Below are 50,571 nucleotides of genomic sequence, written 5' to 3'. Positions count from 1 at the left end.
GTTGCTCTGAAGGTCCGCGACTGGATCGGCGCCGTCGGTGCCAAGACCGCCTACATCGAGCCTGGCTCACCTTGGGAGAACGGCTACTGCGAAAGCTTCAACGCTCGATTCCGCAACGAGCTGCTCGACGGAGAGGTTTTCTATTCGCTCCGTGAGGCCCAGATCCTCATCGAGCGGTGGCGTCGCCACTACAATACCGTCCGGCCCCACAGCGCCTTGGGCTACAGGCCTCCGGCGCCGGAGAGCATCATAGCCGTCGACCGGCGACCAGCGATGCACTAACAATCAACCTGGACCACTCGGTTGGGGCAGCTCACGCGCCCCGTCAGGCCGCCGGGAAATCCACCCGCACGCTGTCTTCAGGAAAATGATCGAAGCTTTTCGGCCAATCCAGGCCGGGCCAGTGGATGTCCACCGCGCCGTCGGCGGGGCGGTAGGCGGCGGTGAACAGCGTGCCGAACCCGTGCGAGAACGCGGTTGAGTAAAGTGGCGGCTTCAGGAAGGCGCCCACGAACTTGTCCTGCGTTTCGGGATGCAGGGTCAGGCGGTGCAGAAGGAACCGCTCGCGCTCGACCGTCGCGGTGAAGCGCGCGTGGCTCGACCACTCCACCCGTTCCTGGTGGTTCGTCGCAACGGCGGCGTGGGTGATCTGGGTGGGCCGGTCGGGCGTGAGATAGGCCGTCAGGTAATTGCGCTGCCGGTCCAGCACGGTGACGTTGTAGCTCATGTGCGAGGGCACGCGCTTCAGGACGGCGCCGGCCTCGTCCGCGGTGGTGCAGGTCTGCAGGATATAGCGCAGGATCAGCGGCACGCCGAAGCCCTGGCCAACCTCGCGCCGCCCGCCGAAGGTCAGCGATACGGCGAGGCCCGCGTCGTTCACCCCGTCGACAAGCCCGAACAGCCCGTCGGTGGTGCCGATGACGCCGCGGCCCTGCCACCGGGTCTTCATCACCACGGCGTCGAAGGCTTTCTGCGAATAGTCGTAGTTGCGCACCAGCAGGGGCGTCTCGCCGGGCCAGATCGCCTGGCTGCACCCCGAAAGATACGCGGGCGGCGTGTAGAAGCTGAGAAATCGCGCCTGCGCGTCGCTACCGCCCGCCAGTTCGCACAGCGTGTCGTAGAGATCGGCGATCTCGGGCATGTGGGTGCGAAGCTGACGGCGCGACTCGAGATAGGTGGGCCGGCCGCGCAGACCCTCGCGCCGCCACCACGCGTGGTAGGCAGGCCAGTATCCGGCGAAAAGCCCGGCCCATTTCGGGCCGGGCTGATCCTCCGAGACGGCTCGGAACGTCAGGCTCATGAGGCCCCTTACATGATCTTGAAGGCGGGGCTTTCCGTAGCGGCGGCCGAGGGCAGCGGTCGGGCCGAGTAGGCCTTCTTGATGCCGTCGATCCAGGCGCGGGACTTGTCCGTCAGCTGGAAGTTCTTGGTCATAGACCGACCGCGCGTCACGAGGATGCCCAGGTCCGCCCCTTCGTAGCGATAGTCGCCGGGGGCCGAGATGCGCAGGAAGAACGCCTCGTCCTCGCCCTCGACGGCGCGACGGTGATAGTCGAAGCGGTCGAAGGCGATCGTGCCGTCCTCGTGCATCTTGTAGATGCCGGTGGGCGGCGCGTGGGTGATGATGTCGACGTTGTCCTCGGTGTGCTTGATGACCATCTGCGACCACGAGTCGATCATGTCCGGGTCGGCCCAGCGGGCGTTCAGCTCTTCCACGTCCAGCTTGAAGGGCTTCTTGGAAAACTCCAGCAGGTGGAACAGGAACAGCGGCGCGTCCGCGTGGGCGAAGGCGGCGTGGTTGGTCATCGACGACGCGCCGGTGATGCGCGGGTTCAGCTCGCCCAGCCAGATATCGCCGGTCTTCTTGTCGATCAGGAAATCGAGCTCGAAGTAGCCGCGATAGCCTTCCTTGCGCAGCTGTTCGCCGAACTGGAAGGTCAGCTCGCGCGCCTTCTGCCGCGCCTTCGGCGCGAAGGCGGTCGAGAAGATCTCGTTCCCGCACCAGCCGCCGCGATAGGGCGTCAGCTCCTTGAAGCCCACGAGCTCGGTCATCAGCGGGCCGACGATCGTGCCCTCGGACGTGGCGCAGGCCTCGATCGCCGAGCCGCGGCAATCGATGCGCTTCATGATCTTGATCTCGCCCTCGTCGACGATCTCGTGCTCGTGCTTGCGCCAGTCCTCTTCCGAGTTGATGAAGAAGGTGGTGTGGCCGCTGTCGCCGAAGGCCGATTGAAGAACCAGGTCGTCGCCCAGGTCATGCTCGGCGCAGATCTTCTTCAGCTCGTCGTAGGACTTCACCTCGGCCAGCGTGTTGGGCACCGACGGCACGCCGGCCTTGTTGCCCACGCGCACGGTCTCGATCTTGTTGTCCATGGATTGGCGGAGCTTCGCCTTGGGGAACCAGACTTCGCCGCCCAGTTCCTTGACCAGCCGCTCGGTCGTCTCGTCGAACATCAGGAACACGAATTTCGGCTTGCCGCCGCGCGCCTTGACGTAGTCGACCACTTCCTTGTGCTGCAGAAGATAGTTGTTGATGTCCTCGATCGACTGGAACTCGTCATGCGGAATCTCGCTGGGGCACAGCACGTTCGGGTGCTTGCCGTCGAAGCAGTCCATGTAGCAGATGAACTTGAAATTCTTCACCCACTCGTCCAGCCCGAGCAGGTTGAAGTTGGTGGCCGAGACGAAATAGATCGGATCCTTGTTGGTGTGGAAGAAGCGCCGGATCTCCGAGATATTTCTCAGGGTCTTCTTGGGCATCAATGTCTCCTCTGTCGTCTGTTTTCTTGTTTTTTCGGTCTGCCTTCAGGTCTTCTTCTTGTGGACCAGCTTGTTCAGCGCCTCGGGCGTGAACACGCGCAGGCCCAGGTCGGGGCGGTATCCGTGGATCTCACTCACGTCGAGCGCGCGCATGAACGACAGGATCTCGTGGCTGATGACCTGCCCCGGCACCAAGATCGGGAAGCCGGGCGGGTAGGGGATGATGAAGCTGGCCGAGACCAGTTCCTCGCCATCCACCAGCCGGGTCATCAGGTTGTCGTCCAGGCTGAGATAGTCGCAGTTGGTCTCGTCGTAGGCGAGGAAGAATGCCTCGCGGATGTCGCCCTCGGGCGTGTCGCGGCCCGAGCGGAACGCCTCGTGGAAGCGTGAGAAGTCGGGCAGGGGCGGCACGTCCTCGATCAGGGCCTTCACCCGGTTGTCGAAGCTGCGCCGCTCCATCAGGGAGGCGTCGTCCAGCAGGTCGTCGAGCCCGTTGGCGATCTCGACCAGCACCTCGATCAGGTAGGCGACCGAGCTGCGGGTGGTCCCGATATTCGTCATGAACAGGACCGAGTTGCGCGAGGTCTTGTTGATCTGGATGCCGTAGCGATCCATCAGCACCTTGGTCTTGAAGGTGTCGCCGTCCCAGCCCGTCCCACCGACGGCCAGGGTCACGCGGGTGGGATCGAGGACGAATTCGTCCGTGGCCCAGATCTCCTGCTTGTCCGACCAGCCCTCGTGCGCGTCGTAATAGGCCGTGACCCCGCTTTCGCGGTATTGCTCTGGGATCATGTCCTTGGGCGTCAGGACCCGGAAGTATTTCTTCAGCACCGGGTGGGTCATCACCGCGCGGCGGATCGCCATGGCGGATTCCACCTGCCGCTGCACGAATTCGAACCCTTCCAGCTCGACCTGGCGGCGGCCCACGTCCAGCGATGCGATGATCTGGTAGTTGGGCGAGGTCGAGGTGTGCGTCATGTAGGCTTCGTGGAAGGCCTGTTCGACTTCGCCTTTGAAGTCCATGTCGTTCACATGGATCATCGACCCCTGCCGCAGCGAGGTCAGCGTCTTGTGGGTCGACTGGGTGGCGTAGACCCGCACGCGTGCGTCGGGCGGCGGCACCAGCCGCGTCTTGATCAGAGTTTCGTCGTCTGCGCCTTCGAGCGCCTCCTGCTGTTCGTTCCAGGCGCGCGCACATTCCTCGGTGCGCAGCGTCTCGCGCAGGTCGTTGGCCACACCCATGGCGGTGCGCTGGCGGTAAGTGGGGCCGAAGCGGGCGAAAGCAAACCAAGCCTCGTCCCACAGAAAAACCAGGTCCTTCTTGATAGCCAGGCATTCTTCCATCACGCGGCGAACGTTGTAGACCAGCCCGTCGAAGGTCGAGCTGGTCAGAAGCACCATCCGAACCTTGTCGAGCTTGCCCGCCGCCTTCATCTTCAGCAGCGTGTGCTTGATCTCGGAGATCGGCACCGCGCCGTACATCGAGTATTCATGCAGCGGATAGCTGTCCATGTAGGCCACGTGCGCACCGGCCAGCACCATGCCGTAATGGTGCGACTTGTGGCAGTCGCGGTCGACCAGCACGATGTCGCCCGGCCGGACCAGCGCCTGAACCACGATCTTGTTGGATGTCGATGTGCCGTTGGTGCCGAAGAACGTCTGCTTGGCCCCGAAGGCGCGGGCCGCGAGTTCCTGTGCCTCCTTGATCGGCCCGCGCGGCTCCAGAAGCGAGTCGAGCCCGCCCGAGGTCGCGGACGTTTCGGCCAGGAAGATGTTCGGCCCGTAGAAATCGCCCATGTCCTGGATCCAGTGCGACCGGCTGATCGACTTGCCGCGGCTGATGGGCATGGCGTGGAACACGCCGGTGGGCTGCTTGGAATATTCCTTCAGCGCGGTGAAGAACGGCGTCTTGTAACGCCGGTTCACGCCGCGCAGCACGTTCAGATGCAGTTCAAGGAAGTCTTCCTGGTTGTAGAACACCCTGCGACAGCGGCCCAGGTCCAGCCCGGCGATATCCTCGGCCGAGCGGTCGGTGATCAGGTAGGCGTCCAGCTCGGGGCGCACCTTGGCGATCAGGCGGCAGGCCTCGGGGCCGTACTCGTTGGGCTGAAGCCCGTCCACGTCGGTGTCGTCGCTCAGCCGCTTCAGGTACTGCTTGATCATCGGCAGGTTGTTCTTGGATTTCAGAACCAACCCGGGCCGGACGATGACCGCCTGGACGTTGTGGTTGAACAGGATCCCGATCAGCGCGTCTTCGAGGCTGGGCACGAAGACCGGTTCATAGATGAACTGGTCCTCGCTGCGCCGCACGCGCTGCAGATTGTTGCGCAGGAACCGCTCCTGGTGCTCGGTCAGCTGATCGACAACCAGAACCTCGAAATAGGGTCGTCCCAGTGCGCGAGCCTCGGGGGGCAGGGTGGCCTCGTCCTCGAAATCGTCGAGATCCGTATCTCCGCCCACCAGCGGGATGCTGCGGCGCCGGAACGCGCCCGAGGTCAGCGCCCGCGCCACCCGCCGCAGCGACGTCGACAGCTCCGGGATATTGCGCTGGTCCAGCATCTTGCGCAGATGCTCGAAGGCGATCCGGCCCGGGAAGGCCCAGTAGATCTCGATCGGCGCAAGGCTGTCGAACAGCTCTTCCGCACGGGCGATCAGCCGATCGCCGCGCCGCCCCTCGATGCCGTCCGCCGACATCGACTCGGCCACCTCGCGCAGGGCGCTCCACCGGTCGGCCCTGAGCTGCGTGAAACTGTAATAGTCGCTGATCGACGGAAGTGTGACGTCCCTTGGTTGCTCATTCATGCTGGCTCTCCCTTGGTGCGCCACACTTCGGCGCGTCAGATTATCGGGGCCCGGGCGTCAGCCGGTGCCCGTGCCCTTGAAGTTCGCGCCGCTCCATTGGCTGAACTGCACTTGGTTTCCATCAGATAGCGCGGTGCGCGGGTCTGCCATGTCAACCCCGGCGCGCGATCCCTGTCCCGGCGTCTCGAGCGGGCCGAGGGTCGAAAGATAGGCATCCGTGCCGCTGGTGCGGTCGTAGACGGAGAAATCGGCGGCCCGGTCGCGGAAGGATTTCAGGACCTGGCCCAGACCCTTGAGGCCGGTCTCGCGCTGGCGGCGGACCATGTCGAGATCCACCTCGATGGGGAACATGTCTTCCTGCCCGGCGGACTGGTGCAGCACCGTGGCCGCGGGATCGACCACCAGCGACCGGCCCACGCCGCCCGCGCCCAGCCCGTTCACGTCGATGACGTAGCACTGGAACTGCGCCGCCGTGGCCTTGGCGATGGAAATCTCGGCCTCGCGGTCCGTGGTGCCGGTCAGGACCGGGTGCAGCAGCACCTCGACCCCCTGGCTGGTCAGCTGGCGCGTGGTCTCGGGGAACCAGATGTCATAGCAGATCGACAGGCCGAACCGGCCCACGTCGGGCACGTCGAAAACGCAGAAATCGGTGCCCGAGCTGATCCCTGCCTCGTAAGGCTTGAACGGGAACATCTTGGAGTATTTCGATACGATCTCGCCTTCGGGATTGATGACCACCGAGGTGTTGTAGATCGAGCCATCCGCCCGCTTTTCGAACATCGACCCCGGGATCAGCCAGATGCCGAAGCGGCGGGCGTCTTCCTGGAACTGGGCGATGGTGTCGTTCGGGAACGGCTGGGCGTAACGGTCGAGAGGGCCGAACGGCGCCAGTTCCGAGAACAGGACCATCTGGGTCCACGGGAACCGCGCCATCAGGATCTCGATCCGGTGGCGCATGTCTTCGACGTTGGAATGAAGGGCCGAGACGTGCATCTGCACGCCGGCAATGGCGAATGGTTTCATGTCAGGCGTTTGCCTCCTGGAACGTCCCGCGGCGCAACCGGTGCGGCGGGATCGGAATTCTTGGTGTCGGACAGGTCGGGGACCGGTCCCTGGTCGCGATGAGCGGTCATAGGCCTCGGCGCGAAGAGTTGCGGATAGCTTTTCAAGCTCGGGTCGCTTTTACAACACCTCCGTGAGTTGGTGGGTCTAGAAGGTCGGCGGCGTGCAGGCGCTGACGATGATGCAGGGCTCGTGCCCGATATTGCGGAAGCGGTGGGGCAGGCGGCTGTCGAACAGGTACCCGTCGCCGGGGTTCAGCACCCGGACCTGGTCGTCCACCGTCACCTCGATGATGCCCGAGATCACCACGCCCGATTCCTCGCCCTCGTGGCTCAGCATGTCGGGACCGGTGTCGGCGCCGGGCGGATAGCGTTCGTGCAGCATCTGCAGCGAATGCTCGGCCGCGCGCCCGATCTGGCGCAGGGACACCCGGGCGGCGGCATCGCCGAATCCGGCTTCCTGCGGCGACAGCTCGGTGAATTCGCTGGCGGCGTAGAAATAGCGTGCCTCGCCCTCGGCTTCGCACTCGGCGAAGAACTCGGACATGGTCAGGGGCAGGGCGTCCAGCAGCGATTTCAGCGACGCCACCGACGGGGATGTCTTGTTCTGCTCGATCAGCGAAATGGCGCCGCCGGTCAGGCCCGCGCGGGCCGCAAGGTCGCGTTGCGACAGTCTTTTCTCTTCGCGCACCGCCCTGAGCCGCCTGCCGATATCCACTGCCACACCCCTTATTCAAGCACTCGCTTGATATAATAAGCGGTCAGCGCAGGCAAAGGTCAACGGGTGTCGTGCAGTCCACTTGCCTGCGGAGACGGGCGATTCCGGGAAATGGAACTGATCCGCCAGAATCACGATTGACAAGAATAATAAGCAGCCACATGAGTATCCTCATCGCACTTCGAACTTTCAAAGGCAGGATCACGGCCATGACCAAAACCACCGCCGACAAGAAGACCGCCGCCAAGCGCAGCAAGGCCGCCAGCCCGCGCAAGACCCGCGCCAAGGCCCAGGCCGAAACGGTCACCACCCCGGACGTGGTCGCGACCCACATCGCTGCGCCGCAGACCCACGCCCCCGTGCCGGCCCATACCGCGGGCTCGAACGACGCGCTGATGGCGCGCCGCAATGCTGCCGTTCCGCGCGGTGTGGCTTCGGCCATGCCGTTCTTCGCCGCCAAGGCCGAGAACGCCGAGCTGTGGGACGTCGAAGGCAACCGCTACATCGACTTCGCCGGCGGCATCGCCGTGCTGAACACCGGTCACCGCCACGCCAAGGTCGTCGAGGCCGCGAAGGCGCAGGAAGACCTCTACACACACACCTCGTTCCAGGTCGTTCCCTACGAGCCCTACGTCGCGCTGGCCGAGAAACTCAACGCGCTGGCCCCGGGCGAGTTCGAGAAGAAATCGCTGCTGGTCACCACCGGCGCCGAGGCCGTTGAAAACGCCGTGAAGATCGCCCGTGCCCATACCGGGCGTCCCGGCATCATCGCCTTCTCGGGCGGCTACCACGGCCGCACGCTGATGACGCTGGGCCTGACCGGCAAGGTCACCCCCTACAAGAAGGACGTGGGCCCGTTCCCCACCGACATCTTCCGCGCGCCGTTCCCCGACGCGCGCCAGGGCGTGACGGTCGAGGATGCGTTGAAGGCGCTCGAGACGCTGATGCTGACCGATGCCGACCCGTCGCGCATCGCCGCCATCATCCTCGAGCCCGTCCTGGGCGAAGGTGGCTACGTGCCGGTCCCGGCCGAGATGTGGCAGGCGCTGCGCGCGATCTGCGACAAGCACGGCATCCTGCTGATCTCGGACGAGATCCAGGCGGGCTTCGGCCGCACCGGCACCTGGTTCGCCATCGAGCATTCGGGCGTCGCGCCCGACCTCATCACCGTGGCGAAATCCATGGCCGGTGGCTATCCCATCGCGGGCGTCATCGGGCGGGCCGATGTCATGGACGCGCCGATGCCGGGCGGCCTGGGCGGCACCTACGGCGGCAACCCGGTGGCCTGCGCCGCCGCGCTGGCGGCGATCGAGGCGCTGGACAGCGAGGGCCTGCTGGAACGGTCGACCCGCATGGGCGAGCATTTCCGCGCCCGTTTCGCCGAGATCGGCGCCCGCACCGCGCCCTATCGCATGTGGGACATCCGCGGCCTTGGCGCGATGCTGGCTGTCGAGTTCGTGACCGATTTCGAAACCGCCACGCCCGACGCCGCGCTGACCAAGTCGGTGATCGCTCACGCCCAGAAGCGCGGCCTGATCCTGCTGGCCTGCGGCATGCACGGCAACGCTTTGCGCATCATGGTGCCGCTGACGGCCAGCGACGCCATCGTGGAAGCGGGGCTCGAGATCTTCGAAGCCGCCCTCGCGGACGCGGTCGCCGAACGGATGGCCCACGCGGCGGAATGATCGCCGCCCCGCGATGAACCTTTCCCGCCGTGGCGCGCGTTTCCCGTGTGCCACGGCTTTTCTTTGACGACAGGAGATTTCCCATGCTGGATCAGACCACCGACCTCGCGTCACTGCTGAACGATCCCGACCTTCTGGTCACCCGTGCCTACATCGCCGGCGAATGGGCCGACGCCGATGATGGCAAGACCTTCACCGTCACCAACCCCGCGCGCGGCGACACCATCGCCGAGGTTGCCGACCTGTCGCGCACCGAGGTGGCCCGCGCCATCGACGCCGCCCACAAGGCCCAGAAGGAATGGGCCCAGTGGACCGGCAAGGAACGCGCCGCCGTCCTGCGCAAGTGGTACGACCTGATGGTCGAGCACGCCGACGACCTGGGCACCATCCTGACCGCCGAGCAGGGCAAGCCCCACGCCGAGGCCAAGGGCGAGATCATGTACGGCGCCAGCTTCATCGAGTGGTTCAGCGAAGAGGCCAAGCGCGTCTACGGCGAGACTATTCCCGGCCACCAGCGCGACAAGCGGATCACCGTGATCCAGCAGCCCATCGGCGTCGCGGCGTCGATCACTCCGTGGAACTTCCCCAACGCCATGATCACCCGCAAGGTCGGCCCCGCGCTGGCCGCCGGCTGCGCATTCGTCGCCCGCCCCGCCGCCGAAACGCCCCTGTCGGCGCTGGCGCTGGGCGTTCTGGCGGACCGCGCCGGCATCCCCAAGGGCGTGCTGTCCATCGTGCCGTCCTCGCGCAGCTCGGAGATCGGCAAGGAATTCTGCGAGAACCCGATCGTGCGCAAGCTGACCTTCACCGGCTCGACCGAGGTGGGCCGCATCCTGCTGCGCCAGGCCGCCGACCAGGTGATGAAGTGCAGCATGGAGCTGGGCGGCAACGCGCCCTTCATCGTGTTCGACGACGCCGACATCGACGCGGCGGTCGAGGGCGCCATGATCGCCAAGTTCCGCAATAACGGCCAGACCTGCGTCTGCGCGAACCGCATCTACGTGCAGGCCGGCGTCTACGACACCTTCGCGGCCAAGCTGAAGGAAAAGGTCGAGGCGATGAAGGTCGGCGACGGCCTGGAAGAGGGCAGCCAGCTCGGCCCGCTCATCAACCGCGACGCGGTCGAGAAGGTGGAAGAGCATGTCGCCGATGCCAAGTCCAAGGGCGGCAGCGTCCTGACCGGCGGCCAGCCCCACGACCTGGGCGGCACGTTCTACAAGCCCACCATCGTCACGGGCGCGACCCAGGACATGGTCTTCGCCCAGGACGAGACCTTCGGCCCCATGGCGCCGCTGTTCAAGTTCGAGGACGTGGACGACGTCATCGCCATGGCCAACGACACCATCTTCGGCCTGGCCGCCTATTTCTACGCCAAGGACCTGAGCCTGGTGACCAAGGTTCAGGAAGCACTGGAATACGGCATGGTCGGTGTGAACACCGGTCTCATCTCGACCGAGGTCGCGCCCTTCGGCGGCGTGAAGCAATCGGGCCTTGGTCGCGAAGGCTCGCGCCACGGCATGGATGAGTTCATGGAGATGAAATACATCTGCACGTCGGTCTGACCCGCAGACCCGAAATCTCGCAGAAAATCCAGGCGCCGCGTCCCGGAGAGGGCGCGGCGCTTGCCATTCTCAGTCGCCGTAGATCGCCGTGACCGGGTCGCTGCCCTCGCGCACGTAGCCGCGATACATGCCCTCGCAGTTGAACGGCAACGCCAGGTTCCCCCGCGCATCCACCGCGATCACCCCGCCCGAGCCGTCATTGGGCGCCAGGTCCTCCATCACCACGTGGGTGGCCGCGTCGATCAGCGACTGGCCCGCGTGGCGCATCCGCGCCGCGATCTCGGCGCCGGCAGTGTAGCGGATGAAGATCTCGCCATGGCCGGTGCCCGACACGGCGCAGGTGGCGTTGTCGGCGAAGGTGCCCGCACCGGGAATGGGCGTGTCGCCGACGCGGCCCGGCAGCTTGGCGGTCATCCCGCCGGTCGAGGTCGCGGCGGCCACGTTGCCCTGCCGGTCGCAGGCCACGGCCCCCACCGTGCCGTGCTTGCGGGCGGGGTCGTCGTCCTCGACACCCTGTTCGCGCATGGCCAAGGTCTTTTGCAGCGCGTCCCAGCGGGATTGCGAGAAGAAGTAGTCCCGGTCGCCCATGGGCAGGCCCGCGCGCTCGGCCAGGGCCAGCGCGTTCGGGCCGATCAGGCACACATGGGGCGTCTGCTCCATGACTGCGCGGGCGAGGCGGATCGGGTTCTTCGGCCCGAAGACGCCCGCGACCGCGCCGGCCGACCGGTCGCGCCCGTCCATGACGCAGGCGTCCATTTCCTGCTGGCCTTCGGTGGTGTAGACCGCGCCGCGGCCGGCGTTGAACAGCGGCTCGTCCTCAAGCGCGCAGACCGCCGCGCAGACGGCGTCCATGGCACTGCCGCCCGCGCGCAGGATATCCTCGCCCGCCGCGACGGCGCGGGCCAGCCCGGCGTGGTAGTTCGCCTCGGCCTCGGGCGTCATCTTGGATTTCAGGATCGTTCCCGCGCCGCCGTGGATGGCAAGGGCGTAGGGGGTATCAGGCATTTGGTGTCTCCAATCGGGCCTCGACGGCGCAATAGGCCGCGATCTCGGCATGGGTTGCGATCCACACATCGCCCTTGGCGGTGATGTGGTCCAGCAATTCCTCGAGGATGAAGATGCGCGAGCGGTATCCGATCACATGCGGATGCATGGTCAGCAGGAACAGCCCGCCATCCTCGTGGGCGCCGTCGAATTCGCGGCGAAAGATGTCCAGCACGTCGGCGGGCGGGGTATAGGGCCGCTGCGCGCCGAAACGGTTCATCAGGAAATAGGCGGCATCGTCGCGGATCCACTCCACCGGCAGCTCGACGATGCCGGTGGGCACACCATCGGCCACGATCTCGTAGGGGTCATCGTCGGAGAAAAGCGAGCTGTCATAGCCCAGCCCCATCTCGCGGGCGATGGCCAGCGTGTGGTCGGAATAGTCCCAGGACGGCGTGCGCATCCCCACGGGCCGGCTGCCCGTCACGTCCTGCAACGCGTCGGCGGCGCGCAGCATCAGCTCGCGCTCGGCCTCGGGCGGCAGCTCGGTGTTGCGTTCGTGGATCCAGCCGTGCAGCCCGATCTCGTGCCCCTCGTCGACCAGCGCGCGTTGTTCGTCCGGGTGCAAGAGCGCCGAGACGGCGGGCACGAAGAAGCTCGCCCGCGCGCCGAAGCGCTCCAGCACCCGCTTGATCCGCGGCAGGCCCGCGCGCGACCCGTATTCGCCCCAGCTGAGCCGGGCGATGGAGCGCCCGCCGTCGCGCAGCTCGTTCGTCTCGTGATCGCTGTCGAAGCTCAGCGCCACCGCGCAGCGCGCGCCGCCGGGCCAGGTTCGCGGCTTCAGCGTGCGGCCCGCTCGGACGGCCTCGACGCGGCCGCGCCACTCGGGCTCGTCCCACTGCCATGGCTCCCGGCTCATGCGCGGCCCCCGTCCACCGACAGGATCTGCCCGGTGATCCAGCCCGCCTGGTCCGAGCACAGGAAGACGGTGGCGTGGGCGATGTCCTCGGGCGTGCCCAGCCGCCGCATGTGCGTGCCCTCGATCACCTGCTTCTGGCGGTCGGGTCCGAAAGCTTCCCATTGCCGCGCGGTGGCGGGGTTCGAGATGACGAAGCCCGGCGCGACCGAGTTCACGGTGATGCCGGCCGGCCCGAGTTCCAGCGCGAGCTGCTTGGTCAGGCCCACCAGCGCATGCTTGGCGGCGGCATAGGCCTGTATGCCGGTCAGGCTGGGGCGCAGCCCCGCGCCCGACGAAATGGTGACGATGCGTCCCGCACCGCGGGCCTTCATGTCCGGCGCGGCGGCCTGGGCACACCACATGGCGGCGTCCACGTTGGCCGCGAAGACGGCGTGCCAGTCGTCGGGCCGGATGTCGTCGATGGGGCGGCCCACCTGTCCGCGCACGCCACCCGCCGCGCAGACCAGACCGTCGATCCGGCCGTGGGCGTCCTGCACCGCGGCGATTGCACCGGCAGCGCCCGCGCGGTCGCCCAGGTCGGCGGCATGGCGGCTGGCGACGTCGAGATCGTTCAGGCCGGCCTCGTCGATGTCGATCGCCGCGACGATGGCGCCGGCGTCGCGCAGCCCGTCGCAGATCGCGCGGCCGATGCCCTGCGCCGCGCCCGTCACGGCGAAGACCTGCCCGTCGAGATCTACGCGCATAGGGGCGACAGTTCGTCCAGAAGGTCGGGCGATTGCGCGCGACGGCCGGTCTCGATGTCGCGGATCAGCTCGACCATGCGTGCGAGCACCGGCATCTCCAGCCCGTGGGGTCGGGCGATGTCCAGCATGATCGCCATCTGCGCGTCGACCTCGGTCTTGCGCTTGCGCACGGCAAGGTCGCGCCAGATGCCGGAATGCGTTTTCGCCGTCTTGCGGTTGTGCGCGACCATGCGGTCCAGCGATTTCGCCATGCCGGCGCGGTCGGCGCGACGGAAGGCCTCGGGGTCGAAGCCGTTGAAGCCCAACGGGCTGATGCCTTCGGCGGCGGCCAGGCGCATCACCTCGTGGCCCAGCGCCTCGTAGACCGGGCGGTGGTCGGGCCGGTCCAGCGCGTCGGACATGGACAGCGGGGTCAGCGCGGTGGCGAAAAGAAGCGCGCCATATCCAAGCTTTCCCCAGAGATATCCCCAGATATTTTCCGTCAACACCGCGTCCGGTTCGACCAGCGACAACAGGGCATGAATCTCTCGCGCACGGGGGGTGATCTGCCCGTCGAGCTCGCCCACGGCAATGGCGGCGCGGTTGCCGTAAAGGATCCGGCCCGGTTCCAGCCAGTCGGCGCCGAAATTCACGAAGCAGCCCAGCACCCGCTCGGACCCGATGCGAGCGGCGATTGTCCGCTCGTTCAGGCCGTTCTGCGCCGAGACGACATATCCACCGGGGGCCAGGTGCGGCAAGGCCATGTCCAGCGCCGCCTCGGTGTGGTGGGCTTTGACCGCAAGGATGATGCGGTCGAACTGACCCGTAAGCGTTTCGGGGGTGGAGGCCATGAGCGGCTGCACGAAGTCTTCCACCGGCCCCTCGATCCGCAGGCCGTCGCGCATGGCGGCCACGTGGTCCTCCACGATGTCGACCATGTGGACCGCGTGGCCTTCGCGCGCCAGAACCGCGCCGATGACGCCGCCGATGGCACCCGCGCCCCAGATCAGGATCGTGTCGCTCATGCCCAGTCGCCGTCCAGCAGCGCGCGGGTTTCCTCGACCGCCACGGCCCACAGCCGGTCGGTGTCGGCGTCGGGCTTCTGGTAGACGCCGCCGTAATTGCCGTCGCCGATCAACTCGCGCACCCCCGCCGCGTTGCGGTCGCGCAGCTTTTCGAAGGGCACGAACGGTTTCTGCGCGTCGGGCAGGGTGCGGCCGGGCAGGCGGGTCCAGGGAAAGTTCTCCATCCAGCTGGCGTGGCTGGCGACCGGGTCGATCTCCTGCACCGTGGCCCAGGTCTTCGGTGCCTTCCACCAGTCGTGGAACCGGCAGCGTGCGCCCTCGTGCGCCTCCATCCATTCGGCGCAGACGGGCTGAACCGGGCTGTTCCCGCCGTGGCCGTTGACGATCAGGATGCGGCGGAACCCGGTCGCGTAGAGACTGTCGAGGATGTCGCGCACCAGCGCGGCATAGGTGGCGAGCTTCAGGCTGACGCTGCCGGGGAAGCCCATGAAGTAAGGCGTGAGGCCGTAGGCCACTGCCGGGAAGACCGGCACGCCCAGCGGTGCGGCGGCGTCGGCGGCCACGCGTTCGGACAGGATCGAATCCACCGACAGGCTCAGGTAGGCGTGCTGCTCGGTCGAGCCGAGGGCCAGAACGGCCCGGTCATCGGTCTTGAGATATTCCTCGACCTCGAACCAGTTGCTTTCGCTGATCTTCATTCGGCGGCATCCCTCGCGGGTTTGGGTTTGCGGCGGCAGGCCTCGATCGCGGGCAGCAGGTCGCTGCGGATGGACTGCACGTCGGGGGTATGGCGATATTCGAACGCCGCCTGGCCATCGGCCAGATCGCGGTTCAGGTAACCGGCGCCCGAGGCGTAGATCACGACCTCGGCCTCGGCGATGCGCTGCGCCTCGTCGGCGTCGCCGCGCACCACCATGGACAGGTTCGAGACATGCGGCGCGAAGCGCTGGATGCCGGTCTTCATGATGGTGACGAAGCCCGGGAAATAGGAATAGCCGACCACCTTGGCGTCGGGGGTCAGGCCGGCCAGGGCGACGCGCGTCGCCTCGTTCGGGATCAGCGTCACCGCCACCGCGTCGACATCCGGCGCCCGCTCGCGGATCTGCGGCAGCAGGGTGCGCGGCCCTATGATCAGGTCGTGGCCGCCGGCGGTGTCGAACTGTTCCAGCGTCACCACGTCGATGGTGTCGGTGCTGGACAGGTGCGGGCGCAGGTCGTTGGCGTAACTTTCGGTGGCATCGTGGAAGTTGCCCACCATCAGGATGCGGATGCCGCGCGAAACGGCGGGCTGTGCCATGGCCACGCGCAGCGACAGGTCCGCCGGGGACAGGCCCGCTTCCCGCCCGGCGGCCAGGAGGTTGCCGATCATGTCGTCGATGGCGCCCAGCTTGCGGCGCTGGTCGTCGCCCGAGGCGCCGCGCACGAAGGTGCCCGACCCGGCGCGCCCCTCGATATGACCGGCCGATTGCAACGAGGCATAGACATGTGAGACGGTTACCGGAGAGATGCCGACGCGCTTGGCCAGCATACGGACGGAAGGCAGTTTCTGGCCCGTCGGCAGTTCGCCCGAGGCGATGCCGAATTCCAGCGCACCGCGCAGCTGGGTCGAGACCGAGACCGACGATTTCGGGTCGATCGCGGCGACGATTCGCTCCACGGCCGGATCAAACTCTGCCTGCTTTTCACGCATCCGTTATACCCAAGTGAAACGATACCGGTCATTTATCCTATATCGAGGCGGAATGCATCCGTCCACCGTTTTCACTGTTACAAAAATCTCTTGACCGTTCGCAAAATCGCTCCTTAACGTGACAGGCAATGATAACAGTCCGACCGGGAGTCGCCATGACCAAACACCTTCTCAAATCCGCTGTCGCCGCCGCGGCCTTGCTGGCCGCCGCGCCCCTGGCCGCGCAGGAGCTGACCATCGGTCTGCGCGCCGGTCCGGACTCCATCGACCCGCACTGGTCGACCCTGGGCAGCCAGGCCGAGGCCCTGCGCCACGTGTTCGATACGCTGGTGGACGTGGACGACACCCTTCAGCTGAAGCCGGGCCTTGCGGTCAGCTGGGAGCCGATCGACGACACCACCTGGGAATTCAAGCTGCGCGAGGGTGTCACCTTCCACGACGGCTCGCCCTTCACCGCCGAGGACGTGAAATTCTCGATCGAGCGGATCCCCGAAGTCACCGGCCCGATGTCGATGACCCTTTATACCAAGTACGTGGACAGCGTCGAAGTGGTCGATGACCTGACGCTTCGCGTGAACACCAAGGGCATCGCCCCCGCGCTGCCCAACGACTTCACGCGCCTCTTCGTCGTGCCGTCCGAGACGGGCATGGAGCAGGGCAACGAGGAGTTCAACTCGGGCGAGGCCGCCATCGGCACCGGCCCCTTCACCTTCGTCAGCTGGGAGCCCAAGGGCGACCTCGTGCTCGAGCGCTACGACGACTACTGGGGCGAGACGCCCGCGTGGGAGCGTGTGGTGCGCAAGGAAATCCCGGACGACGCCGCCCGCGTGGCCGCGCTGCGCTCGGGCGAGGTGGACCTGATCAACTACGTCCCGGCCAGCGACTACCTGGCCATGCAGAACGACGGCGACATCGAGACCTTCGTGTCGGACTCGGTCTACATCCTGAACGTCCAGCCCAACGTGAAGGACGAGGAGCCGCAGCCGATCACCGTCAACGGCGAAGAGGTCGACGGCAACCCGCTGCAGGACAAGCGCGTGCGCCAGGCGCTGGACCTGGCCATCAACCGCGACGTGCTTGTCGACGTGGTGCTCGAAGGTCTCGGCACCCCCGCCACGCAGCTGATGCCCGAGGGCTTCTTCGGCTATTCCGACGACATCGGTGCGCGCCCTTACGACATCGAGCAGGCCAAGGCCCTTCTGGCCGAGGCGGGCTATCCGGACGGGTTCGAGGTGGATTTCACCTGCACCAACAACCGCGTGCCGGGTGACGCCGTGGTCTGCGAGGCGCTGGCCCAGATGTGGTCGCGGCTGGGCCTGACGGTCAATGCGCAGGCCCTGAACGGCACCGTGTTCTTCCCCGCCGCCGCGCGCGAGGAATACACCATGGCGATGTCCGCCTGGGGCACCCTGACGGGCGAGGCCGCCTACACCTACGGCGCGATGATCCACTCGAAGGACGACGAACTGGGCTTCGGCAACTTCAACCGGACCGGCTATTCGAACCCCGAGTTCGACGAGGTCTTCCAGCAGGGCACCCAGACGCTCGAAGCCGAAGAGCGCCGGGCGCTTTATGAGCAGGCGTCGGAGATCGCCATGGAGGACCGCGCGTTGATCCCGACCGTGATCCTTCAGACGGTCTGGGCCGCGGATGCCGACACGCTGGACTTCGCCCCGCGCGTCGACCAGGAAACCCGCGCCTACGAGATCAGGCCGGCCGAGTAAGGCCCGCGTTCCCGAAATGACGGGCCGGGGCGGCGCATACCGCCCCGGCCATTCCCCCGAAGACCGCCCCACGCGACAGGGACACCCCGCATGCTCGGCTATCTCATCCGCAGGCTCGCCCAGGCTGTCGTCGTGGTCTTCGCCATGTCGATCATCGTCTTCACCGGCGTCTATGCCATCGGCAACCCGATCGACGTGATGATCGATCCCGGCGCGACCGCCGAGATCCGCGAGAAGCTGATCGCGCAATACGGGCTCGACCAGCCGCTGTGGCGGCAATATTTCACCTTCCTCGCCAACGTGGCCCAGGGCGATATGGGCACCTCGATGGTCTACAACATTCCCGTCGTGGACCTGGTGTTCTCGCGCCTGCCCGCGACGCTGGAGCTGGTGTTCGTGTCGGTCTGCATCGCGACCTTCATCGGCATCCCCGCCGGGCTTTACGCCGGCTATCGGCCTGACAGCGTGGCCGCCAAGCTGATCATGGCGCTGTCGGTGCTGGGCTTTTCGGTGCCGACCTTCTGGATCGGCATGCTGCTGATCATGACCTTCGCGGTGAACCTGGGCGTCCTGCCATCGGGCGGCCGCGGAGACGTGGGATCGCTGCTGGGCATCCCCACCTCGCTCGCCACGCTCGACGGGTGGAGCCACGTGATCATGCCCGCGCTGAACCTGTCGCTGTTCAAGATGGGCCTGATGATCCGCCTGACCCGCGCCGGCATGGTCGAGGCGATGCGCACCGATTACGTGAAGTTCGCCCGCGCGCAGGGGCTGACGGATCGCGAGATCATCTTCAGCCACGTCCTGCGCAACATCTCGATCCCCATCGTCACGGTGTTCGGGCTGGAGCTCGGATCGACGCTGGCCTTCGCCGTGGTGACCGAAAGCGTGTTCACCTGGCCCGGCGTCGGCAAGCTTATCATCGACTCGATCCTGCAACTCGACCGGCCGGTCATGGTGACGTATCTCGTGCTGGTGGTGATCCTGTTCGTCCTGATCAACCTGACCGTGGACCTGGTCTATGCCCGGCTTGACCCGCGGGTGCGTCTGAAAGGGGGCAGCTGATGTCCGATACCCTGACGCCCGAAGGCAACGTCACGGCCACGGCCTCGGCCGCGCCGGCCGAGACGCGGGCCAGCCGGTTGCGCGACTTCTGGTCCGACTACCGCCGCTCGCCCATCGCCGTGCTGTCGCTGGCCGTCGTGGTGCTGCTGGCCGCGCTCAGCTTCGGCGCGCCGCTGGTCGCGCCGCAGGACCCTTACGACATGGCCGCGCTCGACTGGCTCGACGCGTTCCTGCCGCCGGGCACCGAGGGCTCGGGCGGATACACGCACCTGCTGGGCACCGACAACGCCGGGCGCGACATGCTGTCGGCCATCCTTTACGGCCTGCGCACGTCCTTCGTGATCGGGCTCAGCGCCGGGGCGCTGGCGCTGATGGTGGGGATCTGCGTGGGGCTCAGCGCGGCCTATTTCGGCGGGCGGCTGGAAAGCCTGCTGATGCGGGTCGTGGACCTGCAACTGTCCATGCCCGCGATCCTGCTGGCGCTGGTGCTGGTCGCCATGCTGGGGCAGGGGGTCGGGCAGATCATCCTGGCGCTGGTGGTGGCGCAATACGCCTATTTCGCCCGCACCACCCATGGCGCGGCCACGGTCGAGCGCGGCAAGGACTATATCGAGGCCGCCCGCTCGACCCCGTTGCCGACCCGCCGGGTGCTGTTCCGCCACCTGCTTCCGAACGTGCTGCCGCCGCTGATCGTGGTGGCGACGGTCCAGGTCGCCAGCGCCATCGCGCTCGAAGCGACGCTCAGCTTTCTCGGCGTGGGCCTTCCCCTGACCGAGCCGTCGCTGGGCTCGCTCATCTCCAACGGTTTCAAATACATCCACACGGACCGCACATGGCTTTCGATCTATCCCGGCATCTTCCTGATGATCACCGTGGTCGCCATCAACCTGGTGGGCGATCAGGTGCGTCACGTCCTGGACCCGAAGAACCAGCGATGACCGCCGCACTGGACGTCCGGGGCCTGACCACCCGGTTCGAAACCCGGGGCGCCACCGTGACGGCCGTCAACGACGTGAGCTTCGCGGTCGAGCCGGGGCGCATCCTGGGCCTCGTCGGCGAAAGCGGCTCGGGCAAGAGCGTGACCGGCTTCTCGATCCTCGGGCTCATCGACAGCCCGGGCGAGATCGCGGCGGGCGAGGTCCGGATCGACGGCGACGACCTGCGCGCCATGTCGCCCGACCAGTTGCGCCGCATGCGCGGGCGCAAGGTCTCGATGGTGTTCCAGGACCCGATGATGACGCTGAACCCGGTGCTGCGGGTGGGCGACCAGATGGCCATGGCCGTGCGCGTGCACGACCGCGTGTCGAAACGGGCCGCGTGGGACCGCGCGCGCGTGGCGCTCGAGACCGTGGGCATCCCGGCGCCGGCGGAACGGCTGCGCGCCTATCCCCACCAGCTTTCGGGCGGGATGCGCCAGCGGGTCGCCATCGCCACGGCGCTGCTGCACCGCCCCTCGGTCATCATCGCGGACGAGCCGACCACCGCGCTTGACGTGTCGATCCAGGGCCAGATCCTGGCCGAGGTCCGGCGACTGGCCGACGAGACAGGCACCGCCATCGTCTGGATCACCCACGACCTGGCGGTGGTGTCGTCGCTGGCCGACGATATCTGCGTCATGTACGCGGGCCGCATCGTGGAAAGCGGCACGGCCGAGCAGGTGATCGGCCATCCGCGCCACCCCTACACCAGGGGCCTGATCGACAGCGTGCCGTCGCGCGGCCAACCGGGCGAGGCGCTGCCGCAGATCCCCGGCTCGACACCGCAGCTGGCCGACCTGCCCACGGGCTGCGCCTTCCGGCCCCGCTGTTCCCGCGCGTCCGAGTTGTGCCGGACCGACCCGCCATTGATCGGCAAGGACCACACCGCGCTCTGCCATCACCCGATCGAGGAGCCCGCGCCATGAGCCTTCTGCGCGTCGATGCCGTGTCGAAACGGTTCAGCCGCATGCCCGGCCTGCTGGGCCGCGCCGCCGACCGCCTGACCGGGCGCAACTCGGCCGAGGTGGTGCACGCGCTGACCGAGATCGATTTGCGTGTGGAACGGGGAGAAGTGCTGGGGCTCGTGGGCGAAAGCGGGTGCGGCAAGTCCACGCTCGGGCGGATCGTGTCGGGGATCTATTCCCCCAGCGACGGCGCCGTGACCCTTGCCGGCAAGCCCGTCGCACGCGATGTCGGCGGCGACACACGCAAGCTGACGACGGCGGTGCAGATGATCCACCAGGATCCCTTCGCCAGCCTCGATCCCCGCATGAAAGTGGGCGAGACCATTTCCGAGGGGCCGCGCCTGCACGGGCTGTGGACCGCGGCCGAGGCGCCCGAGCGGGTGCGCGCGCTGCTGGCGCAGGTGGGGCTCGATGGCGGCTATGCCACGCGGCTGCCGCACCAGTTCTCGGGCGGGCAGCGGCAGCGCATCGCGATCGCCCGCGCGCTGGCCATGGAGCCGGACCTGCTGGTGCTGGACGAGGCCGTCGCCTCGCTCGATGTTTCGATCCAGGCGCAGGTGCTGAACCTCTTCCTCGACCTGCGGCGCGAGCTGGACCTGACCGCGCTGTTCATCAGCCACGACCTGAGCGTCGTGCGCCATGTCTGCGACCGCGTGGCGATCATGTATCTGGGCCGCGTGGTCGAACTGGCCAGGGCCGAGGATCTGTACGAGGTGCCGCAGCACCCCTACACCAAGGCGCTTTTCGCGTCCGTGCCGACGCTGGGCACCGGGCGGGCGGCGTTCCAGCCCATCAAGGGCGAGATTCCGTCGCCGCTGAACCCGCCCAAGGGCTGCGCCTTCCATCCGCGTTGTCCGTTCGCCGGCCCGCGCTGCAAGGCCGAGGTGCCCCGGCTGACCAACGCGCCCACGGGGCAGGTGGCCTGCCACCTGAACGACGGCGGCACCGGGGCGCGCGCCGCGGCATGAGCGATTTCGCAACGCTGTCGGGTCGGGTGAACGACCTTCTTTGCGCGGTGAACGCGCTGCAATGGGACGCGCGGGTGATGATGCCCGCGGCCGCCGCGGCCAGCCGCGGCCAGCAGATTGCGACCCTGAAGGGCATGGCGCGCGAGCTGATCCTGTCGCCCGAGATGGCCCGTGCCACCGACGCGGCGCTGGACACGGCCACGACCGAGACCGAGCGTCGCGCGGCCCGCGCCATGGCCGACGCGCGCGACCACCACGCCCGCATCCCCGCCGACCTGTTGCAGGCCCAGGCCGAGCAGGCGGCCAGCGCCAATGCCGCGTGGGTGGCCGCGCGCCGCGATGCCGATTTCACGGTGTTCCAGCCCTATCTCGCCCGCAGCATCGAGCTTGCCCGCGCGCAGTCCGACGCGCTGGGCTTCGACGCGCATCCCTATGACCCCTGGGTCGCCCTGTTCGAGCCGGGCGAGACGGCGGCAAGCATCGCGGCCCTGTTCGACCGGCTGCGCGACGGGATCCTGCCCATCCTCGACGCGGCGCGCGGGCGGCCCCGGCCGCGCACCGATTTCCTGTCGCGCCACTTTCCCGCCGCCGCGCAGCAGGCGCTCTGCCGCGATCTCGCGGCGCGCGTGGGCTTCGACTTCTCGCGCGGGCGGCTCGATACCACGGTGCACCCGTTCGAGATCAGCCAGACCCATGCGGACGTGCGGATCACCGCCCGGTGGGAGGAGACCTACCTGCCCATGGCGATCTTCGGCACCCTGCACGAGGTCGGTCACGGGCTCTATGAGCAAGGCATCGACCCGGACCTCGCGCGCGGACCGCTGGCCACCGACCTGCCGGGTCTCTACGCCGTGGGCGGCACCAGCTTCGGAATGCACGAAAGCCAGTCGCGCCTGATCGAGAACCACGTGGGCCGCGCGCCGGCCTTCTGGCAGGCCCATTTCGGGCTTTTGCGCGACGCCTTTCCCGACCAGCTGTCGGACGTGTCGCTCGAGGAATGGCTCGCGGCGATCAATTCGCCACGGCCGGGGTTCATCCGGATCCAGGCCGACGAGCTGACCTATGACCTGCACATCATGCTGCGCGTGCGGCTGGAGATGGCGCTGCTCGACGGCAGCCTTGCCGTCGCCGACCTGCCCGAGGCATGGAACGCCGCCATGCGCGACGACCTGGGGCTCGAGGTGCCGGATGACGGGCAGGGCTGCCTGCAGGACGTGCACTGGTCGCACGGCTATTTCGGGTCGTTCCCGACCTATACCATCGGCAACATGACGGCGGCGCACCTGTTCGAGACGGTGTCGCGCGATCCCGAGGTGGCGGCCGGGTTGTCCGACGCCGACTACGCGCCCTTGCGCGCCGCGTTGGGGCGGCATGTCTGGCGGCACGGCCGGTCCAGGACCCGCGCCGAGATCATTCGCGACGCGGGGGCCGCGGGCGCGCCCGAGGACGCGTATCTGCGCCACCTGTCCACGCGGTTCGGCTGACGCGCGTCAGCGCGATTTGGGCGCAACCGGCGGCCACATGCGCGAAAACACGCCGTCGCGCTTCAGCAGGCCATGCTGGAGGGCGGCAAGCACATGCACACCCAGGATCAGGCTGATCGCCCATGCGCCGTAGAAATGCACCGCCTTGGCGGTGTCGGCCAGCGCCTCGGACTTGGGGACAAGGAAGGGCGCGTTCACTGCGTTCAGCGCCTCGATCGGGAAGCCGCCGGCGATCACCCGCACGTAGCCCGCCACCGGCATCACGATCAGCAGAATATAAAGCGCAGTGTGGCTGGCCGCTGCCGCGCGGGCCTGCCAGGCGGGCAGGTGCGCGGGCAGGGGCGGCGTCGGGGTGAGCAGGCGATAGGCGATGCGCAGCACCGCGAGCAGCCCCACCAGCACGCCCACGTTCTTGTGAAAGATGAACAGCCGATTCTGCACGGTGCGGCTCAACCCCTCCTGCACCATGAGCCAGCCCGCGACGATCATCGCGATGACCAGAAGGGCCATGATCCAGTGAAACAGGCGTGCGGTGGTCGCGTATCCTTGGGGCGTCCGGCTCATGGCGATCCTCGCGGTTTTCAGCCGACGGGCAGGGACCCTGCGGCAGTGCCATTGGGCGGCACTTGACCCCGCCCGCTTTGCGCTAACCTATCATTCATGAGCCTGTTACACACGGATTTTTCCCGACCGGCCCCGGCCATTGCGCGCACCCGCGCGGTGACCTCCCCGGCGTGGCGCTTTGCCGCCGCCGCGCTGCTGGGCGCGTGGGGCGTCGCGCTGTTGGCGACGTGGCTCATGCAGGGGGACACGGGCGCCACGGGCGTCGCCACGGCCGCGTATCTCGCCGCCTGCGCCTTCGTCGGCCACCGGATCCAAAGGGCCTATCCCCACGACGCGCTGGGCTGGTGCAACCTTGTCACCCTGGCGCGGATGGGGATGGCCGCCGCGCTGATCGTGCCGGTCCTCGATCCCGGCGTCAGCGGCTGGGCGGTGATCGCGCTTGCCGTTGTGGCGCTGTCGCTTGACGGGGTGGACGGGTGGCTCGCGCGCCGGCAGAACCTGTGCTCCGATTTCGGCGCCCGCTTCGACATGGAGGTGGACGCGGCCCTTGCCGCGCTTCTGGCGCTGAACGCGCTTGCCGCCGGGCAGGCCGGGCCGCTGGTCCTGATCCTCGGGGTGCCGCACTACCTGTTCCTCGTCTCGGGCTGGATGATGCCGTGGATGGCGCGGCCGCTGCCGCAGCGGCTGGGGCGCAAGGCCGGCTGCGTGCTCCAGATCGCCGCGCTGATCGTGGTGCAGGTGCCCGCGATCTCCCCGACGCTCGCCACCCTGGCGGTGGGTATCGCGGTGCTGGCGCTGGCCTGGTCTTTCGGCCGCGACATCCACTGGCTCTGGCGCAGGCGCGCAGGGTGAGCCCGGGGCGCCTTGTGGGGCCCGTCCTGCTGCTGCTGTCGGCCCTTCTTCTTCACCTGCTCCTGATCCAGCCCAACCATCCCGGCGCGATGACGTGGCAGGCGCTTTTCCTGTTTCCGCTGGAGCTTCCTGCCATCCTGCTCGCCCTGATCGCGGCCTCGGGGCGGGTGGCGTTCGTCTCGCGGTTGGCGGTGACGGTGCTGCTCTGCCTGCTCGCGGTCCTGAAGGCGGCGGATTTCGCCTTCTTCACGGCGCTGGGGCGCGGATTCAACCCGGTGGCCGATATCGTGCTGGTCGGCGCGGGGTTCCGGCTGCTGTCGGGCGCCATCGGCCTTGTTCCGGCGATCCTGGCGGCGGTCGGCGCGGTGATCGCCACCGCCTTGGTGGTGCGCGCCACCTGGTGGGCCACCGGCGTCTGGGCGCGGGTGCAGCCGCCCATGCTGGCGCGCGGGGCCGCGGGCGCAGCCGCGATCGCCGCCGCCGGCGTCGCGGTGGGCGAGATCGGACAGACCATGGGCCGCTGGCGGCTGCCCGTCGATCCGCCGGGCGCCGCCTTCACCGCCCGCGTCGCGGTCGAACGCGTCGGGCTGGCGCGGCGCACGCTGGCCGAACTGCGCGATTTCCGCATCGCCGCGCTGCGCGATCCCATGGCCGAGCGCGACGATCTTTTCGACCTGATCGACCGCGACGTGCTGCTGGTCTTCGTCGAAAGCTATGGCCGGGCCAGCCTTGATACGGATCTCTATGCCGCGACGCACCGCCAGACCTTGCGCGACGGGGCCCGGCGGTTGGAGGCGGCGGGGCTAGCCATGGCCTCGGGCTTCGTGTCGGCGCCGACGCAGGGCGGGCAGAGCTGGCTGTCGCATGCGACCTTCGCCAACGGGCTGTGGGTGAACGGCCAGACCAAGTATTCCGCCGTGCTCGCCTCGGGGCGCGAGACGCTGTTCCACCTGGCCGCCCGCTCGGGGTTTCACACCGCCGCCGTCATGCCGCAGATCACGCTGGACTGGCCCGAGTCCGCCGTCATGGGCTTCGATACCATCCTGGCCGCCGCCGACCTGGGCTATGAGGGTCCGGCCTTCAACTGGGTGACCATGCCCGACCAGTTCACCTTCGCCGCGCTGGACCGGCTGGTGCGGGATCCCATCGACCAGCCGGTCTTCGCCCAGCTCGCCACCGGGTCGTCGCACGCGCCCTGGGTGCCCGTGCCCGAACTGGTGGAGTGGGACGCCATCGGCGACGGGCGCATTTTCCAGCTGATGGTCGAGGGAGCCCCGACCCCGGAAGAGGTCTGGCGCGATCGCGACCGGGTTCGCGAGCAGTATCGCAAGGCGGTCGACTACGCGCTGTCCAACGTGATCGACTATGCCGCGCGCCACGCCGACGACCCGCCGCTGATGATCGTGACGGGTGACCACCAGGCCGCCGATTTCGTGGCGCTGGACGATCGCAGCGATGTGCCGGTTCACGTTATCGGCCCCCCGGAGCTGGTGGCGCAGGTGCGGGATTGGGGCTGGCGGCCCGGCCTGGTCCCGGCACCGGACACGCCGGTGATCGGCATGGACCGGATGCGCGACCGTCTGATCGGCGCGTTCACCAGCGGCCTGGCCGCCATCCCGCTGGGGGGCTGAGCGTGCCGCGCTTGCCCGGGTGGTTGCGCCGCGTGGCGCAGGTCGCGGTGGCGGTTCTGCTGCTGGGGCTGCTGTGGCGTTATGCCGGCGGGGGCGAGGCGCTGGATCGGCTGCGGCAGGCGCAGCCCGGCTGGCTGCTCGCCGCCTGGGTTGCGCTGATGGCCCAAACCGTGCTGTCGGCCATGCGCTGGCGACTGACGGCCGCGCAGCTGGGCATTGGCATGAGCCGGGGCCGCGCGCTGTCGGAATACTTCGAGGCGCAGCTTCTGAACCAGTCGATCCCCGGCGGCGTTCTGGGCGACGCGCGCCGGGCGGTGCGGGCGCGCGACCAGGCGGGCATGTGGGCGGCGGGGCAGTCGGTGGTGATCGAACGCCTGGCGGGGCAGGTGGGCCTCTTCTTATGCCTGGCCATCGGCTTCGCTGCCACACTCGCTCTGCCCGGGCGGATCGACTGGCCCGGCTGGCTGGCCGTAGCCATCGCGCTGGGCCTTCTGGCCGCGGCCCTCGTGCCGCCCGGGCTGGCCTGGCTCGCGCGCCGAAACGACCGCGCACGCGCCATCTGGCGACCCGTGGCGCACGCGCTGCTGGCGCCGCAGGTGCTCCGCGCGCAGCTGGTCCTGAGCCTCGGCACCGCGCTGTGCAACCTCGCGGGCTTCGCGCTGGCCGCGCGGGCGGTGGGGGCCGGACTTGGGCCCATCGAGACGCTGACGCTGGTGCCGCTGATCCTGCTTTCCATGCTCATCCCGCTTTCCATCAGCGGGTGGGGATTGCGCGAAGGGGCGGCTGCGGTGCTGTTCCCGCTGGCGGGGTTGTCGGCCAGCGCGGGGCTCGCGGCGAGCGTCACCTTCGGGCTGCTTCTGATCGCGTCGGCGCTGCCCGGCGTGGCGGTGCTGCTGCTGCGCAGACCAACCCCGGCCTGACCCGCCGGGTCAGCTTCCGGCGACGCGGCGCGGCTTGGCGTGGACCGGGTCCAGCGCGGCTTGCGCGTCGGGCGCCAGCGCGCAATCGAAGACCACGTCCGATCCCAGCGAGAACACGCGTGTTTCGGGACGCAGCGCGTCGGACAGTTTCTCGGTCGGGTGGGGCAGGGTCAGGCCCAGTTGCCCGCCGCCGATCAGCAGGGGCGCGACCGAGACCTGGAGGCGCGTCAGGCACCCGGCCTCGATGAAATGCGAAATGGTCGTGCCGCCGCCCTCGATCAACAGGGATTGCAGGCCCAGGGCGTGCAGCGCCGCCAGGATCTCGGCCGGGTCGAACGCACCGTCCGGCGCGGCAAGGCGGACCACCTCGACCCCGTCGGGCCGCGGCAGATCGACGCCCTGTATGACGATGCGGCGCGTGGCCTGGCAGTGCAGGAGCGGCGCGTCGTTGGGCAGCCGTCCGCGCGGGTCGATGACCACGCGCACGGGGCTGGGACCGGGGCAGAGCCGCACGGTCAGGCGCGGCGTGTCGTGCAGCGCGGTGCCGACCCCGATGACCACGCCGTCGACCAGCGCCCGCATCCGGTGCAGATGGGCCAGACCGTCCGGCCCCGAGATATCGCGTGCATCGCCCGTGACGGTGGCCACGCGCCCGTCCAGCGATTGACCGATCTGGGCAACAGTCATGGGGCCGAGGTCGCGCCGGGCGAGGGGGCCGTAGAGCGCAAGCGCCGCGCGTTCACCGGGGGACCAGCTGCCGCAACAGGTGCAGAACCGTCCGTCTCGCACGGCAAGGAGGCGCTCCCAGACGCGTTCGGTGACCTCGATCGGCTCCATCACGCCCCTCCGCCGGGTATGGCCAGCAGGTCGATGTGACCCACGCGGCATTCGGCATTGCCGGCGGCGGCCACGCGCCGCTGGCCCCATTCCCCCGCGCCGGCGGCCCCCGCGATGCCGCGCACCAGCTCGGCCTGCAGCGCGGCGGCGTCGGGGCCCAGCCGCCACGGGCTGCGGGCGGTCCGGACGTCGAAGCCGGCGGCCTCGAAAGCCGCGGCACTGCGGTCGCCCGCCTCGGGCCCCATGGCGGGGCCGAAGCCCTTGTCGGTCTGCTGATCGGCATTGAACGTGTCGGTCACCGCCGCGTCTTCGGGGTCGAGCGGGGTCCAGCCCATGTGCCCGTCGTAGGACAGCGCGGCGTAGAACGGCACGTCCAGCCGTGCCGCGAGGGCGCGCACCCAGTCCTCGGACGCAAGGTCCAGCAGGGCCGAGGCGGTCACGATGGTCACGTCCTCCAGCGGTAGGTCCTCGAGCCGTTGCAGGTCCAGCTCGTGGGTTTGCGCCCCGTCGCCGGCGGCGGCCGCGGCGTGGGGCAGAAGGTCCGGGTCGTTGTCCACCAGGTGCCATTTCGCGGATGCGGGCAGGTGCGGCCCGAGGGCGCGCACGGTGGCGCCGGTGCCGCAGCCCAGGTCCAGCACGACCGGATCGGGGCCCGCCGCCGCGGCCGCCTGCCGCAGCAGCGTCGCGTCCCGCGCCGCCATGTCGGCGGGTTCGCGCAGGGACAGCCAGTCGGCGGAAAATCCCATGCCTAGACCTCGCCCTCGTACCAGGCGCGGGCCACGTGGCTTTCGTGGAGCAGGATCCGCAGCTTGCGCAGCCGCCCGCCGTCCTTCAGGTGTCCCTGCTTCACGAACTCGGCCATGCCGTCGAAGATGTGGCGGCACAGGAACTCGGTCGTGGTGAACTTGCCCTTGAACTCGGGCACTTCGTCCAGGTTCTGGTAGCGCAGCGGCTCGAGCACCTTCGAAAGCCCCTCGGTGGCCAGGCCGATATCGACGACCAGGCCGTGCTCGTCGATGTCTTCGGTGAAGAAGGCGGCGTCTACGGTGAAGGTCGCCCCGTGCATCCCCTGCGCGGGGCCGAACACGGGCGATGGCAGAGAATGGCCGATCATGATGTGGTCTCGGACTTCGACGGCGAACATGGTTGCTCCTTAAATTGGGTCGTAACGGACGCGGTGGCACAGGGTCGCGGGGTCGCCCAGGATCGCGCCATACCGTTCGGGCAGGTCGGCGAACGCCGTCTCGCCCGAGATGAGGATATCGAGCCGCGGGTCGCGCAGCAGGTTCAGGGCCATGCCCAGTCGGCGGGCGTAGTCCCAGCGCGCGCGCCGGTGCGGGGGCACCTGCCCGACCTGCGATCCGATGATCCGCAGGCGGCGGCTGTGGAACGCGCCGCCCAGCGGGGCGGCGACCGTGCCGCTGCCGTACCAGCTGGCCTCGACCACGGCGGCCTCGACCCCCGCGCAGTCGATGGCAGAGGCCAGCCCTTCAGCGGTTGCTGACGTGTGGATGACGACGTCGCAGTCGCGCGGGGCCGCCTCGGGGCTTGCGAATTCGCAGTCCAGCGTGCGGGCCGGCATCGCCCGGTCCGCGTTGACGTCGACCAGCGTGACCTCGGCCCCCGGAAGACGCGCGGCCAGGTAGCCTGTCAGCGTGCCGACCAGCCCGGCCCCGACCACGGCGATCTGGTCACCGGCCCCCGCGCCGCTGTCCCACAGGATGTTCAGCGCGGTTTCCATGTTGGCGCCCAGCACGGCACGGTCGGCGGGCAGCCCGTCGGGCAGGGGCGTCAGCGCCTCGGCGGGCAGGCGGAATTGCGTCTGGTGCGGGTAGAGCGCGAAGACCTCCTGCCCCTCGCGTGGACCCTCGAGCACGCGGCCCACGGCGGCGTAGCCGTATTTGACCGGAAACGGGAAATCGCCCTCCTGCGCGGGCGCGCGCATGCGTCCCGCCTCGCTGTCGGGCACGCGGCCCTGGAACACCAGCCGCTCGGTCCCGCGGCTGATCCCGGTATATAGGGTTCCGACCGCGATGCCGTCGCCCACCGCGCCCGCGCGCGCACTGACGACGCCCGGTGCGTCGCACCACAGCGCGGTGGCGTGCATGTTCATGGCAGCAGGTGCCCCGACCGGGCCGCCTTCGTCGCCAGGTAGTGCGCGTTCAGCGCCGAGCGTCCGACCTGCAACGGCACGCGTTCGACCACGTCGATGCCGTGCTCGGTCAGGCGGGCGATCTTGGCGGGATTGTTGGTCATCAGCCGCACGCGCGAGATGCCAAGGGCGTGCAGCATCTGCGCGCCGATGCGGAAGTCGCGCTGGTCGTCGTCGAAGCCCAGCCACTGGTTCGCGTCGACGGTGTCCAGCCCGGCGTCCTGCAGGTTGTAGGCGCGCATCTTGTTGGCCAGGCCGATGCCGCGTCCCTCCTGGTTGAGATACAGCAGCACCCCGCCCGCGGAGTCGCCCATCGTGGTCATGGCTGCCCGCAACTGCGGGCCGCAATCGCACTTGCGGCTGCCCAGAACGTCACCGGTGAAACAGGCCGAGTGCAGGCGCACGAGGACGGGCTGCGAGAAATCCGGCTGTCCGACCTCGACCGCCGAGTGTTCGCGTCCACCACCCTCGGCCCGGAAGACATGGACGCGGCCGGTCTCGGAGCTGTCGGTGGGCAGGGGCGCCGCGCTGACGCGGCCGTGCGAGGCCGACGTCCCGAGCGCGGCAAGGATGTCACCCGCGGCGATGGTCAGAAGGCCAAGCCGCGCGGCCTCGGCACGCGCGGCGCCCAGCGGCACCACGACGGCCGCCGGGAGCAGTTCCTCGGCCTTGGCCAGGCCCACGGCGGCGGCATGCAGGTCCGAGCCGGGCTCGGCCGCCGCGGGCGGCACGGGCGTGACGGGCGCCAGGGTGGCCATGCCGCCCGCCATGGTGCGGATGGCCGCCGCGGTGCCGACGCGGGCCAGCGGCAGCCGCATGACGCTGCCGGTGCCCGGCGCGGGATGCGCGCCCAGGGCCACGGCGCGGTGGTCGGTCAGCGCCAGCTCGACCGGGCCGAGCGACGACAGGGCGGCCAGGCGCGCGTCCGACAGCGGCTCGACCAGCGCGACAAGCGCGGAGCGCGTGCCGTCGGTTACCAAGACCGGCAGGCCCATGCGCAGGTCGCCCCGCGCCCGCGCCAGTTTCTCGGTCCCGCGCGGGGCGAGAGCCGCGATGCCGGTGTCGTCATCCGCGGCGGGGTGTCTGAAGATCTGCAAGGCCGTGGTCCAATCGCTACTCAATCTGGAAGATCAACTTAGGCGGGCTGGGACCAAGGCAAGCTGTGCGACGTGTTTCCGCCCACCCGCGGGGTGAGGCCACTGGACGCAGGGCGGGGCGCGCTAAATGCCCCTGAACCAATGATTCATCGCAAAGGCGCCCCGATGCAGCACTGGCTGGGCTTTCTGAGGTCGTTCCTGATCTATCACAACCCCGTGACGATTGCGGCCTGGCGGCGGTTCTATCGCGGCGTTTTGACGCCGGGGGACCTGGTCTTCGACGTGGGCGCGCACATGGGAACGCGGGCCCGGGCCATGCGGGCGGCGGGCGCCCGGGTCGTCGCCTTCGAGCCGCAGGCCCCTTTCGCCGGGTTCCTGCGCCGCACGCTGCCGCGCGACATCACCCTGGTCGAGGCCGCCATCGGCGCCGAGGAGACCGTGGCCGAGATGGCCGTGTCGTCGCGCCACCCGACCGTGTCGTCGCTGGCCACCGGCTTCGTCGGCGGCGCGTCGCAGGCGCACGGGTTCGAGCATGTCAGCTGGGACCGGCGCCAGCAGGTGCAGATGGTGACGCTGGATGGCCTGATCGCGCGTCACGGGATGCCGTCCTACGTGAAGATCGACGTCGAGGGCTTCGAGATCGAGGTCCTGTCGGGCCTGTCGCAGCCGTTGCCGATGCTGTCGGTCGAATACCTGCCCGCCTTCCCCAAGCTCACCGTCGGCGTGATCGACCGGCTGTGCGCGCTGGGCGACTATCGCTTCAACCCCGTGCAGGGCGAGACGGGCGCGTTCCTCTGGCCCGATTGGCGCGATGCCGATGCCGCGAAGGCCTGGCTGGCCGGTCTGCCCGAGGACGCGGAGTCCGGCGATCTTTTCGCCCGGCTCGCGTCGCACTAAGGACGTCACCCCCCGCGGATGATCCGGGCGAAAGGCGTGAACAGGTTCGGGCCGGCGGCGACGACGTCGCCCGTCGTCTCGGGCGGGCCGTCGGGCGTCCAGCCCTCGACCCGCGCCCCGGCGGCCCGCAGCAGGACGAGCCCGGCCGCGATGTCCCATGGCTGCAACCGCCGTTCCCAGAACCCGTCCAGCCGCCCGGCCGCCACGTAGGCGAGGTCCAGCGCCGCCGCGCCGAATCGTCGCACCCCGGCGCAATGCGGGGCGATCCGGGCGATATCTGCCGCGTGGTCGTCGATATGGGGCATGTCGCCAAAGGGGATGCCGGTCCCGAACAGCGCCGCGGTCATGTCGCCACCCGGGGACGGCGCGATGGGGGCACCGTTCAGGGTGGCGGGACCGTCGCGGGTGGCGGCGAAGGTCTCGCCGCGCAGCGGGTCATGCACGACGCCGAGCGCGAGGCCGCCGTCATCCTCCAGCGCGATGGACACCGCGAAATGGCCCAGACCGTGCAGGAAGTTCGTCGTGCCATCCAGCGGGTCGACGATCCAGCGGCGCGCGGCGGGCGCGCCGGCGCCGGTTTCCTCGCCCAGCCAGCCGTCCCCGGGGCGGGCGGCCTGCAACCGGTCACGCAGGTGCCGCTCGGACGCGAGGTCGGCCTGCGATACGAAATCGCCGACCCGCTTGGATTGTGGCTGCAAGGTCGCGCGGTTCTGCCAGTGATGGCGCAGGATGTCCCCCGCTTCGCGCGCAAGCTCCACGGCCAGCGCAAGGTCTTCTTCTCGTCCGCTCATGCCGCCCGCCCCGTCACGCGGTCGAGAACGGCCAGCAGGCCCCGCCCGGTGTCGTCCCAGCTGGAAAGGTCACGGGCGGCGCTGCGCGCGGCCTCGACGGCACCCGCGTGGGCCACGGGATCGCTCAACAGGCCGCGCAGCGCGGTCGCGAAGGCGGCGGGATCGTCGGGCGGCACCAGCCGGCCCGCATCGGGCGGCACGGTGCCCGGCACCGCGCCCGCCGTGGTCGCGACGATGGGCAGACCGTTCAGCAGCGCCTCGTCGAAGACGATCCCGTACCCCTCGTACCGGGTGGCCAGCGCGAACAGGTGGGCCCGGTCGTAGAGATCGCGCAGCCGGTCGTCGGGGACCCGGCCCGCGATCTCGACCCGGCCGGTCAGCCCCGCGCCGGCGATGCGGTCGCGCAGCCGGGTTTCGAAGCCGTCCTGCCAGGGCGCGCCGACGATCACCGCGTGCCACTTCAGATCACAAAGCATCGCCAGCGCGTCGACAAGCGTGTCGTGCCCCTTGCGCGGGTGGAGCAGCCCCACGGACAGGATCAGCGGCGGGTCGTCCTTCGCCCTTTCGGTCGACGGCCGCGGCGCACCGCTGCGGCCCGGGCGCAGGACGGTCAGGTCATTCTCTGCAACGCCGTAATCGGCCAGCAGCACGTCGCGGATATGCGGGCTGGGGACGATCACATGCGCGGCGCGGGCGAGGTTGCGCCGCTCCTGCGCGGCAAGGCGCGCGGCGGTCTCGGGGGGCAGGTCGCTTTCGTGGGCCAGCGGATGGTGGACCAGGGCCACGATGGGCGCCGGGATCCGCGCGACCGCGGCGTCTGGCAGGGCGCCGTAGGCCAGCCCGTCGATGATAACGACCTCGTTGCCGGGCAGGGCGGCCAGCATGTCGGCCGCCTGCGCCATCTCGGCGTCGGTCGGGAAGGGGAAATCGCCCGGCAGGACCACGGGCCGCATGCCGTGGCCGGCGCGGCGCACGGCCTCGATCAGGCTGCGGTCGTAGTGGTATCCGCCGGTGGTGGCGTTCAGGTCGCCGGGAACGGCAAAGGCCGCGTCATGGGGCAAGATATTTCTCCCTGGATCGCTTGGAAGGCTTAGGGCGCGGCAGGGGCCGGGCAATGGGCGCGCGTGCGGTGGCGTCCGGGTCGCGCCTGTTTTCGCGGCACGGATGCGTGAAATTGCGTCAGCTTCTTCGGGGGCCGGGTGGCTTGTGTGTCGTCGCGGCGAATTTCGCGCCGCCGATCCAGGCGGTTTTCGCCGGTTTTTCGGCCTGCCGGGCCCCGTGCCGCGGGACGCCGAAACCGTAGAAAGGATTTGACACGGCGGCGTCGCTGCGATGACAGTGCGGAAAGTGAAACGTTTCAATTCACGCCGAACACCACGGACTGCCCCAACCCGGAGCGACCTGACATGACCGAGACGCTGAAGCTGTCGATGGAGGGAATCGTCAAACGGTTCGGCGGCGTCGTGGCCCTGGACCACGTCGACTTCGAGCTGCGCCGGGGCGAGGTCATGGCGCTGGTGGGCGACAACGGGGCCGGCAAGTCGACGCTGATCAAGACGCTGGCCGGCGCCCACATGGCCGACGAGGGCGTCATGCGGCTGGACGGTGAGCCGGTGCGCTTCACCTCGCCGCAGGATGCCTGGTCGCGCGGCGTCGCCACGATTTTCCAGGAACTGGCCCTGGCCGGGAAGATGACCATCGCCGACAATATTTTCCTCGGCCGCGAGATCACCCGCAGCGTGGCCGGCATCCCGTTCCTCGATCGCCGCGCCATGCATCGCCGCTCGCGCGAGCTGCTGGAAGAGCTCGACGTCCACGTGCCCGACATCCACACTTGGGTCGAATACCTCTCGGGCGGTCAGCGGCAGGGCGTCGCCATCGCGCGCGCACTGAACATCGACGCCGATGTCATCGTCATGGACGAACCCACCGCCGCGCTGGCCGTGGCCGAGGTGCGCAAGGTGCTGGAGTTCATCAAGACCCTGCGGCGCCAGGGCAAGTCCGTCATCCTTATCTCGCACAACGTGCAGGATGTTTTCGAGGTGTCCGACCGGATCACCGTGCTCAGGCGCGGTCAGCGGATCGGGCTGCTCGAAACCCAGAAAACCACCCCCGAAGAGGTGGTCGGCTACATCACCGGAGCGGCCGAGACCAAACGGCGCCCGGTTGCGGCCGGTTGAACCAAGACAAACCCATCACGGAGGTCTTTCCATGTCACTGACGAAATCACTGTCGCTGGGCGCCGCACTGGGGCTTGCCACAGCAATCCCCGCCGCCGCGCAGGACGACACCACGCAGATCGCGTTCATCCCCCAGATCGCGGGCATTCCCTATTACGTCGCGATGGAGGAGGGCGCGCAGCGCGCGGCCGAGGAGCTGGGCGTCGAGTACGTCCAGGAAGGTCCGACCAGCACCAACGCGGCGGACCAGCTGCGCATCTTCGAAAGCTTCGTGAACCAGGGCTTCGACGTCATCGCGATCTCGCCCCTGGACGAGGAAACCCTGAAGCCCGCCATCGCGCGCGCGCTCGAGGCCGGGATCGTCGTGCTCACCTCGGACGCGGACGCGCCGGGCAGCGACCGGCAGTTCTTCGTCGCGCAGGCCCTGGACCAGGACCTGGGCTACACCCTGCTGGACGAGGCGGTCGAGCGCATCGGCGAAAGCGGCAAGATCGCGATCGTCTCGGACTCGCCCACCATCCAGTCGATGCAGAACTGGATCGCCGCCATCGAGGAACGCGCGGCCGAGGCCTATCCCGAGATCGAGATCGTGTCGGTCGACCACACCGACGGCACGGCGCAGCGGGCCTACCAGTTCGCCACCGACGCCATGACGCGGAACCCCGACCTGAAGGCGGTCCTGGGCATGGCTTCGACCACCTGCCCGGGCATCGCCCAGGCGGTCGAGGCCGCCGGGCTGGTGGGCGAGGTGCTGACCGCCGGCTATTGCTCGCCCAACACCGCGCGCGAATACATCAAGTCGGGCGCCATGCCCTTCTCGGTGCTGTGGAACCCGGCCGAGCTGGGCTACCTGACCGTCTGGGTCGGCGACCACCTGGTCGATGGCGGCGAGATCACCGAGGATTTCGAGGTCGACGGCCTGGAGCAGACTATCCAGTACCTGCCCGAGAACGACGTGATCCTGCTGGGACCGCCCGCCGTGTTCACCGAAGAGAATGTGGACGACTTTGACTTCTGAAGCCTCGGACGCGCGCAACCGCGCATCTGTGATCTCCCGGCCGATCCGCATCGGCCGGGAGGTGCTGTTGCTGATCGCGCTGGGCGTTCTCGTCGCGATCTTCGCCAGCCAATCCGAATTCTTCCTGTCCGAACGCAACCTGACCACGATCCTGCGCAACTCGGTCGACCTGGCCGTGGTCTGCGCCGGGATGACCATCGTCATCATCCTGGGCGGGATCGACGTGAGCGTGGGCGGCATCGTCGCGGTGTCGGCGGTGCTGATTGGACGGGCCTATCAATACGACATGCCCGACATGGTCGTGGTGCCCATCGGCCTGGCGGCGGGGGCGGCGCTGGGCGCCATGAACGGCGCCATCATCGCCAAGTCGCGCGTGCCGCCCATCGTGGCGACTCTGGGCACCATGTACATCTTCATCGCCGTTCTGTTCCTGGTGATCGGCGGCGTCTGGATCAGCGGGCTGCCCAACACGCTGTCCTTCCTCGTGCTGGGCGAACTTTTCGGTCTGCCCTCGGGCCTGTTCGTGATCGGCGCGATCTACGGGCTGTCGTGGCTCATGCTGCGGCGCACGCCCTGGGGCCAGCGGGTGGTGGCCATCGGCTGTGACGAGCATGCGGCGCGGCTGGTCGGCATTCGGGTGGACCGCACCAAGATCCAGGCCTACGCGCTTCTGGGGCTTTTCGCCGGTTTGGCGGCGGTTCTCTACGTCGCGCGGCTGCGCAATGTCGAGGTGAACATCGGCACCAACATCGCACTCGAGGCCATCGCGGCCACGATCCTCGGCGGCGCCAACATCCGGGGCGGCATCGGCAGCCTGCTGGGCACGCTGATGGGCGTGCTGTTCATCAAGATGACCCAAAACGGGCTGGTGCTGATCGGGGTGTCGTCGCTGTGGGAAACCGTGGTGATCGGTGGCCTGCTGATCGTGGTCCTCGTGCTGGACGCGCTGGAAACCCGGAGGACGTCATGAACGATCCGCTGACGCAACGGATGGTGTTCCTCACCGGGCTGCTGGTGCTGGCCGGGGTGGCCGGGGCGCTGTTGTCGCCGCATTTCCTCCAGGGCTCCACCGTGGGTTACCTGCTGCAATACGTGCCGGTGCTGGGCGTGCTGGGCATGGCGCAGACGCTGGTGATGCTGTCGGGCGGCCCGGGCATCGACCTGTCGGTCGGCGCCACCATGTCGCTGGTCGGACTTGCCATCGCCGCGATGTTCGGCGCCGGGGTGCCGCTGCTGCTGGCCTGCGCCGCGGGCCTGGTGATCGGCGGCCTGCTGGGCGCGGTGAACGCGGTGCTGGTCTGCGTGCTGAAGGTGCCGTCGCTCATGGGCACGCTCGCGACCTTCTTCGCCTATTCGGGCCTGGCGCTGGCGCTGACCGGCGGAGCGCCCATCGGGGGCATCCCCGACTGGTTCGCGGGTCTGGCGCAGGGCCGGTTCCTGGGCATCCCGGTTCACATGTGGGTGGTCTTCGTCCCGCTTGCGGTGGTGCTGCACGTGATGCTGTCGCGCACCCGGATCGGCAGCCATATCTACGCCGCCGGCAACGACGAACGCGCCGCGTTCCTGTCTGGGGTGAAAGTCTGGCGGCTGCGCTTCGGGCTTTACTGCCTCAGCGGGGTCATCGCCGGGCTGGCCGCGATCATGACCCTGTCGTGGTTCCAGGCCGCGCGACCCGACGCGGGCGAGGGGATGGAGCTTCTGTCGGTGACCGTCGCCGTGCTGGGCGGCGCGCATATCTTCGGCGGGATCGGCCGGATCTCGGGCACCGTGCTGGCGGTGCTGATCGTCACCACGCTCCAGGTCGCGCTGCAGCTCGCCAACATCTCGCAGGCGTGGCAGCTGGCGGCGATCGGGGTGCTGCTGATCTGCAGCGTCATGGCCGACAACGCGGTGGGCGATCGTCTGCGCGCGGCGGCCCGCCGGGCCGCCTCCTGATCACGGGGCGGTCCAGCCGAACCAGTCCTTCTGCACCGCATCCGCACCCGACCCGTTCGCGGGGTCGGTGACATTCAGGCCGCGCGCCTGGGCCACCGCCAGGCACAGCGCCTGGCAGGTCAGCGCGGCATCGAAAGCCGCGCCCAGCGTGCCCAGCGGCGCGTCGAACCCGGCCAGCTGATGCCCGACGCCCAGCTGGCCCAGACCGTCGCGCAGCGACAGGGTGCGCGCGTCTCCGGCCGCGTCGGCGCCGCACAGGGTGGCGTGATCGCCGGGGCGCAGCATGAACTGGGCGCCGTGGGCGAAGTTCTCGGACTCGAAGGCGAAGGCAGTCAGACCGCCCGCTTCGTGCATCTTGGCCGCGCCGTACTCGGCCGACCCCAGGGCCGCACCGCTGCCCAGGAAGAAGAACCGGCCGTCGGGGGCCATGCCCGTCGCCGCAGCGTCCGCGGCCGCGTGTGCGCACGGGGTTCGGCCGTGGAACAGCGTCGCGATGGCATCGGGGTCCGGATCGTCCATCAGCGACGCCAGCGCCAGCAGCGTCACGTGGTAGTCCAGCCCGTGGGGGATCGCTCGGCTCACCGGCGTGTAGGGCAGCGCGACCACGTCGTCCGCAGCCTCGCCCAGCGCACTGTCCGGCCTGAGCGTGATCGCGATGGTGCGGGCACCGCGTGTGCCGGCGGCGGTCAGGGCTTCGACGGTGCGACGCGTGCCGCCCGACAGGCTGATGGCGATGACCGTGTCGCCCGCCGCGATGGGCGCGTCCCACAGCATCTCGGCTGCCGAGGCCGGGCGGATATCGATCCCTGTCTTGCGGGCGTGGTGGGCGATGGCCCGCGCGGCGAACAGGCTGTCGCCGCAGCCGCCGACCCAGACGGGCCGCGTCCGGTCCAGCGCGATGCGGGACGCCGTGCCGGCAAGCGCGCGCGCCGCCTCGGCCAGTATGTTGGGTTGTTCATCCAGTTCGCGCGCCATCAGCGCGTGGCTTTCGGAGGCGTTCATGGCTGGATCTCCCCGTTGCCCCGGTGCCGGTCTACCGCGTCCCACAGGTCAGCCGGACGGACCGGGCCGATTTCGGTCAGGATCGACGTCACCAGGGTTGGCGGCACGATCTCGAGCTCGGGGGCCGCGGTCGTGGCCGTCTCGCCCGGTTTCAGAAGGAAGTCATAGCTACGGAGCGGCGGCGCAGGCAGCTCGTCCCGTGTCCGGTCGCCCACCTTGAAAAGGTCCGCTGCGCCGTGCACGGGGATGCCGTTCGCCATTGCCGCCCGCGCCGCGGGGGTCGAGCCAACGGTGTTGCTGATACCGCCGTCGCGCGTGACGCTTTCGGCGCCCAGCAGCACCGCGTCGGACAGCGACACCGCGTAGTCCAGCGCGGCGTCGGGCAGGAAGGCGATCTCGACCCCGAGATCGGACAGCGCCGTCATGTAGCGCCGGCCGCCGTCGATGGCGCGGCTTTCGGGGATGATGATCCGGTCCAGGCCGGGACCGTTCGCCAGCGCTCGCACGAGGTCGGCCACGGTGCTGGAATAATCGAAGATCAGCGGCGCGCGCGTTCCGGCCAGGGCGGTCACACCCGTCTCGATAAGGGCGCGGCGGCGCGCTGCGGCGGCGCCCTCCCATTCGGCGGCGCGGTCGGACAGCAGGCGCGCGGCGTCCCGTGGGTCCAGCTCGGCCGCGCGGGCCGTCTGCCAGCGCAGCGCGTTGGCGACGATGGGCGCGCCCTGGCCACGGGTGCGCGCGATGAACTCGGCCAGCGCCAGCGCCTCGTCCCGCGCGGTCGGTCGGTCTGCGGCGGCCAGCCGGGCGACCAGGGGCAGGGCCAGCGTCACGTGGTTGGACGCGCCCAGCGTGCCCTCGTCCACGATGTCCAGAAGACCCTGCATGGTGGCCTCGTCGGGTGCGGGCCAGCCGCGTTCCGTCATCTCGGCTGCGAAATCGAACCGTTTCTCAGGCATGGGTGTCCTTCGGTGTTCGGGCGTCAAGGAAGGCCCCGACCTCGGAGCGGTCGGGCAGCCCGGTCTGGGCGCCGTAGGCCCGGACCGACAGCGCGGCAGCGGCGTTTGCGAAGCGCAGGGCCGATGCATCGTCTGCCCCGTCCAGCCGCGCGGTCAGGAAGGCGCCGGCGAAGGCGTCGCCCGCGCCCGAGGTGTCGGTCACGGGGACGGTGTGGCCGGGCAGGCGGGCGACCTCGCGTCCGCCGCGTTCCACCCGCGCGCCCGCGTCGCCCATGGTCGTCACGACGGTAAGGTCCGCGCGGTCGCCCACCGGGCCGATGGCGGCCTCGACGGCCGGGCGGCTCTGCGCGCTCAGGAAAAGCAGGTCCACGGCCTCCACCAGCGCGCGCACCGACCCGCCCGAACTGTCCAGGTCCGCCGCCTCGAGATCCAGCGACACCGTGGCGCCGGCAGCGCGCGCCAGCTCGATCGCACGCAGCGCCAGGTCATGGCGGGTGAAGGTCATGTGCAGGTGAGCGATCCCCTCGAAGGCTTTCGGGGTCAGGTCGTCGGGCCGGGGCAGGTAGGCCGGGCTCAGCGCCTTCACAAGCGACTTCTCGCCCCGGTCGTCCACCATGATGACGCAGAAGAACGTGGCCGCGCCCGGTCGCACCGCAAGGTGGTCGAGATCCAGATGCTCCCGCTCCAGTGCCGCGCGCGCCTCGGCGCCCATCGCGTCGTCGCCCAGGGCGGCCAGCAGGCGGGTCGTCGTGCCCAGGCGCCGGGCCGCGACGGCGACGTTGGCGGCCATGCCGCCGGGGCATTGCAGCACCCGTTCGCCATCGACCTTCTGGTCTGGCCCCGGCGGCTTCGGCACCCGCAGGATGATATCCATGTCCATGTCGCCCACGCACAACAGGCGGGGCGCGCCCGATACGTCGGTCATGTCAGCGCTCAGCCCCCGCGATTTCCGTGGTCGTATCGGCCACGCCCAGGGACGCGGCGGTCGGGATGCGGCCCTGCGCCCCCATGGATTCCAGCGACAGGCTGGCGCCGCGCGTCGCCAGCTCCAGCGCCCGGGGCGCGTCGCCGCTGGACAGCCAGGCGGCCAGGAAGATGCCCGTGAAGGCGTCGCCCGCGCCGGTGGCATCCACCACGTCGATGCCGGGGGCGGGACAATGCAACGGGGTCTCGCCGGGGTGGTAGAGCGTCGCGCCCGCCGCGCCGTCGGTGATGAGAAGCGCCTTGCAGCGCGCATCGTCGGAAAGGCCGAACAGCCGCTCGGGCGCGTCGGCCGCCTCGGGCACCGCCGGGGCGAAGGCGTCGAGGGTTTCGCGGTTCAGGACCAGCAGGTCGAAGGTCCCGAGCAGCCCGGCCATGTCGTCGCGGCCGCGCCGCGTCTCGGGCAGGCCCGCGCCATGCAGCGCCATGCGAAAGCCCGCCGCGTGCAGGTCGGCCGCGACCTCTTCCGCCGCGCCCAGATGGAAGCCGTCGAAATGGACGCAGGCCGGTGCCGTTGCCCCGTCGTGGACGGTCAGGCGGCGTGCCAGCAGCTCGGCCGGGATGTGGAAGGGTTCGTTCACGATGGTGCGGCGGCCGCCATCCTCGACCAGCACGATGCAGCGCGACAGGCGGGTGCCCGGCTCCTGCAATGCGCCGCTCGCATCCACGCCGCGGGCGGCCAATTCTTCCAGCGCCCAGACGCTGTCGGGGTCGTGGCCAAGGCGCGTCACCAGCTCGACCGACAGGTCCAGCGGCGCGCCAAGCCCGGCGGCGAAGGCGGCGACGTTGGCGGCCGGGCCGCCCAGCATCTTGTCGATGGAGTGGGACGTCGCGCGGGCGCCGGGCGACGGCACCTCGCCGATGCGCACCATGTAGTCGATCGAGATATAGCCGACGCAGATCAGCCGGGGCCGGTCGGGGCGGGCGGATACCTCGTTCCGGGGGCGCCGGGCGATCAACGATCGCGCCAGGCTGTTGGGGCGGTAGTCCAGCGTCTCGACGGCGTCGAGCACGGCCTTGCGCGCCGCGCTCGAGACGCCCTTGCTGTCGTTCAGGACGTGGGACACCGTTCCCACCGACACGGCGGCCAGCCGCGCCACGTCCTTTATCGTGGCCCGACGGCTTCGTGCGTTGTCTTCCGGTGCCGCCACAGGTCCCCCGCGTCCGCTTCATTGAAACGTTTCACCGATCGGCGCCCACCTGTCAATGCGCTGTTCCGGCGACGCCCGGTGCGACCGGGTGTCAGGCGGCGACGGCGTCGGTCCGCGACGGGCGGGGGCCGCGCAGCAGAAGCAGCAGCGCAAAGCCCAGCTCAAAGACCGTCACCACCAGCAGCAGCGCGACCTTCACGGCGGCCAGCCAGCCGGCCTCGGGCAGGGCGAACATCTGCACGCTGTCGACCAGGTATCCGGTGCCGCCGACGATCAGGCCAAGCCCCAGCAGGCGGGGATAAAGGCCCGAGCGCATCACCAGCGTGCCCAGCAGCCACAGGTGCAGCCAGAAGAAGACCTGCCAGATCCACACGCCCGCGTCGTGGACGTGGCGCATGAGCCCAGCAAGCTCGACCCTCTGCGCCATCCTGAAACTGTCCAGCGGCACGGTGCCGTCGGCCAGCGCCAGCGACGCGGCGTGAAAGAACAGCATCGCCGCCATCACGGCGACCATCATCATCCGTGCGAAGGCCGCCGCCAGGGACAGCGTCGCGTTCACGGTGCGGAACATGAAGAACAGCATGGCGGAAACCATCACCTCGGCGGTCATCATCACCACGTCGCCGACCAGCCCTGCGTGAAACAGGCCGCGGCGTTCGGCGATGTTGGCGAAGGTGGCCGCCGGGTCGCCGGGCACGTTCAGCAGGCCGGGGACGTAAAGGATGGCGAACCCGCCGGCGACGGCGATCACGAGATACAGCGCGCCGGTTACGCGAGCGTAGGCGCGGGAGGTTGGATCCTGGAAAGCGTGCATGGCGGGCCTCCTTTCAGTGTGAGCGATTTGGGAGGGTGTCTAATGCTCTGCGAGGATGCAGGGAATTGACCGGAATTGCCGAGCTGATATGCGTATTCGCATGGATTGGCGCAGTGTCACCTTCGATTGGAACCGGGCCCGCGCCTTCCTGGTGACGGCCGAGGAAGGGTCCCTGTCCGCCGCCGCCCGGGCGTTGAAACTGGCGCAGCCCACGCTGGGCCGCCAGGTCGAGGCGCTGGAGGCCGAGCTTGGCGTCGCGCTGTTCGAAAGGACGGGCCGGGGCCTGCGGCTGACGCCGGCGGGTCACGACCTGCTCGATCATGCGCGTGTCATGGGTGAGGGGGGGCGCGCCCTGTCGCGTGCGGCCTGGGGTCAGACCGAGGCGATCGAGGGTGACGTGGCGATCTCGGCCTCGGACGCCTACGCGGGGTATCTCCTGCCCCCGATCCTCGAGCGGCTGCACCGGTCCGAGCCGCGCATCCGCGTCGAGATCGTCGTCTCGAACGACCTGTCGGACCTGTCGCGCCGCGAGGCCGACATCGCGGTGCGCAACGTTCGCCCGTCCGAGCCCGACCTGATCGCCCGGCGCGTGCGCGACGCGCAGGCCCGGCTGTTCGCGGCGCCGGCCTATCTCGACCGGCTGGGCCGTCCGGCGGATGCGGCCGGCTTCTCGGCGGCGGAATTCATCGAGATCGACGCGGCCGGGAGCCTGATGGGGTTGCTGAATGCGCGCGGCTTGACCCTGACGCCTGAGAACTTCCCCTACCGCTGCCGCAACTTCACGGTGACGTGGGAGATGGTGCGCCGCGGGCTGGGTATCGGCATCCTCGATGACCGGATCGGCGATGCCGACCCGTCGGTCGAGCGGGCTGTGCCCGGTTTCGCACCGGTCGACTTCCCGGTCTGGATCGTCGCCCACCGCGACATCGCACGCTCGCGCCGCCTGCGGGTGGTGTTCGACGCGCTTGTCGAGGGATTCGGCGGCTGAGGCGCCGCACGCATTCCAAGGTGACGACAGGCAGAGGCCGCAGCTCATCCTGCCGCGCCCAGTTGGGGCAGGGCGGCCAGCAACAGCAGGGCCGACACCGTGCAGGCCGCGGCCCGGACCGTGTTCCACGCCGTCCAGCGCGGCACGTATGAGGCCATCCAGTAGTCGCGCGTCTTCGCGCAGCGCGCCGGCATCGCGGCCAACGCATCGTTCATCGGGACGTTGAGGCCGATGGTCACACCGAAACACGCCACGAGGTAAAGAAGCCCCGCCGCGACCATCAGCGAACCTGGCGTGCCGGCCACGCGAAGCCACCCGGTCGCGACGAGCGTTGCGGAGACGGCGGCCAGCCCGATGAACATGGTCATGAAGACCCACCGGAAAACCTCGCGGTTGATGGCCTGCATCGCCTGGATGCCGCCACTGCCTTCGGTCCGCGCAAGGGCCCGCATGATGAAGTCCGAGAAGGCGAGGAAAACGCCGCCGACAAGGGCATAGGCCAAGGCGGCGAGCTGGATGAGCGCGATAACCGGCAGCGAGACCATGGTCGTTGCTCCTTCGGTGAGGTCACTTTGGCAGGCGCGCGCCGATCAGGCGGCAGGGGTCCACGCCCCGGCCCTGGCTGCCGCGTGGGCGAAGGTGGCGAAGTCGCGTGGCGCCCGGCCCAATGCGCGCTGAACGCCGTCCGACAGATGGGCATTCCGGCCGTCCAGCGTCTCGCGCGCGATGGCGGTAAAGACGTCGGCCACCAGTGCCCCGCCCGACCTGGCGATGGTGGCGTGGAAGTCGTCGAAGGTGATCGGCACATGGCGGATGCTGCGCCCGGTGGCCTCTGACAGGGCGGCGGCCATGTCCGCGAAGGTCATCAACCGCGGCCCGGTCACCTCGTAGAGCGCGCCGCTGTGACCCTCTTCGGTCAGGGCGGCGACGGCGACATCGGCGATATCGTCGACATCGACGATGGGCTCGGGCGTGTCGCCGCCGGGCATCGGCAGCAGTCCGGCGAGAACCGGATCGCGCAGGTATCCTTCCGAGAAGTTCTGCGCGAACCAGGCGGCGCGGACGATCGTGACGTCCAGGCCCGAGCGCCGGACGACATCCTCGCCCTGTTGCGCGTGATGTTCGCCCCGGCCCGACAGAAGGACCAGGTGGTCGAGCCCCGCGCGCCTGGCCGCCTCGCAAAGCCCGCCCAGCCGGTCAACGGCGCCGGGGAATGCCATGTCGGGAAAATAGGTGACATAGGCCGCGCGCGCGCCCGACAGGGCCGGTGCCCAGGTCTGCGGATCGTTCCAGTCGAAGGGGATGGCCGCGCCGCGCGATCCGCGGCGAACGGGCAGGCCCCTTGCTTCCAGCCGGGCGGCAACGCGGCGGCCGGTCTTGCCGGTGGCGCCGATGACGAGCGTGGGGGCGTCGCGCATGATGCGGTCTCCTTGGGATGCGATGCAGAAGGAATATCCACAGACGCGGCGCGCCATCTTGCCCGGCCCTGCCAGCGTTGTGGCCGTGCCTGCCAAACGCCGCATGCCGATCCCGGTAGATTACAGGTCGTCGCGCGGAACCGGCGGCTCGGCCAGCCGGGACAGAAGGGGATGGGGAAAGGTGCGCCGGGCCGTGACCGCGTAGAAGCTTTCGACGACGTCCAGCTCGAACGGTGCCGTGGCCAGGAGACCCTGCGCCAGTTCATCCGCCAGAACCACCGCCGGCGTGACGGCAAGGCCGATGTTCTCGCGCGCCAGCAGGCGGATCATGGCCATGTCATCCACGGTCGCCGCGATCCGGGGCGTCACGCCCAGCCGCGCCACGAGGCTGTCGAACCCCGTCCGGATCGAGCTTTCGGTGGGCAGGATCACCGGCTCGGCGGCCAGGAGATCGGACAGCGTGGCGTGGGCCAACCGCTCGGGCCGGCCGTGCAACCCGACCGATTGCTGCGCGATGCGGTGCGCAACGAGGTCGGGAAAGCTGTCCCGCGGCGGCGGATCGGTCAGCAGGACCACGTCCAGCGCGAGGGTCTCCAGCGCCCGCAGAAGGGTCTGGCTGCTGCCCGACGTCAGCACGAGATCGACATTCTCGGCGAAGGCCGGCCGCAGGAAGCGCAGCTGGAAGTTCCGCGACAGGGTGGACAGCGACCCGACCCGCAAGGGCGTCCGCGCCGCGCCGCCTGCCGTCAGGGTCGCCACGAGGTCATCGCCCACGTCGAAGATGCGCTCGGAATGGTCCAGCGCGATGCGCCCCGCCTCGGTCAGGACCATCGCCCGGCCGGTCCGCTCGAAAAGGGTATGGCCAAGCCGATCCTCGAGCTGGCGGATCTGGGTCGACAGGGCGGATTGCGACAGGTTCAGCCGCGCCGCCGCACGGGTCAGGTTCCCCTCGTGGGCGACCTCCTGGAAGTACCGCAAGTGATGATAGTTCAGCCGCATGGTTTCTATAATATAGAACGACACAGACGATATAATGTATTTTTATTGAAGTGGACAGCCCCCTAGATCAGCCGGAGATCCTGAACCGGAGGTCTCGGATGACATTTCTGCTTCTTCTCGCCCCGCTCGTCCTGGCCGCATCGGCCTTTGCGATGCATCTTCGCCCGCCCGCGCGGGGGCACTGGCATTTGCGGCTGCCCGAACTGTCGGCGCTGGCTGCCCTGGCCCTTGGCGGCCTGGCCGCGATCGACCTGGCGCTGTCGGGGCCGTCGACCGGGCCGCTGCTGGGCCTGGCCTCGGTCGGCCTGTCGGCGCGCATCGACATCGTCAGCGTCGCCATGACGCTGACCGTCGCCTTCGTCGGCTGGGTGGTCCTGCGCTTTTCCCGCGTGGCGCTCGACGGCGAGGCGCGGCAGCCCGCCTTCATGGGGTGGATGTCGGCGACCATCGCCTGTGTCCTGCTGCTGGTCGGCGCCGGCAACCTCGTGCAGCTCGCGGTGGGGTGGGTCGCGGCGGGCGCGGCCCTGCACCAGCTTCTGCTGTTCTACCCCGAGCGGCCGCGCGCGCGCCGGGCCGCCCGCAAGAAGGCATTGAGCGGGATCTTCGCCAGCGCCGCGCTGCTGGCCGCCGCCGGGGGCCTGATCGCAGCCTTCGGGACCTCGGACATCGCCGCCATCAACGCGGCGGCGCAGGCCGGCGGCGGATCCGCCGTGCTGTCGCTGGTCGCGCTGCTGCTGGCCGTCGCGGCCATCCTCAAATCGGCGCTGGTGCCGACCCACGGCTGGTTGACCGAGGTGATGGAGGCGCCGACGCCCGTCTCGGCCCTGCTGCACGCGGGCGTGGTGAACGCGGGCGGGTTCCTCCTGATCCGCTTTGCCGATGTGCTGATCGCCGCGCCCGGCGTGCTGGCGGTGCTGGCGCTGGTGGGCGGGTTCAGCGCGTTGCTGGGGGCGGCGGTGTCGCTGACCCAGCCGGCGGTCAAGACCGCGCTGGCGTGGTCCACCTGTGCGCAGATGGGCTTCATGGTGCTGCAATGCGGCCTGGCGCTGTTCCCGCTGGCGCTGCTGCACATCGTGGCCCACTCGCTTTACAAGGCGCACGCGTTCCTGGCCTCGGGCGACGCGGTGAGGGACGTGGCCTCGATCCGCCGGCCCGGGCCGGTGGCGGTGCCGCACCTGGGCGCCGTGGCGCGGGCCTTCGGGCTGGCGCTGGCGCTGTACCTGGTCGTCGGGCTGGCCTTCGGGATCACGTCGAAGCCGCCGCAGACGGTGGCGCTGGGCGCGATCCTGATCTTCGGGGTGGTCTACCTGATCGCCCAAGGCCTTGCGGACCAGGCGCCGCGCGCGCTGGCGTGGCGGACCGTCGCGCTGTCGGTGGCGGCGACGGTCGCCTACTTCGCCCTGCAGGCGGGCGCGACCTGGGTCTCGGCCGGGACGCTGCCGCCGCCCCCCGCGCCCGACGGGCTGATCTGGGCCACGATCCTGCTGGCGCTGGTCAGCTTCGCGATCGCCGCGGTGGCGCAGACGACCTTCCCCCTCTGGGCCGGGCATCCGGCGGCGGCGGGGCTTCGCGTGCACCTGATGAACGGCCTTTACTTCAACGCGGTCGCGGACCGGCTGTCCGGCCGCTGGACCCCCAAAAGCGGAGAGACGCAATGAACGCGCACATGACCTGGACGGGCCCGACCCTCGAGTTGTTCGCCGCCGCGGAAGAGGCCATGCGGCAGATCCCGCCGGCCTTCCCGCTGGAAGCGACGGTGGCGGTGAACCCCTGGCTCGGGCAGGTGGCCGAGGACCGCACATTGGCGGCCGCCCGCATGGCCCGGGTGGGCGGCGGACGGATGTTCCTGCCGCGCGACACGGTGGCCGCGATGGTGGCCTCGGGCGAGGTAAGCCAGGACGACCTGGCCGGGGCCGCGCGGGCATATGGCCTTTCGATGGATGCCTTGTCGCGGGCCCTGGACGAGACGCGCGCGCCCGAGGCACCGCTGCCGACGGTCGCCGACCTGGCGCAGCGTGCTGATGGCATTGACTGGCCAGGACTGGTCGAGGATCGGATCGGTCACTGGGCCGCCGCGCAGTTCGACAAGGGACAGGCGTTCTGGCCGGCGCCCGATGCCGGCGCCTGGGCCGCGTGGCGCGCCTATGCCAGCCGCGACCTGACCCCCGGCCTGGCCGGGCTGAGCGGGTTCGCGTCCCGCGTCGCCGCCATGCCCATCGACGCCCGCGCGGCCTTCGCTGAGGCTTGCGGCGCGCTGGGGCTGACGCCCGATGTTGCGCCGCTGTATTTCCACCGGCTGCTGGTGACCCTGTCGGGCTGGGGCCAATACGCCCGGCACCTAAGCTGGATGGCCGAGCGGGACGGGGGCCGCGATACGACCCTGTTCGACCTGCTGACCGTCCGGCTGGCCTGGGACGTCGCCCTGCTGGAGCAGGGGGGGACGGCGCGCGCTGAGGCCTGGGACAGCGCCAGGGCGGACTTTGGCCGCCCGATCACCGTGGATGCCGACACCTTGCGGGACGCGGCGTTGCAGGAGGCCGTCGACCGCGGCGGCGAGCGGCGGCTGGCCGAGACGCTGGCGGGCGATGTCGCGACATCCACCGATGACCGGCCCGCGCTCCAGGCCGCGTTCTGTATCGACGTGCGCTCCGAACGGATGCGCCGCGCGCTCGAGGCGTCGGATCCGGGCCTGCGGACCATCGGTTTCGCGGGGTTCTTCGGCCTGGCGATCAAGCACTGCGGTCACGCCTCGGACACGGTCGAGGCGCGCGCGCCGATCCTCGTGTCGCCGGCGGTCGAGAGCCGTGCCGCCGACACTGGCGGGAGCGACACGGCCGAACGGATCCGGCTGCGGACGGTTCGCGCCTGGGGCCGGTTCAAGCGGGCGGCGGTCTCGGCCTTCGCCTTCGTCGAGGCGGCGGGTCCGCTCTACGTGGGCAAACTGCTGCGCGATGGGCTGGGCCTCGGCGGGGCAGGGGAACACGACCCGGTCCCGACGCTCGACCTGCCGCTGGCCGATCGGGTCGGCGCGGCGGAACGCATCCTGCGGGCCATGTCGCTGACCGACGGTTTCGCGCGTCTGGTGCTGGTCTGCGGGCACGGCGCAAGGGTCACGAACGCGCCCCATGCCAGCGCCCTGCAATGCGGCGCCTGCGGCGGATACTCCGGCGACGTCAACGCGCGGCTTCTGGCCGGGCTTCTGAACGATGGCGCGGTGCGCGCCGGCCTGGCCGACCGGGGGATCGCGATCCCCGGCGACACGCATTTCGCCGCCGGGCTGCACGATACCGTGTCCGATGAGGTGCGGGTGTTCGAGGGTGACCTGCCCGCCAGCCACCGGGCCGATATTGAGCGGCTGCGCGCCGCGCTGGGCAAGGCGGGCGCGCTCGCCCGGACCGAGCGCGCGGGGACCTTGCCCCACGGGTCGCGCGACAGCCTCGCGCGGCGGGGACGGGACTGGTCCGAGCTGCGGCCCGAGTGGGGGCTTGCGGGATGCAACGGCTTCATCGCCGCGCCGCGCGCCCGGACGGCGGGCCGGGATCTGGGCGGCCGGGTCTTCCTGCACGACTACGACTGGCGGCAGGACACGGAGGCGAAGACGCTGGAACAGATCCTGAGCGCGCCGGTCGTGGTGGCCAGCTGGATCGCGCTGCAATACCACGGCTCGGCCGTGGCGCCCGAGACCTTCGGCGCGGGCAACAAGCTGCTGCACAACGTGGTCGGCGGATTTGGCGTGCTCGAGGGGAACGGAGGGGCGCTGCGCGCGGGGTTGCCCCGGCAGTCGCTGCACGACGGGGAAAGCCTGCGCCACGTGCCCAGTCGGCTCGTGGTCGCGGTCGAGGCGCCGGAAGAGATGATTTCGAAAGCGTTGGACCGGCAGTCGGCGGTGCGGGACCTGTTCGACAACGGTTGGCTTACGCTCGTTACGCTGAACCCCGCGGGGGGCGTCGGTCGCCGTTACGAGGACGGCGCCTGGTTCGACCGAGACTGCGGCGACGTGACAGTATCGGTCGCGGCTTGATCCTTGCCGGGCGCGACCCGCTCTCGGTCGCGCCCGGCAGTCTGTGAGAGGGTGGCGGCGTGCATTATGTCGCGAAGTTGTGCGACAGATCGTTTCGGGCAATTAGCTGCCGCCTGATTTTCCGGGATTTCGTGAAAGGCCCGGGAAATCAGCCCAAAGAGCTAGGCTCAGGACCCATTGATCTGAGCGGAAGGGCGTGATTCACCGCCAGAAAACTGAGCGGTGACATGTCTGATCTCTTCTGGCTCAGCGATGC

The 50,571-nt window shown here is 69.3% G+C and carries 47 protein-coding genes; 20 read left to right on the top strand and 27 right to left on the bottom strand.

Translation table 11 applies throughout. The features are described from left to right. Positions 1-282, top strand: a 282-nt coding sequence (locus BUB76_RS16550) for an integrase core domain-containing protein (protein ID WP_139250908.1), incomplete at its 5' end; no start/stop codon positions are given. A 43-nt stretch (positions 283-325) separates the two neighbouring features. Here the strand turns inward: BUB76_RS16550 and BUB76_RS16545 are convergent. From BUB76_RS16545 to BUB76_RS16525, 5 genes are all read right to left on the bottom strand, one after another. After that, the gene (locus BUB76_RS16545; protein WP_175550331.1) at positions 326-1,300 is read right to left on the bottom strand and encodes a C45 family autoproteolytic acyltransferase/hydrolase; all 975 of its coding nucleotides are present in this window, start codon (positions 1,298-1,300) and stop codon (positions 326-328) included. A gap of 8 nt (positions 1,301-1,308) precedes the next feature. After that, on the bottom strand, positions 1,309-2,763 hold the full coding sequence (locus BUB76_RS16540) for a biotin carboxylase (protein WP_269085829.1): 1,455 nt from the start codon (positions 2,761-2,763) through the stop codon (positions 1,309-1,311). Between the two features lie 42 nt (positions 2,764-2,805). Next, a complete protein-coding gene (locus tag BUB76_RS16535; RefSeq protein ID WP_073130323.1) occupies positions 2,806-5,562 on the bottom strand; it encodes an aminotransferase class I/II-fold pyridoxal phosphate-dependent enzyme in 2,757 nt (918 codons plus the stop codon). 57 nt (positions 5,563-5,619) lie between these two features. Further along, positions 5,620-6,585: a carbon-nitrogen hydrolase family protein gene (locus tag BUB76_RS16530; RefSeq protein WP_084140728.1), complete on the bottom strand. Its 966-nt coding sequence runs from the start codon at positions 6,583-6,585 to the stop codon at positions 5,620-5,622. Between the two features lie 186 nt (positions 6,586-6,771). Next, complete coding sequence (locus tag BUB76_RS16525; protein WP_073130320.1) at positions 6,772-7,341, bottom strand: cupin domain-containing protein; 570 nt, start codon at positions 7,339-7,341, stop codon at positions 6,772-6,774. A gap of 395 nt (positions 7,342-7,736) precedes the next feature. On the opposite strand from BUB76_RS16525, the gene gabT reads away from it, so the two are divergent. Continuing rightward, positions 7,737-9,026, top strand: coding sequence for a 4-aminobutyrate--2-oxoglutarate transaminase (gene gabT / locus BUB76_RS16520; RefSeq protein WP_073130352.1), 1,290 nt, complete (start codon positions 7,737-7,739; stop codon positions 9,024-9,026). Positions 9,027-9,109: 83 nt separating this feature from the next. After that, positions 9,110-10,588: an NAD-dependent succinate-semialdehyde dehydrogenase gene (locus BUB76_RS16515; protein WP_073130316.1), complete on the top strand. Its 1,479-nt coding sequence runs from the start codon at positions 9,110-9,112 to the stop codon at positions 10,586-10,588. A 69-nt stretch (positions 10,589-10,657) separates the two neighbouring features. Here BUB76_RS16515 and BUB76_RS16510 read toward each other — a convergent pair whose 3' ends face one another. From BUB76_RS16510 to BUB76_RS16485, 6 genes are read right to left on the bottom strand one after another with little or no spacing between them, the layout of a single operon-like run. Then, entirely contained in the window at positions 10,658-11,593 is a 936-nt protein-coding gene (locus tag BUB76_RS16510; RefSeq protein ID WP_073130313.1) for an isoaspartyl peptidase/L-asparaginase family protein, read from the bottom strand. Next, positions 11,586-12,491: a polysaccharide deacetylase family protein gene (locus BUB76_RS16505; RefSeq protein WP_073130310.1), complete on the bottom strand. Its 906-nt coding sequence runs from the start codon at positions 12,489-12,491 to the stop codon at positions 11,586-11,588. The genes BUB76_RS16510 and BUB76_RS16505 overlap by 8 nt, the downstream gene beginning before the upstream one ends. Beyond that, on the bottom strand, positions 12,488-13,234 hold the full coding sequence (locus tag BUB76_RS16500) for an SDR family NAD(P)-dependent oxidoreductase (RefSeq protein ID WP_073130307.1): 747 nt from the start codon (positions 13,232-13,234) through the stop codon (positions 12,488-12,490). Before BUB76_RS16500 ends, BUB76_RS16505 begins: the two co-directional genes overlap by 4 nt. After that, positions 13,225-14,238, bottom strand: coding sequence for a ketopantoate reductase family protein (locus BUB76_RS16495; RefSeq protein ID WP_073130303.1), 1,014 nt, complete (start codon positions 14,236-14,238; stop codon positions 13,225-13,227). The genes BUB76_RS16500 and BUB76_RS16495 overlap by 10 nt, the downstream gene beginning before the upstream one ends. Continuing rightward, positions 14,235-14,936: a creatininase family protein gene (locus tag BUB76_RS16490; protein WP_073130299.1), complete on the bottom strand. Its 702-nt coding sequence runs from the start codon at positions 14,934-14,936 to the stop codon at positions 14,235-14,237. The genes BUB76_RS16495 and BUB76_RS16490 overlap by 4 nt, the downstream gene beginning before the upstream one ends. After that, the gene (locus tag BUB76_RS16485) at positions 14,933-15,895 is read right to left on the bottom strand and encodes a GntR family transcriptional regulator (RefSeq protein ID WP_236737948.1); all 963 of its coding nucleotides are present in this window, start codon (positions 15,893-15,895) and stop codon (positions 14,933-14,935) included. The genes BUB76_RS16490 and BUB76_RS16485 overlap by 4 nt, the downstream gene beginning before the upstream one ends. Positions 15,896-16,083: 188 nt before the next feature. Between BUB76_RS16485 and BUB76_RS16480 the strand changes: the two genes are divergently transcribed. From BUB76_RS16480 to BUB76_RS16455, 6 genes are all read left to right on the top strand, one after another. Beyond that, complete coding sequence (locus tag BUB76_RS16480) at positions 16,084-17,652, top strand: ABC transporter substrate-binding protein (RefSeq protein ID WP_073130293.1); 1,569 nt, start codon at positions 16,084-16,086, stop codon at positions 17,650-17,652. A 90-nt stretch (positions 17,653-17,742) separates the two neighbouring features. Next, complete coding sequence (locus BUB76_RS16475; protein WP_073130290.1) at positions 17,743-18,717, top strand: ABC transporter permease; 975 nt, start codon at positions 17,743-17,745, stop codon at positions 18,715-18,717. Continuing rightward, entirely contained in the window at positions 18,717-19,655 is a 939-nt protein-coding gene (locus BUB76_RS16470) for an ABC transporter permease (RefSeq protein WP_073130286.1), read from the top strand. Before BUB76_RS16475 ends, BUB76_RS16470 begins: the two co-directional genes overlap by 1 nt. Beyond that, a complete protein-coding gene (locus tag BUB76_RS16465; protein ID WP_073130284.1) occupies positions 19,652-20,620 on the top strand; it encodes an ABC transporter ATP-binding protein in 969 nt (322 codons plus the stop codon). The genes BUB76_RS16470 and BUB76_RS16465 overlap by 4 nt, the downstream gene beginning before the upstream one ends. Further along, a complete protein-coding gene (locus tag BUB76_RS16460) occupies positions 20,617-21,627 on the top strand; it encodes an ABC transporter ATP-binding protein (RefSeq protein ID WP_073130281.1) in 1,011 nt (336 codons plus the stop codon). The genes BUB76_RS16465 and BUB76_RS16460 overlap by 4 nt, the downstream gene beginning before the upstream one ends. Then, positions 21,624-23,111 carry a carboxypeptidase M32 gene (locus BUB76_RS16455; RefSeq protein ID WP_073130277.1) on the top strand — a complete coding sequence of 496 codons (1,488 nt, stop codon included), beginning with the start codon at positions 21,624-21,626 and terminating at the stop codon, positions 23,109-23,111. The genes BUB76_RS16460 and BUB76_RS16455 overlap by 4 nt, the downstream gene beginning before the upstream one ends. A gap of 6 nt (positions 23,112-23,117) precedes the next feature. On the opposite strand, the gene BUB76_RS16450 is transcribed toward BUB76_RS16455, so the two are convergent. Continuing rightward, complete coding sequence (locus BUB76_RS16450; RefSeq protein WP_073130274.1) at positions 23,118-23,675, bottom strand: cytochrome b; 558 nt, start codon at positions 23,673-23,675, stop codon at positions 23,118-23,120. A 96-nt stretch (positions 23,676-23,771) separates the two neighbouring features. Here BUB76_RS16450 and BUB76_RS16445 point away from each other — a divergent pair, with 96 nt between their 5' ends. Genes BUB76_RS16445 through BUB76_RS16435 form a run of 3 tightly spaced genes read left to right on the top strand, consistent with a single transcriptional unit; the run spans position 23,772 to position 27,078 of the window. Then, on the top strand, positions 23,772-24,527 hold the full coding sequence (locus BUB76_RS16445) for a CDP-alcohol phosphatidyltransferase family protein (RefSeq protein ID WP_084140727.1): 756 nt from the start codon (positions 23,772-23,774) through the stop codon (positions 24,525-24,527). After that, the gene (locus BUB76_RS16440; protein ID WP_236737947.1) at positions 24,524-26,158 is read left to right on the top strand and encodes a sulfatase-like hydrolase/transferase; all 1,635 of its coding nucleotides are present in this window, start codon (positions 24,524-24,526) and stop codon (positions 26,156-26,158) included. The genes BUB76_RS16445 and BUB76_RS16440 overlap by 4 nt, the downstream gene beginning before the upstream one ends. A gap of 2 nt (positions 26,159-26,160) precedes the next feature. Beyond that, on the top strand, positions 26,161-27,078 hold the full coding sequence (locus BUB76_RS16435; RefSeq protein ID WP_236737946.1) for a lysylphosphatidylglycerol synthase transmembrane domain-containing protein: 918 nt from the start codon (positions 26,161-26,163) through the stop codon (positions 27,076-27,078). 9 nt (positions 27,079-27,087) lie between these two features. Here BUB76_RS16435 and BUB76_RS16430 read toward each other — a convergent pair whose 3' ends face one another. Genes BUB76_RS16430 through ribA form a run of 5 tightly spaced genes read right to left on the bottom strand, consistent with a single transcriptional unit; the run spans position 27,088 to position 31,188 of the window. Then, the gene (locus BUB76_RS16430; protein ID WP_073130270.1) at positions 27,088-27,915 is read right to left on the bottom strand and encodes a RibD family protein; all 828 of its coding nucleotides are present in this window, start codon (positions 27,913-27,915) and stop codon (positions 27,088-27,090) included. Next, positions 27,915-28,661 carry a class I SAM-dependent methyltransferase gene (locus tag BUB76_RS16425; protein WP_073130267.1) on the bottom strand — a complete coding sequence of 249 codons (747 nt, stop codon included), beginning with the start codon at positions 28,659-28,661 and terminating at the stop codon, positions 27,915-27,917. Before BUB76_RS16425 ends, BUB76_RS16430 begins: the two co-directional genes overlap by 1 nt. Positions 28,662-28,663: 2 nt before the next feature. Further along, a complete protein-coding gene (locus BUB76_RS16420) occupies positions 28,664-29,059 on the bottom strand; it encodes a 6-pyruvoyl trahydropterin synthase family protein (protein ID WP_073130264.1) in 396 nt (131 codons plus the stop codon). A gap of 9 nt (positions 29,060-29,068) precedes the next feature. Next, positions 29,069-30,028 (bottom strand): zinc-dependent alcohol dehydrogenase, encoded by a 960-nt coding sequence (locus tag BUB76_RS16415; RefSeq protein ID WP_236737945.1) that lies wholly within the window; start codon positions 30,026-30,028, stop codon positions 29,069-29,071. Further along, entirely contained in the window at positions 30,025-31,188 is a 1,164-nt protein-coding gene (ribA, locus tag BUB76_RS16410; RefSeq protein ID WP_308417684.1) for a GTP cyclohydrolase II, read from the bottom strand. Before ribA ends, BUB76_RS16415 begins: the two co-directional genes overlap by 4 nt. 141 nt (positions 31,189-31,329) lie before the next feature. On the opposite strand from ribA, the gene BUB76_RS16405 reads away from it, so the two are divergent. Further along, on the top strand, positions 31,330-32,061 hold the full coding sequence (locus BUB76_RS16405; RefSeq protein WP_084140726.1) for an FkbM family methyltransferase: 732 nt from the start codon (positions 31,330-31,332) through the stop codon (positions 32,059-32,061). A gap of 5 nt (positions 32,062-32,066) precedes the next feature. On the opposite strand, the gene BUB76_RS16400 is transcribed toward BUB76_RS16405, so the two are convergent. Both BUB76_RS16400 and BUB76_RS16395 read right to left on the bottom strand, forming a co-directional pair. Beyond that, a complete protein-coding gene (locus BUB76_RS16400; RefSeq protein WP_073130258.1) occupies positions 32,067-32,852 on the bottom strand; it encodes an inositol monophosphatase family protein in 786 nt (261 codons plus the stop codon). After that, positions 32,849-33,913, bottom strand: a complete 1,065-nt coding sequence (locus BUB76_RS16395; protein WP_073130255.1) for a glycosyltransferase family 4 protein — start codon at positions 33,911-33,913, stop codon at positions 32,849-32,851. Before BUB76_RS16395 ends, BUB76_RS16400 begins: the two co-directional genes overlap by 4 nt. A 345-nt stretch (positions 33,914-34,258) precedes the next feature. Here BUB76_RS16395 and BUB76_RS16390 point away from each other — a divergent pair, with 345 nt between their 5' ends. The 4 genes from BUB76_RS16390 to BUB76_RS16375 all read left to right on the top strand — a co-directional run bounded on the left by BUB76_RS16390 (position 34,259) and on the right by BUB76_RS16375 (position 37,985). After that, on the top strand, positions 34,259-35,032 hold the full coding sequence (locus tag BUB76_RS16390; protein ID WP_073130252.1) for an ATP-binding cassette domain-containing protein: 774 nt from the start codon (positions 34,259-34,261) through the stop codon (positions 35,030-35,032). 31 nt (positions 35,033-35,063) lie between these two features. Continuing rightward, positions 35,064-36,050 carry an autoinducer 2 ABC transporter substrate-binding protein gene (locus tag BUB76_RS16385; protein WP_073130247.1) on the top strand — a complete coding sequence of 329 codons (987 nt, stop codon included), beginning with the start codon at positions 35,064-35,066 and terminating at the stop codon, positions 36,048-36,050. A 61-nt stretch (positions 36,051-36,111) separates the two neighbouring features. Beyond that, positions 36,112-37,020 (top strand): ABC transporter permease, encoded by a 909-nt coding sequence (locus tag BUB76_RS16380; protein WP_175550330.1) that lies wholly within the window; start codon positions 36,112-36,114, stop codon positions 37,018-37,020. Beyond that, the gene (locus BUB76_RS16375; RefSeq protein ID WP_084140724.1) at positions 37,017-37,985 is read left to right on the top strand and encodes an ABC transporter permease; all 969 of its coding nucleotides are present in this window, start codon (positions 37,017-37,019) and stop codon (positions 37,983-37,985) included. Before BUB76_RS16380 ends, BUB76_RS16375 begins: the two co-directional genes overlap by 4 nt. Here the strand turns inward: BUB76_RS16375 and BUB76_RS16370 are convergent, their stop codons facing one another. The 5 genes from BUB76_RS16370 to BUB76_RS16350 all read right to left on the bottom strand — a co-directional run bounded on the left by BUB76_RS16370 (position 37,986) and on the right by BUB76_RS16350 (position 42,889). After that, a complete protein-coding gene (locus BUB76_RS16370) occupies positions 37,986-38,987 on the bottom strand; it encodes an SIS domain-containing protein (RefSeq protein WP_073130244.1) in 1,002 nt (333 codons plus the stop codon). It lies immediately after the preceding gene. Continuing rightward, positions 38,984-39,943 (bottom strand): eIF2B alpha/beta/delta subunit family protein, encoded by a 960-nt coding sequence (locus BUB76_RS16365; protein ID WP_073130241.1) that lies wholly within the window; start codon positions 39,941-39,943, stop codon positions 38,984-38,986. The genes BUB76_RS16370 and BUB76_RS16365 overlap by 4 nt, the downstream gene beginning before the upstream one ends. Continuing rightward, positions 39,936-40,868, bottom strand: coding sequence for a carbohydrate kinase family protein (locus BUB76_RS16360; protein ID WP_073130236.1), 933 nt, complete (start codon positions 40,866-40,868; stop codon positions 39,936-39,938). Before BUB76_RS16360 ends, BUB76_RS16365 begins: the two co-directional genes overlap by 8 nt. Position 40,869: 1 nt before the next feature. Next, the gene (locus tag BUB76_RS16355) at positions 40,870-42,024 is read right to left on the bottom strand and encodes a PfkB family carbohydrate kinase (protein ID WP_308417683.1); all 1,155 of its coding nucleotides are present in this window, start codon (positions 42,022-42,024) and stop codon (positions 40,870-40,872) included. 142 nt (positions 42,025-42,166) lie between these two features. Beyond that, positions 42,167-42,889 (bottom strand): DUF4386 domain-containing protein, encoded by a 723-nt coding sequence (locus tag BUB76_RS16350; protein ID WP_073130229.1) that lies wholly within the window; start codon positions 42,887-42,889, stop codon positions 42,167-42,169. Between the two features lie 100 nt (positions 42,890-42,989). Here BUB76_RS16350 and BUB76_RS16345 point away from each other — a divergent pair, with 100 nt between their 5' ends. Next, on the top strand, positions 42,990-43,877 hold the full coding sequence (locus BUB76_RS16345) for a LysR family transcriptional regulator (RefSeq protein WP_236737944.1): 888 nt from the start codon (positions 42,990-42,992) through the stop codon (positions 43,875-43,877). Positions 43,878-43,921: 44 nt separating this feature from the next. On the opposite strand, the gene BUB76_RS16340 is transcribed toward BUB76_RS16345, so the two are convergent. From BUB76_RS16340 to BUB76_RS16330, 3 genes are all read right to left on the bottom strand, one after another. After that, positions 43,922-44,422: an anthrone oxygenase family protein gene (locus tag BUB76_RS16340; protein ID WP_073130223.1), complete on the bottom strand. Its 501-nt coding sequence runs from the start codon at positions 44,420-44,422 to the stop codon at positions 43,922-43,924. A gap of 45 nt (positions 44,423-44,467) precedes the next feature. After that, positions 44,468-45,295, bottom strand: a complete 828-nt coding sequence (locus BUB76_RS16335) for an NAD(P)H-binding protein (RefSeq protein WP_073130219.1) — start codon at positions 45,293-45,295, stop codon at positions 44,468-44,470. A 120-nt stretch (positions 45,296-45,415) separates the two neighbouring features. Then, positions 45,416-46,294 carry a LysR family transcriptional regulator gene (locus BUB76_RS16330; protein WP_073130216.1) on the bottom strand — a complete coding sequence of 293 codons (879 nt, stop codon included), beginning with the start codon at positions 46,292-46,294 and terminating at the stop codon, positions 45,416-45,418. Between the two features lie 98 nt (positions 46,295-46,392). Between BUB76_RS16330 and BUB76_RS16325 the strand changes: the two genes are divergently transcribed. Both BUB76_RS16325 and BUB76_RS16320 read left to right on the top strand, forming a co-directional pair. Continuing rightward, positions 46,393-47,952 carry a proton-conducting transporter transmembrane domain-containing protein gene (locus tag BUB76_RS16325; protein WP_073130213.1) on the top strand — a complete coding sequence of 520 codons (1,560 nt, stop codon included), beginning with the start codon at positions 46,393-46,395 and terminating at the stop codon, positions 47,950-47,952. 8 nt (positions 47,953-47,960) lie between these two features. Then, entirely contained in the window at positions 47,961-50,315 is a 2,355-nt protein-coding gene (locus tag BUB76_RS16320) for a YbcC family protein (RefSeq protein WP_236737943.1), read from the top strand. Positions 50,316-50,571: the final 256 nt, after the last annotated feature.

Origin of the sequence: Palleronia salina (assembly GCF_900141995.1) — a bacterium.
Taxonomy (GTDB): Bacteria; Pseudomonadota; Alphaproteobacteria; order Rhodobacterales; family Rhodobacteraceae; genus Palleronia; species Palleronia salina.
Note: the sequence above shows the minus strand (reverse complement) of the source record. Positions and strands in the feature narration are given on the sequence as shown.

What these genes read in the sequence shown, in the direction of transcription:
- BUB76_RS16450 (WP_073130274.1), bottom strand. Translation starts at nt 23,675, where the DNA reads ATGAGCCGGACGCCCCAAGGATACGCGACCACCGCACGCCTGTTTCAC.
- BUB76_RS16415 (WP_236737945.1), bottom strand. Translation starts at nt 30,028, where the DNA reads ATGAACATGCACGCCACCGCGCTGTGGTGCGACGCACCGGGCGTCGTC.
- BUB76_RS16515 (WP_073130316.1), top strand. Translation starts at nt 9,110, where the DNA reads ATGCTGGATCAGACCACCGACCTCGCGTCACTGCTGAACGATCCCGAC.
- BUB76_RS16425 (WP_073130267.1), bottom strand. Translation starts at nt 28,661, where the DNA reads ATGGGATTTTCCGCCGACTGGCTGTCCCTGCGCGAACCCGCCGACATG.
- BUB76_RS16400 (WP_073130258.1), bottom strand. Translation starts at nt 32,852, where the DNA reads ATGAGCGGACGAGAAGAAGACCTTGCGCTGGCCGTGGAGCTTGCGCGC.
- BUB76_RS16530 (WP_084140728.1), bottom strand. Translation starts at nt 6,585, where the DNA reads ATGAAACCATTCGCCATTGCCGGCGTGCAGATGCACGTCTCGGCCCTT.
- BUB76_RS16350 (WP_073130229.1), bottom strand. Translation starts at nt 42,889, where the DNA reads ATGCACGCTTTCCAGGATCCAACCTCCCGCGCCTACGCTCGCGTAACC.
- BUB76_RS16370 (WP_073130244.1), bottom strand. Translation starts at nt 38,987, where the DNA reads ATGAACGCCTCCGAAAGCCACGCGCTGATGGCGCGCGAACTGGATGAA.
- BUB76_RS16335 (WP_073130219.1), bottom strand. Translation starts at nt 45,295, where the DNA reads ATGCGCGACGCCCCCACGCTCGTCATCGGCGCCACCGGCAAGACCGGC.
- BUB76_RS16460 (WP_073130281.1), top strand. Translation starts at nt 20,617, where the DNA reads ATGAGCCTTCTGCGCGTCGATGCCGTGTCGAAACGGTTCAGCCGCATG.
- BUB76_RS16470 (WP_073130286.1), top strand. Translation starts at nt 18,717, where the DNA reads ATGTCCGATACCCTGACGCCCGAAGGCAACGTCACGGCCACGGCCTCG.
- gabT (WP_073130352.1), top strand. Translation starts at nt 7,737, where the DNA reads ATGGCGCGCCGCAATGCTGCCGTTCCGCGCGGTGTGGCTTCGGCCATG.
- BUB76_RS16385 (WP_073130247.1), top strand. Translation starts at nt 35,064, where the DNA reads ATGTCACTGACGAAATCACTGTCGCTGGGCGCCGCACTGGGGCTTGCC.
- BUB76_RS16390 (WP_073130252.1), top strand. Translation starts at nt 34,259, where the DNA reads ATGACCGAGACGCTGAAGCTGTCGATGGAGGGAATCGTCAAACGGTTC.
- BUB76_RS16510 (WP_073130313.1), bottom strand. Translation starts at nt 11,593, where the DNA reads ATGCCTGATACCCCCTACGCCCTTGCCATCCACGGCGGCGCGGGAACG.
- BUB76_RS16545 (WP_175550331.1), bottom strand. Translation starts at nt 1,300, where the DNA reads ATGAGCCTGACGTTCCGAGCCGTCTCGGAGGATCAGCCCGGCCCGAAA.
- BUB76_RS16475 (WP_073130290.1), top strand. Translation starts at nt 17,743, where the DNA reads ATGCTCGGCTATCTCATCCGCAGGCTCGCCCAGGCTGTCGTCGTGGTC.
- BUB76_RS16365 (WP_073130241.1), bottom strand. Translation starts at nt 39,943, where the DNA reads ATGCCTGAGAAACGGTTCGATTTCGCAGCCGAGATGACGGAACGCGGC.
- BUB76_RS16500 (WP_073130307.1), bottom strand. Translation starts at nt 13,234, where the DNA reads ATGCGCGTAGATCTCGACGGGCAGGTCTTCGCCGTGACGGGCGCGGCG.
- BUB76_RS16420 (WP_073130264.1), bottom strand. Translation starts at nt 29,059, where the DNA reads ATGTTCGCCGTCGAAGTCCGAGACCACATCATGATCGGCCATTCTCTG.
- BUB76_RS16325 (WP_073130213.1), top strand. Translation starts at nt 46,393, where the DNA reads ATGACATTTCTGCTTCTTCTCGCCCCGCTCGTCCTGGCCGCATCGGCC.
- BUB76_RS16480 (WP_073130293.1), top strand. Translation starts at nt 16,084, where the DNA reads ATGACCAAACACCTTCTCAAATCCGCTGTCGCCGCCGCGGCCTTGCTG.
- BUB76_RS16330 (WP_073130216.1), bottom strand. Translation starts at nt 46,294, where the DNA reads ATGCGGCTGAACTATCATCACTTGCGGTACTTCCAGGAGGTCGCCCAC.
- BUB76_RS16465 (WP_073130284.1), top strand. Translation starts at nt 19,652, where the DNA reads ATGACCGCCGCACTGGACGTCCGGGGCCTGACCACCCGGTTCGAAACC.
- BUB76_RS16375 (WP_084140724.1), top strand. Translation starts at nt 37,017, where the DNA reads ATGAACGATCCGCTGACGCAACGGATGGTGTTCCTCACCGGGCTGCTG.
- BUB76_RS16455 (WP_073130277.1), top strand. Translation starts at nt 21,624, where the DNA reads ATGAGCGATTTCGCAACGCTGTCGGGTCGGGTGAACGACCTTCTTTGC.
- BUB76_RS16320 (WP_236737943.1), top strand. Translation starts at nt 47,961, where the DNA reads ATGACCTGGACGGGCCCGACCCTCGAGTTGTTCGCCGCCGCGGAAGAG.
- BUB76_RS16430 (WP_073130270.1), bottom strand. Translation starts at nt 27,915, where the DNA reads ATGGAGCCGATCGAGGTCACCGAACGCGTCTGGGAGCGCCTCCTTGCC.
- BUB76_RS16490 (WP_073130299.1), bottom strand. Translation starts at nt 14,936, where the DNA reads ATGAAGATCAGCGAAAGCAACTGGTTCGAGGTCGAGGAATATCTCAAG.
- BUB76_RS16495 (WP_073130303.1), bottom strand. Translation starts at nt 14,238, where the DNA reads ATGAGCGACACGATCCTGATCTGGGGCGCGGGTGCCATCGGCGGCGTC.
- BUB76_RS16340 (WP_073130223.1), bottom strand. Translation starts at nt 44,422, where the DNA reads ATGGTCTCGCTGCCGGTTATCGCGCTCATCCAGCTCGCCGCCTTGGCC.
- BUB76_RS16345 (WP_236737944.1), top strand. Translation starts at nt 42,990, where the DNA reads ATGGATTGGCGCAGTGTCACCTTCGATTGGAACCGGGCCCGCGCCTTC.
- BUB76_RS16535 (WP_073130323.1), bottom strand. Translation starts at nt 5,562, where the DNA reads ATGAATGAGCAACCAAGGGACGTCACACTTCCGTCGATCAGCGACTAT.
- BUB76_RS16505 (WP_073130310.1), bottom strand. Translation starts at nt 12,491, where the DNA reads ATGAGCCGGGAGCCATGGCAGTGGGACGAGCCCGAGTGGCGCGGCCGC.
- BUB76_RS16360 (WP_073130236.1), bottom strand. Translation starts at nt 40,868, where the DNA reads ATGACCGACGTATCGGGCGCGCCCCGCCTGTTGTGCGTGGGCGACATG.
- BUB76_RS16405 (WP_084140726.1), top strand. Translation starts at nt 31,330, where the DNA reads ATGCAGCACTGGCTGGGCTTTCTGAGGTCGTTCCTGATCTATCACAAC.
- BUB76_RS16445 (WP_084140727.1), top strand. Translation starts at nt 23,772, where the DNA reads ATGAGCCTGTTACACACGGATTTTTCCCGACCGGCCCCGGCCATTGCG.